The sequence below is a fragment of the Acinetobacter johnsonii genome, from assembly GCF_048551975.1.
In the GTDB taxonomy this organism is placed as follows: domain Bacteria; phylum Pseudomonadota; class Gammaproteobacteria; order Pseudomonadales; family Moraxellaceae; genus Acinetobacter; species Acinetobacter johnsonii_A.
The window spans coordinates 1-57,671 of record NZ_JBIMCF010000014.1; the positions used below are offsets into that span (position 1 = coordinate 1).

Below are 57,671 nucleotides of genomic sequence, written 5' to 3' on the forward strand. Positions count from 1 at the left end.
GAACACCCCGAATCAGATGTATGAGCAAACTAAAACCGAGCTAATTGCTTAACTCGGTTTGAAGTGGAATACTGTCAATCTATTTCAGGACAAGACAGATCAGTTAAATACTTAACATACTGCTTAAAGTTTCACTGACATTTTTAGATTTCACTTGTGGTTTTAAAGCCTCAAGCTTTGCTTTTACTTCGCTACGCTGTGGCTCTGCCAATGTGTACCAACGTGACAAAACTTGAAGTAAACGAGACCCAACTATTGGGTTTTTCTCATCTAAATATTTTGCCAGCCCAATGAAGTGATCCACACCAAAACTCCATGTGTTCACTGGGTTTGCATTTAAGCCGCCACTCACTGAACGAATGCGGTTCGGTACGCCCAAATCATAATCGACATGAGAAGTGAGGTATTGAATGGTTTCCGTTGTAGCACAAGGATGTGCCGCTTGAAGTGTGAACCACTGATCTAGTGACAAAGCCTCATCTTTAAAACGTAGATAAAAATCACGTAAAGCAGCTTCTGCTTGCGGTGCATCATTCCACACTAAAACACGTAATGCACCTAAACGCTCAGACATATTGCCTGTAGCTTCATATTGCTGATATGCCAGTTCAAAAGCGGTTTCATCACCTTGACGTGTCATCATACTGAGCATGATGTTTTTCAGCGCACGGACTCCCATGGCTTGTGAAAACTCTTTTTGCATATCTGGGTCTAAAGCCAAATACGTTTCTTTACAAAACGCCCCTAGCTCACGTGCCAGTTTTTCAATTAAAGCATTACGCTGTTCTTGGATCTTCGCAGGTTCGTAGTCAGTGTCGATACGACTACCCAAATAACCTTCACTTGGCACATCAAATAAACGTGATGCCAAGAGTGGATCTTGTTTAACAAAATCTGGCAGTGTGTTTTTAATGGCTTGAATATAAATATGCGCATCATGACCATTGAGTAAAATACGCTCAAGCAGTGTTTGCGTTGCTTGCCATTGGTTAAAACCATTGGTTTCGTATTGAATCAGGAACGCCAACTCTTCATCGGTATAGTTAAATTCTAAGTTGACGGGCGCAGAAAAATTACGCAGTAATGACACGACAGGTTTCGTACTTAAACCACTAAACACAATGCTGGCTTGGTCTTGGTCAAAAAGATACACACCATCTTTGACTGCATTTTCAAATAAACTGTCTGAGTTTAAAACCAATTGCTCACCTGTTGCAGCATCGAACAGTGCTAAAGCGACAGGAATTGGAACAGCTTGTAGGTTCGGATACTTAGGATGTGCTTTTAAACTTTGCTTAAAGTTTAAAGTATAGGTTTGTGCCGCAGCATCATAATGACCTTCCGCTTCTAACTTTGGTGTACCCGGTTGGTTATACCACGTTAAGAAGTTGGACAAATCTACGCCTGAACCTGCGGTTAAAGCGGCTACCCAGTCTTCAACTGTCACGGCTTGACCATCATGGCGTTCAAAGTATTCATCGGTTCCTTTACGGAATTTTTCTTTGCCTAATAAGGTTGCCATCATGCGGTTAATTTCCGCACCTTTTTCGTAGACCGTTGCAGTATAAAAGTTATTGATTTCCACAAAATGGTCTGGACGCGGTGGATGAGACAACGGGCCTGAATCTTCTGGGAACTGATGCGCTTTGAGTACCGCAACGTCATCAATACGTTGAACCCCAGCAGACTGCAAATCTTCTGAGAAAGATTGATCACGGAAAACCGTTAAGCCTTCTTTTAAACACAATTGGAACCAATCACGGCAAGTAATGCGGTTACCTGTCCAGTTATGGAAGTATTCATGGGCAATGACCGACTGTACACGCATAATCGCGGCATCTGTCGTGTATTCTTCATCCGCCAAAACACATGATGTGTTAAAAATGTTGAGACCTTTATTTTCCATCGCCCCCATGTTGAAAGCACTGGTAGCCACAATCATATAGTTGTCTAAATCATAGGGACGACCATAGTGTTCTTCATCCCAACGCATTGAATGCTTTAAGGCTTCCATTGCAATATGACATTTCGGAATATCTTTTTCTTCGGCATAAATTTCTAAAGCCACATCACGGCCTTCCGAGGTCACATAACGGTCTTTTAAAACAGCCAAATCACCAATCACACAAGCAAACAAATACGCTGGTTTTTTGGTTGGATCTTGCCAAATGGTATAGTGACGACCTTCGCCTGCCTCGCCCGCTTCAATCAAGTTACCATTGGCAAGGAGCACTGGATATTTTTTGTCAGCTTCTACACGTGTGGTAAAGACTGAAAGGACATCAGGACGGTCCGGGTAAAAGGTAATTTTACGGAAACCTTCAGGCTCATTTTGGGTAACAAACAAATCTGATGCCGCTTGATATAGGCCTTCAAGTTGTGTATTTGACTCAGGATGAATGATCACCGATGTCTCAAGCTTGATCTGATTTGGTGCATTACGAATCACCAACTGCTCTGCATCAAGCACATATTGCTCTTGGCTAAGTTGCTGACCATTCAGGACTAAGCTTTTCAGCTCTAAATCACGCCCAAGTAAAACCAAATCACCCTCAGTTTGGCGCGTCAGATCCAGTACAGCATCAACTTGGCTATGCTCATCATAGACTTGAATATCGAGGTGAATGCTGTCTACTAAAAAAGATGGTTTTTGATAGTCTTTTAAATAGACGGTTTGATCTGCTTCAATAATTGGATTTGCCGCAATATTCATGTCATGTCCTAATGCTATTGGTCTACAGCTTTATATTGTGTATGTTTTGATCATACGACAAGTTTGCCATACTGTCTGTGTATGTTGAATGATATTTATATGGGCACTTTGAACAAGCTTTTCAATTCTATTGTTCTTATCCCGCGCATATGACTGCACCAAGTGAATAAGAAACAGACAACTCCTCACATCGTGCCGTGCTTGTCTAGCAATATTTGCACCAGCCTTTAGACTTGCACAGTGCCATTAGCTCTCTACCATTCAAACGCTGAGAAACTTAAAGACATCGATAAGATATAAAGACAGCTCTTTTCAAATATCCAACTTAATTTTCAAATCGGCTACATTTTGTGCACAGTTTTTGCTTGTATCCAAATATGCATAGCGCATGATGAAACTTAAGCAAAATAAAAGAGGTGTGAGATGTACTTAAAAGACCATATCGTCCGCGTCGAAAATATAAAAATGCTGCAAGCAATGCATGCTGCAAAAATTGATCATAAAGTCATTGCACTGTTCATGAGCTGTGAAGGAATGCCTTTACAAGCCCACGATGTCAGCAGCATTCTAAATCACTACGACACAATAGGGAGTAAAAAGTTGCCGAGCAAAAAAGTTCAAGCCATGATTGAAGCTAAAAAACTAGGTATGGACGATGAATCTCTACCTTGCCCCGTTTAAATTCTACTTCTACAAAAAATACGGCACATGCCGTATTTTTTCGTCCTATATTCGCCACTGCATTGCTTCACCCGTAGAGGGTTTACAAAGCACCTCTGCTTGTTCAATTACACTGCAATTTACAACGCCTTTCCGAAATTTTAGCGTGTATAATTTGAGAAAATCCTGAGTTTCAAATTCATCTTATGTCGCTTCAAATTTTGCACAAACAACTTGATGAAAGCACGCCTTGTCCACTTTGTCAGGCGGCCATGTTTTGGGTGGATGCTGAACAATACGACAAAGAAATTAACTTTCATGAATGTAGCCACTGCCAACATCGTGTTTTTAGCAATTCAAATCTAAATTGCCACTGCGACAGTTGTTTAGCCCAGCGCAAAAAAATATTGAAAGAAACTCGTCAGCAAGAACAGCGTAAAACCAAAACCAAGGACATTTATGAGTTTGAACTGGGTCAACTCAGTTTTATGCATAAATTATTTTTATTGGCCCTGTTAGATGACTACGCACAAGAACATACACAACATCAAGAGTTTATTGATTGGGAACAGATCAAATATTTTAGTATCACCCCCAATTATCTGTTTCAAAATAGTCTCGTCAAACAACTGGTAAAAGAACAAATTCTCGTTGCCAAAGATTTTGCCAGTGAAGCCCATCAGTACTATATTAATGTGCGTTTGGACGGCTATTCTGAACCTAGCCTATTTAGTGTTACGCAGCAATTACGTTATTGGTTTTATGAAAATCTTAGCCTTGGTGTGCCTTTTAAGACCGCGGATGAAGTCAAAAATGCCTTGTACCAATTGCTCTATCAGGAAATTATCCAATTTATGCAGTTTTACTGCCGTACTTGGGGCATTCAAATTGCGGGAAATAACAGTTTCCAAGTGTTTTGTTATCGTTTACTCGATGTACTCGCAGTGGGACAAATTTATTATTTAATCCAAACTGCATTGGAGTATTTATATGAACGTAAAGCCTTACAACCCAGAAATGAAAACTTCATCAACACCAACTTATTGAAAAAAACTTTACAACAATACCGTGAACGCAGTGTGGCTGAAAAATGGGAAACTTCAACGTTACCTCGACCGCATAACTTACCATTCAGTAAAATGAGCGAAGTCTTATTTTTCCGCTTTTTAGGTTATGACGAAGCCATTTTCTTCCAACCTGTCTCTCGTTCATGGCAAAAAATTGAACCGCGTTTGAACTTCTACTCACAAAAACGCTGTATGTACTGCGGTTCAAATGAACTCACTGTAGATTATGATGCTGACCAATATGTGACTTTATTTTGTCGCAAATGTATGCATCAAGACCACTATTTCACCAAATAAGGGCATCCACTATGACCCAGCTTTTAGACCTGTCCTTGCTTAACACAAAACAATCAATTCAAGACCAAACCGATGTCTTGGTGGCATATGTTGCTGAAGCTTGGACTGCCCTGCAAACGCAACAACCTTTGGTGCAATGTATCACCAACAGTGTTGCTGCCAATTATGCAGCCAACGTTTTATTGGCTGCGGGTGCCTCACCTGCCATGATTGATAATCCCTTTGAGGCGGAAAGTTTCACCCACATTAGTGCAGCGCTCAGTATTAATCTAGGTATGCCAACCTCTGAACAAATGCAAGCCACGCAAATCTCGGCACAAACCGCGCAGCAGCAAAACATTCCGTGGGTATTAGACCCTGTAGGATATGGGCCATTTTTAAAATGGCGCTCTGAAATGGTGGATCAGCTGTTAGCTTTTCAACCCACGGTTATTCGTGGAAATGCATCTGAAATCAGCACACTTGCGGGAAACCAGAGCGAAACCAAAGGCGTTGACAGTACGGCAAGCAGTGCCGATGTCTACCATCAAGCAAAAACACTTTTAGCACAGGCTGAAGTCATTGCCATTTCTGGCGAGTCTGACTATATCCTTTCCAAACAACTTAATGTTGTAATCCAAGTCAATGGTGGTTCGCATTTACAACCCAAAATTACAGCTACGGGTTGTGCCCTTGGTGCATTAATTGCAGCCTATAGCGCAGTCACCAATCCTGTCATTGCAGCGCTGTCTGCGCATGTCCACTTTGCCATTGCTGGGCAGCTTGCTTATGCCCGAAGCCAAAGCACAGGAAGTTTTAATGTAGCGTTTATGGATCACATTCATCAAATGAAAGCTGAAACCATTTATGAATATGCGGATATACAGCTTATCCGTATCTCGGCCTAAATAAAGTATGGCGAGATTTTCTGCTTAAGCAACTTCTCGCCCTAAAAACACGTTCATTGCCGCTTCTAACAGAGTCAGCACATCTAATTTACAGATACACATTAAGCCCATGCCAATAAAATAATCAGGCGTATGTTGCATATAAAAGTTGATATGACGACTGCATCGATTTCGAAGCCGCATCAATTGTTCAGGCGTGGTCTGTGGCAGCACACAAGGATGCACAAACACATCATCACTGCGCTGTTGCACATTCACATGACGGTTTTGTATGAGATCAAGAACCTGTAAATAATCCTCAGGCATTGGCACTTCTGCACGCGGATAAAAGCGTTTTGAACGTGAAGCAAACAGCCGATATACTTTTGGCTGCATCAAACTCGAAACAAACCATAACTGACGCGTAGGATATTTTAAACGATAACCTAAGGTCACTCGAATTGCAGATAAGAGTGTTCTGTTTTGATTTCGGTACTCAGGTAAAAAAGCGGCACGCGAGCTAAGAATATATAAGGGTTGATGCGCTGTCTTAAGCTTCAATATAGCAATAATATTTTGCCCAACTATTTTTCCGCGATGATAAAAACGAATAATTGGTAATGCCACTACATCAGGGTTATATACTAATTGATGTAGTTCTTCTGGGATTGCATTTGGGAAAATTTGTCGATCAAAAGTTTCAAGCTCTTCAAATAGAACTTGTTTTTTCTCTATTGAAAGCTTTTTAAAATCAACGACCTTTTCCATAATTTGCATGAAGTGTTTCCATTCTTATTTTGATCACTTATTTTACTGTCATGGTCTAAATGCAATGCTTTGACGACCATAGGTATAGAAAAAATGTCTTCACCAAACCGATAACATCAAGGACCAAATGCGACAGCCCAATTGGGGGCATATAATAACTGCTTTTTATTTAGGTGCATAGCGCTTATTTTATAAGCAGAAAAAATGCCAGTGCGAAACTGACATTTTTCTCACAATCTATTTTTGCAATGATTAAGCATTACGATAGGTGATATTGACTGTCTTAATTCGATTTGAATCCAACTCAAGCACTTCAAAGTGAACACCACGGTAGTCCAGTTGAGTTCCAACCTGTACATCACCGTGGGTTTTATCTAGGATTAAACCAGCAACACTAATATAGCCCGCATCTTCTTCAACCAAATCGATCATCCCAAGTTCCAGTTCAAGCTGATATAAATCCAGCATGCCTGTCGCCTTCCACGTCTGATCATCAATCTTCACTAAATCAAGTTGCTCATCGGCATCGGGAAATTCACCAGCAATCGCTTCAAATACGTCAAGCGGTGAAACGAGTCCTTGCACATTACCAAACTCATCGCTCACCAAAACCAATGAACCTTTAGACGTTCTTAGCGTATTTATCGCATCAATGACTTTCATTTTTTCAAAAATGTAAATTGGGCGATGACGCTTGATCAGGTCTTTCAATTGCTGTTCATCATCTAAGACATCAAGCAATTCTTTGGCGCGCGCAATACTGATCACTTTATCCAAGCTACCGCGGCACACAGGAAATAAACTGTGCGGCACAGACAGTACCTGTTCACGAATTTTCTCAGGTGAATCATCAAGATTGACCCATGAAATTTGACTACGCGGTGTCATGATCGACGCGACCGAACGTTCAGCCAATGTCAGTACACCGCCAATCATATAACGCTCTTCATCCGCAAAAGTTTCTTGCGCTTTAAGCTGATCAGGATCTTCAGCTTGGAGCTTGCCACCCATGAGTTTCAAAATAGAATCCGCAGTACGGTGACGCAGTGGAATTTTCGCTTCATGTTTTGCCGCATTGCGCTCACCAAACTGGTTAAACGCCTCAATTGCAATGGCAACACCAATACCCGAATAGATATAACCTTTAGGAATGTGGAAGCCGAAACCTTCTGCAATCAGGCTGATACCAATCAACAATAAGAAGCTTAAACACAAGATGACCACAGTCGGATGACGGTTTACAAAAGTCATTAAGGGCTTCGATGCCAACAACATGACCACCATGGCAACCACCATAGCCACCATCATCACATTAATGTTGTCGACCATACCAATCGCGGTAATCACTGAATCCAGAGAGAATACCGCGTCAAGGATCACAATCTGTGCCACAACTGCGGTGAAACCCGCGTAGACCACATTGGTGGTCAGCTTAACTTCAGGCTTACCTTCAATTTTTTCATGCAATTCGATAACGGCTTTATAGACTAGGAATAAGCCACCAAATAAAAGAATCAGATCTCGCCCAGAGAATGTCCAATCTAAGACAGTAATCAGCGGTCGAGTCAACGTGACTAACCAAGTGATGATAAACAACAAGCCCAAGCGCATTAAAAGTGCAAGCGAAAGACCAATGACACGCGCTTTATTGCGTTGCTCAGGAGGAAGTTTTTCAGCCAAAATGGCAATAAAGACTAGGTTATCAATACCTAAAACAATTTCTAATATAATCAGCGTAAGTAAACTTACCCATATTCCCGGATCTAATAAAAATTCCATTATTTCATTACCCCAGAATTATGTTTCTGTTTTAAAAGCATAGAACTGCACGGCGACGGATCCATATTTGTGACCTGTTCAACTAAAGATGAAATAATTATGCCTGAGATGTTTGGCTTGTAATAATTTTTTTATGGTTTTTAACAAAATTTTAATATTCGACCACTTATTATGCAAAAAATACATAAAAATATCGAAATCACTGTTCGAAATTTTGTCACTTAATGCCAATTGTCGTATTCCATAAAGATTAGACGCCACGGTCATTTTTTAGTTTCTCTAATAAAAAACATCTTAAATAAAACTCAAATTATTGTTTTATTTAATTATTTATTTTAATAATAATTAAAAAATATCAATTCACTACATTTATGACTTCCATGAATGACACTTTTTGTTAAAAACACTAGTTCACAAATCCATTTTTTTCACTAAAATGAAACACGACCAACATTGTTGTAAAAGTGGTCAATTACCCAAACCAAGGATGCGCGGATTGACAATCCGATCAAAGTAATCGAAGACAGGATTCATCGCTATGAACAATAAAAAAGCATTGACCTTCAATAAGACGTCAAAAATGCTTGCCAATACTAGCTATGAAGGCGCATATCTGCATTTAGACTCCTCATTTGATCAGCATCAAATTAAAGTTGTGGTTTCGCATAATAACCAAAAGTTTGAAATGCACTTGCCTATCGTTCTACAGGACGGTGTTCCCATGGCTAAACTCTCTTTAGATTCTCACCAGAATGCTGAAGTCGAAGATGAAGTTGTACAATTTGCACAAAGCATTGTGAGCTTCCATCAAGATAAAGACGGCTATACCCAGTCTCATCTAAACAGCCACGCTTAACTTTTCTTGATTACTGGCCAAGGTTATCTATTAACAAATTTCGTTTATGGTGATAAATCCAGTAATTTTTTATTGATAAGTGTATGAGCGTTCACATAAAATGTGTTCAAATGATCTATAAAATAAAAATACGATTCACGGGGAATCCCTCACATGACCAAAAAGTACAGTAAGTTCCTACCAGGTTCTGAAGATTTTTCTTTAGAAAGTTTTCCATTTTACTGGGTAACGCAAGTACATGCACAGTATGTACTCAATGTCGATCACGCTTTAAAAAAGTATGGTTTAGATAACTCACGTCGTCGTATTTTACTGGCTCTAGACTCAAAGCCACATGCCAGTGTTTCTGATTTATCTGACATGGTGGTCTCTAAAATGTCGACAACCACCAAAATTGTCTATCGTTTAAAAGATGAAGGATTGGTTGAAACTTATTCTTGTGAAGACGATGCACGCATCACCCGCGTCCTTCTCACTGAAAAAGGTGTTGAAATGACCAATAAGATTAATGATCTCACCAGTGTTGTACTTGAGCAATCATTTGAAGGCTTAACACCTTTGCAAATTGAAAAAATGATGGAAAGCTTAAAACACGTATTTAAAAATTTAGCTCGCTAAACCGTTTAAAAGTCGAAAAAGTTGAGTTGGGGACTCTCTTTTTCGACTTTTATTTTTGGCACATGTGAACATTCAAACTCTTCAACAGGAAAGCCTTGTACAAAGGATTGAATATTTGATGATTTCCAGCTGAGCCACTCCTCTAAGCGTTCATGTGGAATCACGATCACTGAGCGCTTCACATCACCTGGCTCATGAAACTCCCGCATCATTGGATGGTCTATTGCATCCATCGTAAGCATGGTTGCTGAACGTACTACCTTGCCTGCTATACGACAAATTTCATATAGTGCGGCAACAAAAATAGCCTGCCCATCCTGTCGTCTGACACCCCATCTCTGCGGCTTTTGCTCTATATATTTTGACTCATAAAATTCAAAAACTGGGATTACCCCAAACTGATATTTGGAAGTGGCCTCAATAAAACTAGCCTTCTGCAAGAGTGTCTCACTTCGAGCATTATAGGTTTTGCTTGCAATACTCTTATCTTCTGCCCATTTCGGTATCAAACCAAAATGTACTTTCCGCCACTCAAAACCTATATTTGATTTGAACAATAAAGGCAACTCATAACCGGGATAGACCTCTTCGACATAATCAAAGGGAATTTCAGGTAGACTAAGCTGTTGTACTTGAGCAAGGGTTAGAGGTTTAAAATTAGCGCACATGGATTTTCATCCAATTTGATGATTAACAATAGTATGACGAGCTTTATATAGTGAATTGTATAAGGCTTTTATCCGCAGCGTCTAGTTGAAATACTGATTTAGCCCTAGGTTTAAGGCCATTCATAGCCTTGAGTAAGCCCAATTTAAAGATCACTATTACCCAAAATTAAATCAGTCTTATTGTTTTCCTCTATAGACATAGTAGGACTTATTCCAACCAATAAAAAAGCCTCCGAAGAGGCTTTTTTAGCTTTACAGATTAGTCACCTGTATAACCTTTTAACTTCAAGCGTGCAGCATGTAGAAGTGGTTCTGTATAACCTGATGGCTGCTCACCACCTTTAAACACAAGGTCATACGCTGCTTTGTATGCATAACCATCGAAGCTTGGCGCCATAGGGGTGTAAAGTGGATCGTTTGCGTTTTGCTCATCTACGATTTTCGCCATACGCTGCATCACTTCTTCAACTTGCGCAGCAGATACGATGCCATGACGTAACCAGTTTGCAACGTGTTGAGATGAAATACGTAAAGTTGCACGGTCTTCCATTAAACCCACGTTATTGATGTCTGGAACTTTCGAACAACCTACACCCAAGTCAACCCAACGCACAACATAACCCAAAATCCCTTGAAGATTATTTTCAAGCTCTTTGGTTTTCTCTTCTTCAGTCCAGTTGGTATCTGTCGCTAAAGGCGGTGTTAACAAATCATCTAATGATAAAGGCTGAGTATTCAATAATTCTTTTTGACGCTCAGACACGTTGCACTGGTGGTAGTGAATCGCGTGAATAACAGCACCAGATGGAGATGGAACCCATGCACAGCTTGCGCCCGCTTCTGGATGTTCAATCTTGGTTTTATACATGTCTAAAAGCATATCTGGTTTTGGCCACATGCCTTTACCAATTTGTGCTTTACCACGTAAGCCTGCTTGAAGACCGATCATCACGTTACGGTTTTCATATGCTGGGAACCAAATTTGTGATTTTACTTCGCCCTTGCGAACGAATGGACCTGCTTCCATAAAGGTATGGATTTCATCGCCTGTACGGTCCATGAAACCCGTGTTAATGAAGATCGTACGGTCTTTTGCTTGAGCAATACAGTTTTTCAAGTTTACAGAAGTACGACGCTCTTCATCCATGATACCGATTTTTAAGGTTTTTGCAGGCAGGCCTAGCGCTTGTTCTGAACGCTCAAACAACTCAACAGCAAAAGCAACTTCTTCAGGACCATGCATTTTTGGCTTAACGATGTACATTGAACCTTTACGAGAGTTCTTGTTTTCGTTTTCACCTTTAATGTCTGCAAAAGACAAAAGCGGAGTGATTAATGCATCCATGATACCTTCATAGATTTCAGCACCATCTACAAGAATCGCAGGGTTGGTCATGAGATGACCCACGTTACGAAGAAGCATCAATGAACGGCCATGAAGTTTCGTTTCACCGCCAATCAAGTTTTTGTGCGTACGGTCTTTATTCAAAGTACGCATAACGGATTTACCATTTTTCTCGATAGACTCTGAAAGCGTACCCTTCATCAAACCTAACCAGTTACGGTAGCCTTCAACTTTCTCTTCTGCATCTACAGCAGCGATCGAATCTTCTAAGTCTTGAATAGTCGTTACAGCAGCTTCAAGAACTAAATCTTTTACTCCAGCGGCATCTGTTTTACCAATTGGGCTGTTCGCATCAATTTCAATTACAACGTGTAGGCCGTTATTTAAAAGTACAATTTCTGTTGGAGCAGATTCTTCGCCATTAAAACCAACAAATTGTGCTTCTTTAGCCAAAGTAGATGTCGAACCGTCTTTTAACGTCACAACTAGCTTTTTGCCTTCAACTGCATATTTTGTCGCATCAGCATGCGAACCATTCGCTAACGGGAAGGTTTCATTTAAGAAGTTTTTAGCAAATGCAATAACTTTGTCGCCACGCACAGGGTTATAGCCTTTACCTTTTTCCGCGCCACCGTCTTCAGGGATCACGTCAAAACCGTAAAGTGCGTCGTATAAAGAGCCCCAACGCGCGTTTGCAGCATTTAAGCAGTAACGTGCATTACGCACAGGTACCACCAATTGCGCACCAGCCAATAATGCGATTTCTTCATCTACATTTTCTGTGCTGATTTGGAAATCTTCTACTTCTGGTACTAAGTAGCCAATTTCAGTAAGGAAAGCTTTGTAAGCTCCAAGTTCAAATTTGTTGTTGCGGTGCCATTCATCGATCTTCGCTTGAATGTCGTCACGCTTAGCCAATAGTGCTTTGTTCTTTGGGCTAAGATCGACAACGACTTGTTCAAAGTTTTTCCAGTAAGTTTCACTGTCCAAACCTGAACCTGGAAGTGCTTCATTTTCGATGAAATCGTAAAGTTCTTTAGCAATCGCTAACTTGCCTTTTTGAATACGTGCAGTCATTGTCTTTCCTGATATTGCTACTTTTTATACAAGAGATTCTAGTATACCGATTTAAACTTGGCTGAATAGTAATATCACCGTGCGAAATAGTGATCATTTTTTATTTAATAAAGTATACAAACTACCAAATAAAATACTGCTCAAGGCACAAGCATTATCAATTTACAAAATGCTCTTTAGTAGTTTATTAAGTTTTTGAAATGCCGAAATTAGACTTAAGTGCAGTTTTGTATGTTTATTACACTTAAAACCAATATTCTCCCTATTTTCAATCCTGATTAAGCCATGATTATTCAAAAAAGTCGATAAATTAATCGATGAAAATGCACATAAAAAAAGCACCCTTTTGGGTGCTTATATTTTTAAATTTCTTCTTGCTGTTTACTTACTTCAGCTTGTATCTGTCGATGCGCTTTATTCAAGTAATCATCTGATTGCATTTCCAATAAACGTGAACGCGTGCGTTCAATTTCAAAGGCTAATTTATCACCAGAGTACAAATCAATAATTGTATCTTCTGAGGTTAAAATCAGTTTTACCCCACGGTCATAAAACTCATCGACCAGATAAATAAAACGACGCGTGCCTTCAGAAAGATAGTCGGTCAAATGCGGAACATTACTCACCAACACCGTATTATAAATATTTGCAATTTCAATAAAGTCAGCAGGACTACGTGGTTTTAAACACAGCTCTGAATATTCACACCATAAAACATCTTCAGTATGCCCGACCGTTTCTACGATACGATTATTAATAATAATCGGCTCATCTGAAATGGTTTGAGTTTGTGTCAATGCGCTAAAACGCTGTGCGATCCAACGTTGGTGCTCATGTGTTAAAGGTGATTTAAAGAGTTGCGCTTGCTTTAAAACACGCAAACGATAGTCCACGCCTGCATCTACATTTAAAATCACACACTGCTGCTTCACCATTTCAATGGTTGGAATGAAACGATCACGGTGAATGCCGTTTTTATACAAACCATCTGGTGCAATGTTTGAGGTTGCCACCAAGGTAATGCCACGTGCAAAAAGCTTTTGGAACAAATCACTAAGAATCATGGCATCCGTCACATTCGAGACGAAGAACTCATCGAAACAAATGACCACTGCTTCTTTATAAATTTGATCCGCAACCGCATCTAAAGGGTTACGCTGACCTGAAAGCTTGTTGAGCTCACGATGTACATGTTGCATAAAATGGTGAAAGTGCATCCGTGTTTTACGACGAAATGGAATTGAATCATAAAACTGATCCATCAACCATGTTTTACCACGTCCTACACCACCCCACATATATACACCACGTGGAGAAGTTTGACGGCGGAAACGACGGAATGCTTTTTTAGATGCCTTAAAACGTTGAATTAATTCATGCCAAACGCGATCCAGCTCATGAACGGCCTGAGCTTGTGCCTCATCAGACATGAACTGCCCGGATGCTAAGGCTTGAGCATAACGCTCTGCAGGAGATAAAGGACTGAATGCGGTAGGTGAATTAAAATCTGACATATCATTTAATACTGTTTTTAGGCTATATCAATTATAGCGGAGTGGAAAAGTTAATATATAACACTTTGGCATAATTATGCTTAGGCTATTTCCCATATTGTTGTGGACTGTAACCAAACCACCGTTTAAATGCATGATTAAAGGCTGCAGGCTCCGAGTAACCCAATAACTCTGCAATCATTTCAATGGAATATTCCTGATATTCCATCAAATGTAGTGCACGGTCTTTCATTAATTGCTCACGAATTTTTTTATAACTGCTATTTAACTGTTGCAACTGATGTCTTAAGGTTCGCTCTGGCAAATTCAACGCTTGTGCAGTTTCAGCCATGGTCGGCAGTAAACCTCGTTGCAACTCCAAATAATCTTGTACACGTTGAATCAGACTCGGTTGCTCTGCCGTTTCTTCTAAACGCTGCAATTCCGCCTGACATTTGCCTGCATAAACGTTAAATGTCATCAAATCTGCTGAAGGAATTGGTACATTTAAAACCCATTCATCAAACCAAAATTCAGCTTGCTGCGTACCAAAACTCACTTGCTGACCATAAACCTGCTGATAGAGCACCAGTTTTTTCGCATCTTCAGGTCGTGCAACAGGTAAAGTAATTCGAATCTCAGGCATTTCTAGCCCAATCATCTTATAAATATCTTGTAAAAACTTGTAGGTTCCCGCTATTTCAGAATGTGCACGCAACTGTCCCACAGGTGTTTGCAAGTCTCGCGGTAGATAACACAGTGCGACTTGATCATTTTGTTTTTTTAAACCCAATAAGCCACTCAAATGCGTCAAACTCTGATAGCGAATACCCTGTTCTAACGCGGTATGTGTCGTTGGACTGGTCATCAATAACATCAGTAAAGGGCTATATCCTGCCAAAACATAATGCTGACCAATAAACAAGCCTTGCTCAGGCTCAATATCCTCTGCAATGATTTTCAAAATATCCCACTCTAGAGCAGGATGAATGATCGCATTCGGATCAAGCGACTCCACACGTAAGCCAATGCTTTGTAACTTTTGATCGACTGCGACTCCTGCTTTACGCATTCCTTGAATCAAATACATCAAGCCAAGTACAGAACGTTTCATAATCAATTAAAAGCAAAATATTGCCCTATGTTTTACTACAGCCACCTAGCGTACAACAATTGCCGAATCTATCAATTTTCTTGTCAGGGCTATCATAGACCTTCTGGATAGTTGCTCTACAATAAAGCAAAACAAAAAGCAAAAACAAATGCAAGCAGCAAATTCAACAACTCCTCAGGTAAAAATCGCCATTATTAGTGCAGGCTTTGGCGGTTTAGCGATGGCTATTCCTCTTTTGCAAAATAATATTCGTGATTTTGTAATTTTGGAAAAGGCCAGTGAAATAGGTGGCACATGGCGTGAAAACCAATATCCGGGTGCTGCTTGTGATGTACAGTCACATCTCTATTCTTTGTTTTTTTCACCCAAGACTGACTGGTCTAAACGTTATGCTGAAGCACCTGAAATTTATCAATATATCCAAACACTTACCGCTGAACATCAATTACAGTCTTATATCCGCTTTCACAGCGAAGTCAGTGCTGCACATTACTTAGACAATCAATGTTTATGGCAACTCACCCTTAATCAAAATGAAACTCTGACCGCTCAATTTGTCATTTGAGCATCTGGTCCGTAGCATGTACCGCAAATTCCGCATATTGCGAGCATTGAGAAATTTAAAGGCAAAGTTTTCCATTCATCACAGTGGGATCATGACTATGACCTCAGCAATAAAAATGTTGCCTCTCTTGGTACAGGCGGTAGCGCGATTCAATATATTCCTGAAATTGCAGAAAAAGTGAAACAACTTTACGTACTACAAAGGACAGCCGCATGGGTTATTCCTCGGGATGAACGTCGTTATTTACCCATTGAAAAAGCACTGTTTAATCGATTTGATTGGTTTCGAAAACTTCATCGAGCTCGTCTGTATTGGACAAATGAATCTCGTGTTTTTCCCATTATGAAACCATAGGTCATGAAATATGCACAAAAACTAGCAGAAGCGTATATTCGCCATCAAGTCAAAAACCCTGCAACTGCGAATAAGTTGATTCCCAACTATATTATGGGTTGTAAACGCATCTTAGTCTCCAACAAATATTATCCAAGCTTTAACCGTAAAAATGTGGAGTTGGTTACCAATGATATTTTGGAATTAAATGAGGACAGTATCATCACCAAAGATGGGAAGAAGCGTGCAATTGACTGCCTCATCCATGGCACAGGTTTTGTGACTGACCCAAGTATTTATCTTAAATCCTTTAGCTGCACAGGGCTGAATCACCTTGAGCTTACAGACGCGTGGAAAGATGGGGCCGAAAGTTACTATGGAATTAACACCAAACATTTCCCAAACTTATTCCAGCTTTTAGGACCCAATACAGTCTTAGGTCATAACTCGGTTATTTTTATGATTGAGTCACAAGTTAATTACATTCTACAGCTCATCGAAATGGCAGAAAAAGCCCAATCTCAAGCAATCGTTGTGAAAGCAGATATTCAAGATCAATTTAATCAGCATTTACAAAGTCAATTTACAGATACCATTTGGCAATCTGGCTGCGTCAGCTGGTATCAACAAGCGGACGGGAAAAATTTCTCTTTATGGCCCAGCTATACATGGAAGTATTGGCTAAAAACACGAAAAGCCAATCCTGCGGACTATCGTTTGTTAAATTCTAAGCAAGATAGTCAAGCAATAAATTAAGATCGCGGTCATAATAAGTTAGTATTTATTCACACTTTATTTGACATGCAATCGTTTTGGTTGATTTTTCAGCTTCTTATTTGTTTAGTACTTGGTTTTGTTTTGGCGCGTCGTTTACCCAAATGGCTTGAACGACTTGCCTTTCAAATCTTGCCCTATTTTACTTATATTCTCTTAATCGCAATTGCGATTGAGTTTTCAACGACGTTGCATAGTATTGCCGAACCTTGGCAGATACTCAATCATGCAGCGCTTTTAGCAGTTATGACCAGTATTGGCGCTTTTGTCTGTTGTTACATATTATTTAAACTGTTGGGCTATCAACCCAGTCATGGCAAAGTGTCCATGAGCCTTGTGAGCAAATCATTAATCAATATCAGTTATGCATTTATCGCACTGGCCTTAGGTTATGGTTTAGCAGAGCTATCTTCAAGTTTCGACTATACCCTTCATATCAGCACATGGAACTTGTTACTGGTTTTCATGTTCCTGATCGGGCTTGATTTAGCCTATTCCCCACTCGATCGCTCATGGTTGAACTGGCAAATCCTACTCGTTCCATTTGGTTGTATTCTGGGTTCAATTATTGGGGCGTTTGTAACTGCCTATTTTGTACCGAGCATTCAATTAAAAGACCTGATTATGTTGTCTCAAGGTTATGGTTTCTACTCTATGACTGGCATTGTGGTCACGGAGTTAAAGAATGCTCATTTAGGCAGTATTGCTCTGATGAATGATTTGTTCAGAGAAATCTTTGCGATTGTGTTTATGTATATCATTGGCTGGCGTTACCCCCGCTCTGCGATTTCATCTGCAGGAGCTACAGCTATGGATGTCACTCTACCGATGGTCAAACAAGCCTGTGGGAATGACTTTATTCCACATGCTATGGTGAGTGGTTTCATCCTGTCGGTTTCGGCACCTATTGTTGTCAGTATATTGGCGGCTCTGTAAAGCATAGCGCACTATCCAATGCTGCCTTTTTATTTTGCTATTACCACTTCGCTCACCAACAATTTTTTTAACATTTAATCCATAAAAAAAGCCTTTCGAATGAAAGGCTTTTTAGATTTCTAGTCGCTTAAAGCGTCGCTAAAATATCTTTGAGCATCTGACACGGGTTTGCAGACTGTGTAATTGGTCGACCAATCACTAGATGTGTTGCACCGTCTAACATTGCTTGTTTTGGCGTTACGATACGCTTTTGGTCATCCGCACTTGAACCCTCAGGGCGGATGCCTGGTGTCACCAATGCAAAGTCTGAACCCAAAGTCTCACGCAGCATTTTTGCTTCTTGTGCTGAACATACCACACCATCTAAACCACTGTCTTTAGTCAATTTTGCTAAACGTTTGACTTGTTCAAATGGTTCAATATCTAAACCAATATCAGCTAAATCTTCACGTCCCATCGAGGTTAACACCGTTACTGCAATTAGTTGAGTGTTATAGTTGCCAGCCTTTAAGCGCTCAACGCAGGTTTCCATCATTTTACGGCCACCTGAAGCATGGACGTTTACCATCCAAACACCCATATCTGCAGCAGCACATACCGCTTGCGCAGTCGTATTTGGAATATCGTGAAATTTTAGATCTAGAAAGACTTCAAAGCCTTCACCATGTAAAGCTTTAACAATAGATGAGCCTTCATGGGTAAATAATTCTTTACCGACTTTTACACGGCATAATTGAGGGTCTAATTGCCCAGCAATCGTCATTGCGTCATAATGACTTTTTGCGTCTAAGGCAACAATAATACTCATGGGGAGACCCTTCAAACTCACAAAATTATGGCATTATACGGATTAAGCCTAAAACGACCAAGACTATTTTTCTATAAACCATTTAAAATTCAAACTAAGTTCTTTATTCATATACTTTTTATATAGTTATCAATATATTAAAGCACAATAAAAAACGCCTTTGATTATATATCCAAAGGCGTTTAAATCAAACTTGCTTCAATACTTCTAAGATAAAAATCTTAACAAGTATTGTGGCTTAAAGCGGTGTAGATTGACGATCATTAGGATTGATGTCTAACACCGTTTTCTCATGTCTTGTATGCGCTGCAGCTTCAGCAGCAGCCAGCTGAGCAGATTGAATCTGCTCTTTACGAAGGTGATCAATGTCTTTACGTAGTCGCTTAATTTCCCAACCTTTCTGGAATACACGAAATACCTGAACACCAATTAACAAACCCAACACAATCCCTAAAGCCATTGTCAACAATAACAATAGACCTAAACGCATTGCTGGAACCTGTATAAACAACAGATCAACGGTTAGCTCAGTTCCGTTTTGTAGCACCAAAGCTAGGCAGTAGCCAAACAGTACAATTAATAATGCGAATAATACGTAACGCATAAGCACCCCAATAAATTTTATTCGCTTGCAGTCTCGTTTACTGCATCACGTAATGCTTTACCTGGTTTGAAATGTGGAACAGCTTTAGCAGCAACTTCTACCGACTTACCTGTTTTAGGATTACGCCCAACACGAGGCTCACGGTGATGGAGTGCAAAACTACCAAAACCACGAATTTCAATACGATTATCAGAAGACAAAGATGCAATCATTTGATCAATCATAATCTTAACAGCTTCTTCCACTAATGGCTCTGCTAAATGCGGGTTTTTAAGAGAAATACGCTCTATTAAGTCAGACTTATTAAGTGCTTCAGTAGTCATCTGCGACCTCTTTAATTATCAAGCTACCTTGTAGATAGATTGATAATAACCTGTTTAAATACAAAACGGTAGCGTAATAAGTGAATACTACGCTACCGTTTATTGTATTTGTGTAAAAAGTATTAGTTAACTTACATTAACAATACAATTCAAACATCTACTTAGTTGCCCATTTGAGCTTTGATCAAATCACCAATAGTCTTAGGACCATTGTCTTGACCAGTAGTTGCTGTCTTCAAGTTAGCAACTGCTTCTTTCTCTTCAGCTTCGTCTTTCGCTTTGATAGACAAGTTGATAGAGCGAGATTTACGATCTACGTTGATGATTTTCGCTTCAACTTCTTGACCAACTTCAAGGAACTTAGTTGCATCTTCAACGCGGTCGCGGTTGATTTCAGATGCTTTAAGAGTCGCTTCAACTTCGTCAGCTAACTTAAGTGTTGCGCCACGAGCGTCAACAGCAGTTACAGTACCTTTTACAAGTGCACCGCGTTCGTTAGCAGCTAAGAAATCGTTGAACGGATCGCTGTTCATTTGCTTGATGCCAAGGCTGATACGGTTGCCTTCAGCATCTACAGACAAGATAACCGCTTCAACTGTGTCACCTTTCTTGTAACGACGGATAGCTTCTTCGCCTTGTTCGTTCCAAGAAATATCGGACAAGTGAACTAGACCATCGATACCGCCTGGTAAACCGATGAAGATACCGAAGTCAGTGATTGACTTGATAGTACCTGAAACTTTTTCACCTTTGTCGTGGTTCTTAGCAAACTCTTCCCATGGGTTAGCACGAGTTTGTTTGATACCAAGAGAAATACGACGACGCTCTTCGTCAACTTCAAGAACCATAACATCAACTTCATCACCAATCTGAACAACTTTAGATGGGTGGATGTTTTTGTTAGTGTGATCCATTTCAGAAACGTGTACTAAACCTTCAACGCCTTCAGCGATTTCTGCGAAACAACCGTAGTCAGTTAAGTTAGTTACGCGAGCTTTAACGATTGAACCTTTAGGGTAACGGTTCATGATCGCTAACCATGGATCTTCGCCTAATTGCTTAAGACCTAAAGATACGCGGTTACGTTCTTTGTCAAACTTAAGTACTTTAACAGTAACTTCTTGACCAACTTCAACAACTTCTGATGGGTGCTTGATACGCTTCCAAGCCATGTCAGTGATGTGAAGAAGACCATCAATACCGCCAAGGTCAACGAATGCGCCGTAGTCCGTAAGATTTTTGATAGTACCAGTAACTGTTTGACCTTCTTCAAGCTGAGCAAGAAGAGCTTCACGGTCAGCTGAAGATTCAGCTTCCATAACAGCACGACGAGATACAACAACGTTGTTACGTTTAGCATCAAGTTTGATTACTTTAAATTCTAACTCTTTACCTTCTAAGTGAGTAGTATCACGAATAGGACGAGTATCAACTAAAGAACCTGGAAGGAACGCACGAACTGGACCGATGTCAACAGTGAAACCGCCTTTAACTTTACCAGAGATAACACCAGTAACGATTTCGCCGTCTTCAAAGATTTTTTCAAGTTTAGTCCAAGTTTCAGCACGTTTCGCTTTTTCACGTGATAAAACTGTTTGACCCATGCCGTTGTCAAGCGCTTCAACAACAACATCAACAGTGTCGCCAACTTGAACTTCAAGTTCGCGTTGTTCATTTAAGAATTCAGCGCGGTCAACAATACCTTCTGATTTAAGGCCAGTGTCAACTGTTACCCAATCAGAATCGATGTTTACTACAACGCCTTGGATGACAGCACCCTTTTCAACGTTGAGGTTTAATTCGCTTTCTTCAAAGAGGGCTGCAAAAGATTCGGTCATGATATACCTGATAAAGTCAGCGGTCTTGGATCAGACAAGGCCGGTTTAGTTAAGCGTCTACATAGTCCATTTTGAACTGATCAAGCTATGCTTCTGCTGAATATAAAAATTCGTTAGTTTGCTAATTGCTTATCGATATAAGCCGTCATAAGCTGAAATACCTCATCAATGTTCAATTCAGAACTATCAATGATGTAGGCATCTGCTGATGGTCTGAGTGGAGCAACTTCGCGCTCCATGTCACGTTTATCACGTGCCTCAATATTAGCTAAAATATCGTTTATTTTAGCATCCAGCCCCATACCCTGCAACTGCTTTACTCTGCGTTCAGCACGAGATTGGGCTGAAGCAGTTAAATAAATCTTGGCTTGAGCCTCTGGAAAGATGGATGTTGCCATGTCTCGGCCATCTGCAACCAAGCCTGGTGCTTGTGCAAAAGCATGTTGTCGATCGACTAGCGCAGCTCTAAGCTCAGGAATTGTTGCAACTTTTGATGCAAACTCACCAACTCTCTCAGTTCGAATGGTTTGACTAACATCCTCACCATTGAGCAAGACTTGTGTGCCTTGTGCAGAACTTAAAAATTGTATGTCTAAATGTTTAGCAATTTCGACACATTGACACAATTCACTTGACAAAGCATCTAACAAATCCTGTTGATGCAATGACAGGCCCAACAAGCGATATAACGCTCCCGAATCAAGTAAATGAAATTGATAATGGGCTGCTATTTTTGCCGCCAGTGTACCCTTACCCGAACCACTTGGACCATCAATTGTGATTATTTGAACTGTCATTGCTTACCCAAAGTTTGTTATACAGATTTAGCGAGTTTCGAAAAACCTAGTTTAATCGCAGATTTAAGCTGTGCAAGGATTAATTTACTTACAAAAGGTGCACGTGCCTGTAATTCAATCGTATAGGTCACTAAAGTTTTATTCGAGTCAATCGGCTCAAACTCAATAATACCCAAATGATGTTTGATGAGTGGATTTTTAATAATCTTGTATTCAATACGCTCATTCACATTCATTAGTGTAATTTGCTCTTGCAACGGTTTAATTGGACCAAAACCCATACGACGTACAGAACCAACCCCATCCGGACGTTCTGGATCTGCTGAGTCTTTCACACGCACCACTTGAACTGGTGCAAAAGCGACGTTATAGGTTGAGTGTTTAGAAAGTAAATCAAATACCTGCGCTACGGGTGCATTAAATTCTTTTTTAATCTGAATATTATTCATGGTGGTTCCAACGCCTTATTTGACAATAATTATTGTCATTTTATTTTACATGAAATTATTATTTTACGAATTCATTCATCCCTTTTCTTGTAGACGGGATAGTCGCTTTTGTTCGCGGCGCATTTTAAAAAAGTGACTGAGCTGCTGTGAGCATTGCTCATGTAAACAACCCGACTCAACCAAGAACTGATGATTATAATAGCCCGTTTCAAATAATTTACGTGCACTTATAAGAGAGCCCGCTTTCGGCTCTGTCGCACCAAATACCACTTTTGAAACGCGTGCATGCACCAAAGCACCTACACACATGGTACAAGGCTCAAGCGTCACATACATGACCGCATCATCAGGCAAACGATAGTTTTGTATATTTTGACAGGCATCGCGCAGAGCTTGAACCTCAGCATGTGCGGTAGGGTCATTTAGCGTAATAGGCGCATTAAAGCCCGAACCAATAATTTTATTTTGACTCACAATGACCGCCCCGACTGGGACTTCACCTTTTGACGCTGCAATAGCAGCCTGCTCTAAAGCAAGCTGCATCCATTCACTATCTATTTTTAAAACATCAGTCATAAAGATTAGATTACATCGTAATGCCTAAGGAGTTCATTCCAGCTTTCAATACTCGTTGTTGGTGGATTACCAGCGAAAATACCCTTTAAGCTGTTATTGACCCCTTGTTTCCATGCTGGTGACAAGTCTTTATCCACTAAACGCGCACGCACCCCCTCAACAAAGTCTGCATGACGAATTTTCCAGTCCGAAATTTGCGTTTCAAGCTCAAACACTTCATTCCAAGAATGAACCTGCTTGCCCCACTGCCATAACAACCATGTTAATGCAGCAGTTGTTGGTGAGCCTTTTTGCAAGTTTTCACTGGCTTGACGAAGCCAATCACTACGTGCATCACTTAAACCAACAATAGCATCATAATCATGCTCGAAATTCACACCACGACACACACTATGAATGACATCCAAAGAGTTTTGTAACGGACCTGGTCCTACAGGACGGTGCATGCTGTTCAAGGTGTCATCAATGGCTCTAAAATCACCTGCTGGATAATGGCTCCAGTCAATATTGATGACTTTCTCTAGCACCGTATTACGCTGCGCATCACAGATGTGTGTTGCCCAACCAATACCATATGCACCCGCAGCCGTCATGATTGAACCCGTTAAGCCCGTGAACAAACCAATTGCTCCACGATCCGCCAAGAAACGCGTTGCACCCACATCTGGATACAGACCAATATTAATTTCAGGCATCGCTAAACGTGAATGCGGTGTCACCAAACGGAATGGCGCTGCCATAAACAGACCTAAACCACCACCCATGACATAACCTTCACCCCAGACCAAGACAGGCTTAGCATAGTTGTGTAGTAATAAATCTAAAGCATATTCTTGCTCAAAGAACTGATTAGCTGTTTCAACTTCATCGTTAATCACCAGTTGACGAAGCTTACGCACATCACCGCCCGCACAGAACGCTTTAGGTGTGGTTGAATCCAACCAAATGGCTTTTACTGCGTCATCGCTATGAAAATCTTGAAACACTTCAAATAAAGCTGAAACAATCGTTTCATCTAAAGCGTGAAGTGATTTTGGTCTATTCAGACGAACAATGCGCCAACCATTTTTTGCTTCTTCTACAATCAGATCTGGATGGTAGTTTTTAGAAACGGGAGAATATGTCATGCGTCCAGCTGCCAATCAATAGGCTCAATGCCATGTTGTTTAAGATAATTATTGGATTTTGAAAAAACTTTACAACCGAAGAATCCACCACGGTTTGCTGCCAAAGGTGACGGATGTGCCGCCTTTAACACCAAATGCTTTTCTTGATCAATCCGTTGTCCTTTCCGCTGCGCATATGCTCCCCAAAGAATAAAAACAATATGCTCACGCTGTTCATTTAAAACATCAATCACATGATCGGTAAAGTCTTCCCAACCTTGTTTTTGATGTGATGTGGGTTGACCAGCTTCAACGGTTAATACACTGTTCAACAGCAAAACACCTTGCTGCGCCCAACGAGTTAAATCCCCATGTTTAGGAATATCAATTCCTAAATCTTTATTTAACTCATGGAAAATATTACGTAAAGATGGTGGTAAAGCAAGCCCCTTTTGCACAGAGAAACTGAGCCCATGTGCTTGATTCGGCCCATGATATGGGTCTTGTCCAAGTATTACCACTTTTACATTCCCCAAAGGCGTCGTATTAAATGCATTAAAAATCAGCGCATTTGGCGGATAAATCACTTTATTCGCTTTTATTTCTGTAACAAGAAACTGCTTTAACGCATCCATCTTTGTACTAAGCAAAAAGTCACTTAATCCATGTTTCCAACTGGCATCCAGCTGAATTTTATCAAGCTTGGTTTGCTGTTGTTCTGTTAAAGACATACTTGCGCCTTATTCCCTTACTGTATATTCCGTGACAAATTTCACAGTTTGACTTGCAATTCTACATTCGGATTGTGAAATTGGATACCTTCTTTTAATTTAGTATACATTTCAGTATCCGCCCATTCCGCTTGGATTTGTTCTGAAAACTCAATCTGGCTTAAATCTAACAGCCCCATCTGTGTATTTTCAATATCTTCAATAAAACTCTGCGCATAGCCCGTATCGGTCTCATGCACAATCACCGAGTACACTTCCACATCGCCTTCACCGTTTTGAGTTACAGTCGAAGCAAGTACTTGTTGGGCAAGGTAAAAGAAGATACGCGAAAATTGCTCAGCGGATGGTGAAACTGGTAAAGATACCCAACGCGCACTAAATGTTTTACATGCTTGGATATATTCTGGATCATCGTTTTGCCAAAAACAAATCGCATGATCAAAAGAGTCATAAAGGTCTTTAATCACCCCTTTCAGCAAGCCAAAGTCATAAACCATTTGACCATGATCTAATTTCGATGCTTTGAGGAGTAATTCAACTTTATAACTATGACCATGAATGGAGCGTTTACAACGATCCGATGTACAGTTGCGTACAATATGGGCATTTTCAAACTTAAATAACTTACGAATTAACATATGCCGTAATGCAATCAAACTTTCTGAGAATTGACTTTAATTATAAAGCAAAAGTTAACCTATGCTCATTTATTTTATTGTTCAATCCAATTGGTAAATCATATCAGTCTTATATTTACCCTTTAAAACGGTGACATGCTCCGATAAGCCACATATACCTCTTGATCTTTTCGCACCAAATCACTACTAAACTGACGCTTACGCTCACTCAGCAACACTTCAATTCTGGCTTTAAAATAGTTCGATTGAACGCCGAGAAAATCATTAACAGCAGCCCGCTGAGCCTCGTCCACTTGCTTAAATGGATCAACTTCCCACAGTTCATTCATATTGGAAAAATGCTCCAAATTGGCCCGTCTTTGCTTTTGTAAATTTTGAATAGCAGATACATCCAACTTAGGATCAATGCTGGCTAACACCAATGCAGGTGCAGTGTTGATATTCACCTTTAAGTCATTGCTCGGCAAAGCACTCACATAAGGTGCAATCAGTTGATAGTTACGCCCCTCAAACCCACGCACCAACTTCAACTGTTCAACATTATAAAAAGCACGATTTGGCGCCAAGTAACCCTGAGCTAAACTTTGATAATAAGCAGATTCAGCACCCATCGGGCCACTGACTTCATCATCTTCATCTTGCCAATCAATCACTGCTTCTGAAAGTTGCGCAGGCAACCCAACACGTACCAATAGCTTTTCAAACCAAAGTTTTGCAGCCTCATTCGGCTTTTTATCCGACTTAACTAAAGCATTTAAATTAAATTTTCCTGACTCATCTTCTAAACGCCCAGAAACAAAACCATCTTCCACTGGAAAAGCAGGCATGGGCTTCGCCCACGTTTCTTGTAGATGATCGACCTCTGCTGCATTTTGAGCATCATCCACCAACAGCTCAGAAAAAAAAGCTTCAGCACTTTTTGCGTATAACAGAGCTTGATTTTGTCGCATTAAATAAGCCGTACTCTCGGCGGTATTGCGCTGATGTTTCGCAATCGTAGCCGCAAGGATGGTTGCTAAAGCCACCATCACCAAAATGGTGATCAATGCAATGCCATGCTGAGAGCGCTTCAAAACATCCACCTATTTACAACGAAGACATTTAAGGAAAAATAGTTTTGCATAGAGTCCGTGAGTTTCATATCCTGCAACTTAATTTTTTTGTTTTAAAAAGTCTGTATTTAATAAACTAAAGACCCATTCATAACTCACTTCATTGACAGTGAGGTTTATTTTTAAACCGCGCGGTAGTATTTTTGCCTGAGTTACATCATTTTCAGTCAATGCCACCTCAGGCCATTGTGCCATTTCATTGGGGTTGAGTAACATAATTTGAAATTGATCAACTGAATCAAGTAAAACACTGGTTTCAGGTTGATCATTACCGGTTTGATTTAAATTTTTATATTTATAACGGTACAGTTTTTTTTTATCTGCTTTATAAATATATTCAACTCGCTCTTCAGGCGGTATGCCTTGCATCAAAGGATCAGTCACGCCAGTTTTACTAAAGGTTAACTGACCATTTTGCAACATGACTGCGGGTTGAACCTGCCCCGCAACATTGGCAGTAATTGGTACAATTTGCACCGTGTCACGTAACACTTGTTGATATGCTTCTTGTAGCTGACCTAAGCGCTGTTCATGTTGGGTATTACGTTCTTTAATCTTGATCAGATAATCAAAAACCTTCCAACCCAAAGCTGAAAGCACAGCAAAAATCGCGATTGCCACCAATAACTCAACCAAAGTAAAGCCTGAGCGTTTTGTCATGGTTGGCTTCCATCACGATGGTTAAAAAAAACTAAACTCGTAACACCCGAATCTACTTTTCCAGTTTCAGGATTCACCAAGCTCACCTGTACATTGACGCGTTGCACATTAGTACTAATCGTTGCTTGCGCTGATTTATCAATTTGCCAAGTTTCACCTTGTTGGGTGATTTGTTTAGAGGCCGTGCCTTGTAGCCAATCACGATTGATTTCCATCATGGAAATTTCATTCAAGGCAACAAATTGTGCCTTGGTACGCAAGATGGCATGGGCTGTAGACTGAGTATATTGCATACCCACTTTGGTTAAAGCGACCGCTGCCGTGGCAAAAATAGCCAATGCCACCATCACTTCCAGCAACGTAAATCCTGAGCGAGGATTAATGAAATAGCATTTCATTCGAGCACAAGACGGCAAACTATTCTTTAAATCTTTAGCTCGCATTTATTTTACCCAAATGATCAATTTCAATTTCGGCACCCACGGGCTCATTGGCATAATAAAATTGAATACGAACAGGTTTTGCTTCGCCATTCCCCAACCAAATCAGTTTAGGTGCATTCTCTTGGGTTAAATCATCATTTCGGACTTGGGAAACATCATAGTCTAAGGATTGCACAGCAAAAGAAACATTTTTGGCTAACACTTGCTGCGGAAACTCATTATATTTTTGCCATTTTTGTTGATTCAGCATTGCATTATTTTGTTGTTCTGTGGGTATGGTAAATTGAGGATTTTTATATTCAACAACAGCATAAGAAAAATCAGCCACATCGGTGGCAGGATGAACATCTAGTGCCAAAACACGTGCTTGATCATTTGCCTCACGTGCAATTTTCTGTACATCCATGATAAAAAAATCACGAGCTTGCGCTGCTTTACGTTGGTCGACCCCATTGATATTCAACATCACCAATGACGCCATAATGGCCATAATAACAATAACCACCATCAATTCAACTAATGTAAATCCCTGAATCCTTGAAGGTGGTTTCTGTTTCATACATCCTATCCGCTAAGCAAGATATCCTGCTGCGCCCGTTTGTTTAGGCATCGCCAGAGCTTGGTCAATATAGGCCACGCGCAAAGTATCACGCGAACCCAAATACCGTTGATAAAAACTAGAGTTCAAAATCGCTGCGGCACCATGCGTCAAAGACCAAATCGATGCCAAATAATCACGAACTGTCATTTGACTCTCTATCGACTCCAAATACCGCTCAGTCATACGAATAATTAAACGTAGACGTTGCTTTCGAATTTGATAAAGCTCAGTAAATAAATGATAGATCCCAACACCTGTGGTGGATAGTCTCTCTTCTATTTGATGAAACAACACCGTGCGTTCAGGATGATGCAAATGATGTAACATAAAAAAAGCTAGATGTTCAGGGAACTGCTTATCCGTATCTTTAATCATTTCAAGCAACATTTGCTCATTACGAATAATGAGCAACATATAGAGTTCATCTTTACTTTGAAAATGTTTATAAAGCGTACCTTTTGCTAGATCTAATTCCGCCGCCAATGCATCAAGGGTCATCCCTGCTTCGCCATTTTCTAAAAGCAACTGTTCAGCCACTTGGAAAATTAACGCTTCTCTTGCTCGAAACTGAGCCTGACGATCCATTTTCACCCTAGTACTCTCTTATACGCTTTTATCGTTTCAATTTATTTACTTCATGTTGAGAAGGTTTTCAAAGTTCTGTGTTGTGATGAAAGCCATCTCTTCCAAGGACTTATCATATACATCTGCTAAGGCTTTGGCTACATAAGGAACGTACTTTGGCTCATTAGACTTTCCTCTATATGGCATCGGTGCCAAATAAGGACTATCTGTCTCAATTAATAAGCGATCTAAAGGAACTTGCTTCGCCACATCACGCAGGTCTTGCGCATTTTTAAAAGAGACAATCCCTGAAAATGACACATAATAACCGCAGTCTAAGACAGCTTTGGCCGTTTCCCAGTCTTCTGTAAAGCAATGCAAAATTCCATGGGTCGATTTTTCAGCACGAATAATATCGACAGTATCGTGCTTGGCAGAACGGGTATGCACAACAACTGGTTTTTTTACGGCTTGTGAAGCATGAATATGTCGTGCAAAACAGTCTTTTTGCTCAGCGATGAAATCTGTACTATGAAAATAATCGAGCCCAGTCTCACCAATTGCCCAAACTTTTTCAGACTGCGCCAACTCAATTAAATAGTCTGTAGTTGCGCGAGCCATGGTTTCAGGATCTTCACAAGGATGCACCCCGACACTATAACCCACATCGTCATGCCTTGCCGCAATTTTTGCCAGCTCAATATGATCATCAAGATCAACAGAGATGCTCATAAAGCGGTGAACGCCCACTGTACGTGCTTGCTGTAATGCTAAATCCAAATCCCCATCATAAGGGGTTAAATCCAGCATGGTTAAATGGCAATGCGTATCTACAAACACAGGCGTTTCCTACTTCATGTACTTAATTACATAGTGTAACTAGTTCGCCCTTCAGACTTAAGACCTGCAAGCAACTTTTCCGCTTCTGATTTGTAATAAACCCCTTTCTCCCCAGAAAGTTGAATACCAAATCCTTGGAGTTTGATTCCATTTTGCTTTTGTGAAATCCAAATTACTTTACCTGTGAGAGGAATTTTCTGTGCTTGTTCTGGCAATGTTGCCAAAACAAAAACCTCCTCTCCCATCTTTACAGGTTGTTTGGATGGAATAAATAAACCACCCCCAACCACAAAAGGCATATAGCTTGCATATAATGTTGCTTTATCTGGAATATTGGCTTGAATAATTCCGCCCATACGTGGTTGCATAAAATTCCCCTGTTTTAAACATCCATCAACCGAATACAAAATTGGTCGAGCACTAAATTAGTTTGTACGTTTTGTTCAATATATTGTTTTGACTGTTGCAACTCAGCATAAATTGAAAACAAAGTTTCAAGTGAATACCGTTCTGCCAACACACTAAAATCCAAATCAGTGTTTTTTAATTGCTGATTTAGCTTGACACAAATCAAATCAGACAACAAGTACTCAAACATTTGACTAAAATCACTAAATGCCAGCGCTTTATTCCACTTGGTCGCAATTGCCATCGGCATATTTTTATCTATCACCAACTTTTGCCAATCTTTTAAAAATTCAGCACGTTGAGGAATCCATTCACTCTCGGACAATGTAATTGCCTGCAACGGCATATGATTGGACAAATTCATCAACAAATGTTGTTGTGCCAAATCCTTATGGGGCAAATGCTGATTTAAAAATTGCTCTGCTTGCTGTTCATTTATGCGATCCAAAGCAAAATGTTGCAAACGACTGCGAATGGTTGCAGGCAGTTTTAAATAATGATCTGCCAATAAAATGATAACAACACGATCCCCGGGTTCTTCAAGCGTTTTCAATAAAGCATTGGCTGAAGCTGTATTTAAAGCTTCGGCTGGTTCAATAATGATGACGCGCCAACCGTCTACCGTTTGCTGCACAAAAGGCAGCAGATCACGAATTTTCTCAATTTTGATCTTAGCATTTTGTTTCTTATTGTCTTCATCGGTAGTGATGTGCACATAATTGGGGTGCGTATCCGCCTTTAACCACTGACAACTCCCACACTCCCCACAGGCCAAATGCTTTGGCTGCCGCTTAGCACATAAGACCCAAGCAAGAAACTGCTCAGCTAAAGTCTCTTTACCACAACCTTTTTTGCCATAAAACAATAAGCCATGACCAATATTGGGAAAACGTGTGGTTAAAGTTTCCCAAATATTTTGATGCCACGGATAAATCTGCTCAGGCAGCGTTTGTTTCATGTATACGACCTAAGTTCTATTATGCAAAATGAGCCACATCCATGGCATTTAAACGATCTAAATCCTCTTGTGTATCCACACCCGGTGGTAAGTTCGCTTCTGCGATATCAATGGCAATACGATGTCCATTTTCCAAAACGCGCAGTTGCTCTAAGCTTTCGAGCGTTTCAAGTGTACCCATATCCCATGTCACATATTCTTGGAGCAATTTCACGCGGTAAGCATACAAGCCCAAATGACGGAAGGCTTGTTTATGCAACGTTTGTTGCACTTGCTTTGCAGCATCTCGGTCATATGGAATAGTGGCACGACTAAAGTAAAGTGCTTGTTTGTACTTCGACATCACCACTTTAACAATACTGTCACGTTTAAATTCATCTAAATTCTGAATTGGTTCACACAAGGTAGACATTGAACAATCGGCTTGTGACTCTAAAAGTTGCGCGACTTGCTTGACTAAAGCCGCTGGCAATAACGGCTCATCACCTTGAACATTCACAATGATATCTTCGCTGGCCCAGCCCTTAATTTTCGCCACCTCACTTAGGCGGTCTGTTCCCGAAGGATGATCTGCTGACGTCAACACCACATCCACGCCTTCTGCCATGCAAAGATCATAAATTCGCTGATCATCCGTTGCGACGCAGAGATCATCAAAACCTTCCACTTTCTTCGCCTGATCAACGACCCGTAAAATCATTTCACGACCATGAATTTTAAGAAGTGGTTTTCCAGATAAACGTGTGCTCGCAAAACGCGCAGGAATAACAATATGCTTCATAATAGACCTTAAGAAATTTCAATACCTACAGCGGCGAGCTGTTGATGTAAGGTGTCATAACACGCTGTCGATAACACCGCATCGACAGGAACAACCCAAATATCGCGGGCAAAACTCGGGTTTTGTTTGAGCAGCGCTAAAATTTTCACTGCATCTTTTTCAGTGGTAATGATGGGATTGGCATCATCAAAGACCAAATCCTCTAACTCATATTCATAATGATCAGCAAACTCATGACACTGGAACTTCTGCACTCCCATACACTCTAAAGTACGATAAAAACGCTGCGGAAAACCTATCCCCACGACCGCATAAAAATCATCTTGCGGATTGAATGCTTTAGCTTCAGTACTGTTTAACAGGTAAGGCTCTGCAACTTCTAAGTGCATGTGCATAGCACGTGTAGGACGATCTGCATGTTCGATTACTATGCCTTGATCTAGTCTAGACTTTGGCTCTCGTAAATAACCTTCGGGCAATAACTTTTCATTGCCTAGTCCACGATTATTATCTAGGACAATCCATTCAATTTGGCGATTCAATGCCCAATGTTGCAGTCCATCATCACTAATGATCAAATCAATGGGATAGTGAGATAAAAGCAGTTCAATACTTTCTTGGCGATTTGGACCCACTGCCATCGGTACACCAGTAGATTGCACGATGAGTGTCGGTTCATCACCTACATTTTCAGGCAATGAGTTGAGATCTACCATAGTCGGAAATGGGCCTTTGGCACCATAACCACGACTGATCACACCCACTCGAATATTCTTACTTCGCAGATAACTCACCAAATGAATGAGCAAAGGGGTTTTACCACTCCCACCCACGGTAATATTACCAATTACCATGACAGGTACAGGAGCCGTATAGGCTTTTTTAATATTGCACCGATACAACTTACGGTTTAAAAGAAAACCACCTCTATATAACCAAGACAACGGACGAAGCACAATTAACCACTTTGCCTGTGAGTTCCAAGCATCCTGAATAAACTGTGCACCTGACATGACTTAGTTTTCCTCAAAATTACGTTGATGTAACTGATAGTAAGCACCTTGCTTTGCAATAAGTTCAGCATGTGTACCTTGCTCTACTATACGCCCTCTGTCCATCACCACAATACGATCCGCATTCTCAATGGTAGATAGACGATGTGCAATGACGATCGTGGTCCGATCTCGCATTGCAGCATCGAATGCACGCTGAATAAAGTACTCTGATTCATTATCAAGCGCGCTGGTGGCTTCATCTAATATCAATACAGGCGCATTTTTCAAAATCGCGCGAGCAATGGCTATACGTTGACGTTGACCGCCCGATAAATTAAGGCCTTGTGCACCTAACTTGGTATTGTAGCCTTGTGGTAAAGCCATAATGAAGTCATGCGCATAAGCCGCTTTTGCGGCTGCAATTACTTCTACATCAGAAGCATTTTCAAGCTGCCCATAAGCAATATTGTCACGTATAGTCCGGTTAAATAAAACCACTTGCTGATTGACCATTGCCACTTGGGTACGCAGACTATTGATTTCAATATCCTGAATATCAATCCCATCAAAAAGAATTTGGCCTGAGGTCGTATCTTGAAAGCGCACCAATAAATTTACTAAAGATGTTTTACCAGCACCAGAACGCCCTACTAAAGCAATCGTCTCACCTTCTTTGACACTTAGATTAAAATCATGCAGCGCTTGATAACCATCCACATAAACCAAGTTCACATGTTTAAAGTCAATATTACCTTTCAGTACAGGAGTTAAATCCCCAGTATTTTTTTCTTCAGGTAAATCTAAAATTTCAAAAACTGAATGTGCTGCTGCCATACCCCGTTGAATTTTCTCATTCACATCAGTCAGCGCCTTAATGGGCTTACTCAACATGCCGGCTGCGGTAATGTACGCCACAAATTGACCTGCACTCGTATCTTGCATAATTTCTGGACGTAGTGCGATCCACATGACGATGCTCAAGGCAATGGACATGATCAACTGTACAATTGGGCTGTTTAGCTGTTGTACAACCACCATCTTCAGGCCGCGACGTAAATTTTCTAAAGAGGTATCTCTAAAACGTTGTTGCTCATAATCCTGTCCACCGAAGCCTTTTACCACCAAGTGACCATTGACCGTCTCTTGTACCACGTGGTTGACATCCCCCATGGTATCTTGGACTTGAATAGAAAGCTTACGCATACGCTTTGCTGCTTTACGGATAAGTAAGCCAATCAACGGCGCAAAAATCAAAATACATAAAGTCAAACGCCAGTTGCTATAAATCAGGTAACCCAGCAATGCAATGGTGATTAGGCCTTGTTGAACAATAGTTTTTAATGATTCTGAAGATGCAGCGGTAAGCTGCTCCACATTAAACATAATCTTCGCAGTGATATGACCACTGTTATTGTCCAGATAATACTGCGAAGGAAGACGTAGTAATTTAGCAAAGACTTCTTGGCGAATGTTAAAAACCAAATTTCTTGAAATAACCGCAGTAAAATAACCTCCCATGAACAAACCCAGCCCACGGAAAAACATCACAACAACAACTAAAATTGGGAACAAGGTGGTAAAGCCTTGATCACGGTGTTGAATCGCTTCAATAATTTTTTCAAGTAATTTAGCAACAGAAACTTCTGTCGCGGCATTTATAGCAAAACCGACCACCACAAGAATTGCTACGCCCCAATACGGTTTTAAATAGCTCAGTAGACGTAGATAAACTTTAAAATCGTGTTTCACTAATAACCTCGAGAAGGCACTTTGGTACTAATATTGATATTTACAAATCCCAACTGACCGGCTACATCCATCACACGAATCACATCCTGATGGGTTGCTTTGGCATCCGCAGCAATCACAAACATTAGATCACGACGGTCATTGGAAATCTGTTTAATTGCGGTATTTAATTCTGAGACATCTTTCGATGCAATAGACTGACCATTAATTGAATAATGCCCTGTGGAATCTACCACCACTTCGATTTTATGATCAAATGTTTTCGGTGGCACTCCTTGCGCATCAGGCAAGGTTAAATTCATACGACTAAATTGATTGAATGTGGTGGTCAGCAATAAAAACACCAAAATAAATAATAAGCAATCAATCATTGGTGTAAGGTTAATATGAACATCTTCAACTTGCGAGCGTTTGAATTTCATACTTCACCTTAGCTCGCTTGTTTCACAACAACATCATCATGGTTTTCAAGCACAGTTTCTGTTTGCTTATAAAATAAAGCCGCATGAAATAAAGTTGATTGTTGTTCTAATTCAGCAACATACTCTTGAACCAAACGCTGAAAATAACGATAAGCAAATAATGCGGGAATCGCAATGAACATTCCTGCCGCAGTTGTAATCAGCGCTTTAGAAATTCCCGGAATCATCAGTGTTGGATTACTACTATTACCAATATCAATCATTAAGAATGACTCAATAATCCCCAGTACCGTTCCCAACAATCCCAAAAGAGGCGCGACAGCGCTCAATGTTCCCAAAAAATTGATGTTTTTTTCAAGATAACCAATTTCTTGAGAAGCTGTTGCTTCCATCTGCGCACGTGCAAACTGTTCACCTTGTGCTTTACTTTGGTAACCAACTTCCAAAATACGACCTAATGTCGTTGCCTGTAAATCCTGATTTTGTTTAAGTTTAGGCAAAACCATTTGTACGCTTTGCATTGGGCCTAATAGCAAATCTTTCGGTAAAATAGTGGATTTCTTCAAGCGAATAAAACGCTCTAAACTAATCGCAACAGTAAAGATCGAACAGAGCACAAGGGGTAGCATAAGCCACCCACCTGCTTTTACTAATTCCCACATAACACTTCCCCAAGTATTTAGAAATAGAAAATAAAATTATTCAGCTAAGCAAATATTCAAAATACCATCCAACTCATCAAGTGAATGATAATGAATCGTGAGCTTGCCTTTCCCTTGTTTATTATGATCAATTTTGACATTTGCACTAAAACGATCTGTTAAGCGCTGTGTCAGTTGTTGAAGATCTGGTGCAATTTCCGTTTTCGATTTTTCTTTTTTCGGCGCATTGAGATCACGAACATATTGTTCAGTTTGGCGAACAGATAAACTTTTCTCTATCACCAATTCTGCGACTTTCAGTTGATCTTTCCCTTTCAACGTCAAAATGGCACGAGCATGTCCCATATCCAATAAACCCTGCTGCATAAAGTCTTTAACTTGCTCAGCTAGACTTAATAAACGCAGCAAATTACTTACTGTGGTACGCGCTTTACCTACCGTATCCGCAATTTCTTGATGACTTAAACCAAACTCTTCATGAAAACGTTGTAATGCCATCGCTTGATCAATCGGATTAAGGTCTTGACGTTGGATGTTCTCAATCAACGCCAGTGCAATTGCAACTTGGTCTGTTAAATCACGAACAATGGCTGGGACTTGCGTTAAGCCAGCAAGTTGAGCCGCACGCCAGCGACGCTCACCCGCAATAATTTCATAGGGATGCTTTTCATTATCAATTGGACGAATCACAATCGGCTGCATCACACCATGTTTTTCAATCGATGCCGCTAACTCTTGTAAGTCTTGCTCATTAATAAAACGACGTGGTTGATATTCACCACGTTGTAATAGATGCACATCGATTTGTTTTAGCTGACCGTGATCAAGAGCTTGTGCTTCAAGTTGTAATTTCTCTTTTTGAATGGAACCGAGTAAGGCATCTAAACCACGACCTTTTGCCAGTCCACGTTTTTTAACGGTCATGCGTTACTTCCTTTTTTCACTTTACTTTTCTTAATCATTTCAGCTGCTAAATGTAAATAAGCAACTGCGCCCTTCGAGCTTTTTTCAAAATAAATCACAGGCAAACCATGCGCAGGTGCTTCAGCTAGACGCACATTACGTGGAATGACGGTGTCATAGAGTTTTTTGCCAAAGTATTGTTCTAATTCTTCAGACACATCACGTGTCAGTGCATTACGTGCATCATACATGGTGCGTAGAACACCAATAATTTTTAACTCAGGATTCAATGCTTGTTGAATGCGATCAATGGTCTGTGTTAAATCTGCCAAGCCTTCCAAAGCATAGTATTCACACTGCATTGGAATCATCACGCCATCCACCGCTGCCAGTGCATTAACTGTGATCAAGCTTAAGCTGGGCGCACAGTCCACGATGATGTAGTCATATGCTTGTTCAATTTCTTGCAATGCGTCACGCAGAATAAATTCACGCCCTTCTTGCTCAGCAATCGCAAGTTCAACGCCTGCCAAATCACGGTTTGCACCCAAGACCTTATAACCCACTTCCGCCTTGGTAATTGCAGTTTCTATAGGCACTTCACCCAGTAAAACATCGGTCACTGAATACAGTAGGTCATTTTTTTGAATGCCTGAACCCATGGTCGCATTACCTTGCGAGTCCATATCAACCAATAAAACACGCTTTTTAAGTACTGCTAAAGATGCAGCCAAATTTACTGCGGTTGTGGTTTTACCTACACCACCTTTTTGGTTCGCAATCGCAATAATTTGTGCCATGACCCGCCCAATCCTTTGAATTTTTTAGATACGTTTTAATAAAAGTAAGTGGCGTTGTTCGTCCAAACGTGGAACCTTTAACGCAATAATTTCACAACTAAATTCGTTTTTGAACGCTTGAACTTCGTCATGCGGAACCAAGCCTTTCATCGACGCAATAATGCTGTCTTGGTGCATATAAGGCTTCGATGCATTGATAAAATCGGTTAACGAAGCAAATGCACGACTGGTAATCACATCAAACTGACCTAAATCATGGATGCTATCTTCATTCTCAACACGCGTTTGAACTGCAATTACATTGGTTAATTTTAAGTCTGCGATAAACTGTTTTAAAAAACGAATTTTTTTACCATTGGAATCGAGCAAAACACATTGGCGCTCAGGTTGGCATAGAGCAATAATCATGCCCGGCATACCACCGCCTGTACCAATATCTAGCAAACGACCTTTCGGCAAATCTTTTAAAATACTTAAACTATCTAATAAATGCTTCACCAGCATTTCTTTAGGATCGCGAATCGCTGTTAAATTGTAAGCTTTGTTCCACAGCACAAGTGCGTCTTGATACTTCAGCAATAAATTTAATGCTTCTTCACTCAAATCTAAGCCAAGCTTTTGACTACCTTGCTTTAAGTCTTGAAAAAATGGATGCATAAAGAAGACATCTCAATAAAATTAAACTGAAGTATACCGATTTCTCAGCCGTGGAACAGTAGCTAACGCTTAGTGATTATGCACTTAAACGTACATACCTTGACGAATCTGTAGATCTAGATCACTTAATCGCTCAGGTGTGCCAACATCCACCCATGCAGCTTGCATTTTCCCGGCAGAAACTTTTCCAGCAGACATCGCTTCTTTTAGCAATGGAGCCAGTGGACGCTTACCTGCTTCTAAACCCTTAAACATCTGTGGGTGAATAACCGCAACACCACTATAAGTCAGTGCTTCACCTGACTGCTCTTGTTCAAAGGTATAAGCACGCCCTTGATTTAAGATAAAGTCGCCTTTGGGATGTTGTGTCGGGTTGGTTACAAATATCAGATGCGCAAAATCTTCTCCCAAATCGACATTGAGCAATGATGCAAAATCAAAAGTGGTCCACACATCGCCATTCACTAAAATAAACGGTTCCGTCCCCAAAAGGGGTAGAGCATTAATAATACCACCTGCTGTTTCAAGCCCCTCTTCTTCACGCGTCCAACGAATAGTCACTCCAAACTGCGAACCATCGCCAAGCGCGCCAATCAATACATCGGCCAACCATGCAGAATTAATCACAATTTCTGTGACCCCAATTTGCTTGAGTTTTTCAATATGCCAAACGATCAGTGGTTTGCCACCCACTTCAAGCAGAGGTTTAGGTTTATAGAGTGTTAAAGGACGCATGCGGTTGCCAAGCCCCGCTGCCAAAATCATTGCTTTCATGCTGCAACAACCTCGTATTTGCCATATTTTGCTTCAAAATTCGGCATCACTTTATCGCAAATAAATTGCATGAAAGGTTGTAGTTCTGCATAAGGTTTGCTTTCTTCAAGTAAATACCACATCACACGTGGTAAATCTTTCAGATAACCTGATTTTCCGTCACGTTCAAATAAACGCACAAAAATACCCAAAATCTTGATATGACGTTGAATCGCCATCAAGTCAGCATCTTGTTTAAATTGTTCAAAGTCACGACCTTCTTTTGCCGATGCAGGTAACAAGTCATAAAAAACTTTAAACCAACGATAAACGCGCTCAGGATTCCATTGCACATACGCATCACGTGTAATTGAGATCAGATCATAAGTATCTGCACCAATCACAGCATCCTGAAAGTCAATCACCCCCTGCTCTTGCTCATCTGCCAAAAGCATGAGATTACGACTATGGAAATCACGATGTACAATCACTTGAGGCTGAGCCAAAGCAGCATTGGCTAAAATTGCAAATGTACGCTTAATCAGCGCAGACTCATCATCAGTGGGTTGAATCTGTAAACTTGGCAACAACCAATCTGTCAATAGCGACATTTCAGTGATTAACTTTTCATAAGAATAAGCTGGGAAATGACCTACGCCATCAATAGACTGCAATTGAATCAACTGCTTAAAACTTTGCTCATAATGTGCATCAACAGTCTTGTCATCGAGCTGTGTTGACAGTAGCACATCACCAAAATCTTCAAGTAATAAGAAGCCTTGGTCCAAATCTTTCGCCACAATATGTGGTACACGAACACCATTCGCATCAAAAAATTCATCAATCGTCACAAAAGGCACACAATCTTCTTTTTCTGGTGGTGCATCCATCAGCATAAATGTTTTATTATTCAACTTGATTCGTGCATAACGACGGAAACTTGCATCGCCTGCTAAAAAGTTAATTTCAAATTGATCTGAACCAAGTACAGATGAAATCCATGTTTGTATCAATTGTTCACGTTGTGTATTCATTTGCGATAAATTCTAATACAGGCTGAGTTTTTAAAGTGCTAAGTGTAGCCACTTATCAACTTTTTCTCTATGATGCGACAATAATTAATTGCGTTTTAAGCATACTTGGTAAATGAGACACATGAAGCATCAGTTTAAATTTAATCCTTTAGCGACTGCGATATTTACCCTTCTTTGTGGTAGCTCAATCACAAGCTATGCTGCAACACCAACCACGTCTATTTCAGACGAACAACAATCGCTAAAACAAGCATTACAAGAGAGTTATCCTGGGCAAAAGTTTTTCGAACAATACTATGTCGATAAGTCATCTCCCGAAGCTCAACAGCGCCAAGGTCGTTACTTAAGCTCCGCGTATTGCCAAGGCACCTGGTTAACCCCTGTAAGCCCTGAAACCAAAGCTGCTGACGCAGCCAATGCGACATCCACGATTACAGCGGACTATGGTCACTACAACCCACAAGGTGACTCTGTTCTTGAAGGTAATGTTCTGATTAATCAAGAAGGTCGTCAAATCCGTGCCGATAAAATCACCATTGACCAAACTCAGACTTTTGCCAATGCTGAAGGACGCGTGCAAATGGCGCAAAGTGGTTTATTAGCGCAAAGCGACCAAATCAATTACAACCTAAAAACTCAACAAGGCGATCTGAAAAACAGTTTCTATATTTCAGAAGAACAACATGCGCATGGGCGGGCTGAACAAATCCTACGTGAGTCACAAACGACCACCACGCTAAAAAATGCAACTTATAGCACCTGCCCACCAGAGCAATCGCCAACGTGGAAAATCCAAGCAGATGAAATTAAGTTAAATCAAGAAACTGGCCGTGGTGAAACACGCGGCACAAAACTTTATGTTAAAGATGTACCCGTTCTCGCAGTTCCTTATTTCAACTTCCCAATTGATGACCGTCGTACTACCGGTATTTTGACACCAAGTTTTGGCTTCACCAATGATGGTGGTGTCGAGCTTGCAGTGCCTGTTTATCTCAACTTAGCACCTAACTACGATGCGACCGTTACGCCACGCTATATCAGCGACCGCGGTCCAATGTTTGAGGGTGAGTTTCGCTATTTGACCGAAAACTTTGGTTCAGGTCAAATTTGGGGGGGATACTTAGCTTCTGACCGAAAATATGACGATGAAGACCGTAAAGATTTGCACTTTTTACATAACTGGCAAATCAATGAACAGTTCTCAACCAGCCTTGAATATAACTATGCTTCAGACAAAGACTACTTTACTGACTTAAGCAATAACCCAAACACCAAGACAGACTTAAACCTGCGTCGTGCTTGGGAGTTAAACTATAAAAATGGAATTCCTGGCCTAAAAGCCCAACTGAAAGTTGAAGACTTCCAAACACTAGACGAAACCACACCCTACCTTGACCGTCCATATGCGCGTTTACCACAGTTCTTACTCAACTATAAAGCGGGTAATGCACTGGGCTTAGAATACGAATTCAATAATGACACGGCTTACTTTAAAAAGGACTTTGGGACTATCGACGGCGATACCAACGATAGCGTTGAACCAAGCGGCACCCGTGTCTATAATGACTTTTCTGTACGCTACAACTACCGTACACCGTGGGCTTTCGCTATTCCTGAAGTATCTATTCGTAATGTGAACACATTCTACGATCAAGACACCGTCAATGAGTTTGACAACACCAACCGCTCATCGAACGACAAATCTTATGTCGTGCCACAGGTGACTTTTGATGCAGGTTTAACTTTTGAAAAAGAAGGCACTTTCTTACAGACCTTAAGTCCACGCATGTTCTATGCCTACGCACCCTATAAAAATCAAGATGGCGCACCAAACTTTGACTCTGCAACAGCATCGATCAACTATGATCAGTTATTTAGTGCAAATCGCTTCTATGGCCATGACCGTCTAGAAGACAATAACTTCTTGTCACTGGGATTAAGCTATAGCTTATTTGATACTGTGGGTCTAGAGCGCTTAAAAGCCAGTGTAGGCCAAAGCTATTATTTCGAAGACCGCCGCGTAACGCTTGACCAAACAGCAGATGTCTTTGACAGAGAAAATCACTCTGGTCCTATTGTCAGCGTATCTAGCCAACTCTCACAAAACTTTACCCTCGGTGCAAACTCAGCATGGATGGCAAATGGCGATAATGCGCAACGTGATTTACAACTTTACTTTACAGGTGATAAAGGCAACCTCTATAACGTTGGCTATTTCTACCGTAAAGAAATTGCAGACCGTCAAGAACATTACGACCAAGTGGTTGCATCTTTTGTACAACCTATCCATAACAACTGGCGTATTATGGGTCATGCTCAATATGACTTAGACAACAATGTCGCTCGTGAATATCTCCTTGGTGTTAATTACGAGTCTTGCTGTTGGGGGATCTCCGTTTATGGTCGTGAGTACTATAACGACTTGGATGACGTCAATGCTGCAGGTGTAGAGCCTAAACGTGCAATTATGGCCGAAATTACACTTAAAGGTTTAGGCGGACTAAACAGTAAACTTTCATCATTACTAGAAAATCGTATTCTAGGCTTTAACAATATTAATCAGACTTGGACAGACCGTTAATGAAGACAAAACAGTTCAAACAATTTTTTAAAGCGAGTGCTTTGGCTTTAGCTCTCGCAACCGCTATTCCAACTTTCGTACATGCGTCGGATGAAGTTGTTGCTGTAGTCGATAACAGTGTCATTTTAAAGAGTGACTTAGAAGCAAGCATGGCTGAGCTCAAGCACCAACTTGAGAGCCAAAAGAAACAAGTCCCACCAGAGCAATATTTGGCACAACAAGCATTAGAGCAACTGATTATTCGTCAGACTCAGCTTGAACAAGTGAAGCGTTACAACATTCAACCTGATGAAAAAAGCTTGAATGAAGCGGTTTTAAATGTTGCAAAACAATCTGGTAGCACAAGTCTAGAAGCATTCCAACAAAAGCTCGATAAAATGGCACCAGGAACCTATGCTTCTTTGCGTAGTCGCGTTGCTGAAGATTTAGCAATCAATCGTTTGCGCCAGCAAATCGTTACCTCTCGTATCCAAATTTCAGACCAAGACGTTAAAAACTTCTTAAATACCCCACAAGGTCAAGCAGCACTCGGTAACCAAGTGCATGTGCTACATGTGCGTGTTTCAGGTGACAATGCTGACGCTGTGGCTAAGCAAGTTAAAACGGTACTAGCAAACGACAACGATGTCGCTGCAATCGCTAAAAAGTTCAGTACTGCTGGCACCAAAGTTGAAGGTGCAGATATGGGCTTTAGAGCACTTTCTGACATCCCTAGCGAGCTTGCAGCACGTGTGAGTCCACTCCAAGTGGGACAAACCACAGATTTAATTACAGTACGAGATGGTGTGCATCTTTTAAAGTTAGTTGAACGCAAAGGTGCTGAGCAAAAAGCGATTGTGCCTCAATACAAAGCACGCCATATTTTGATCCAACCGTCTGAAGTGGTTAGCCCTGAAAATGCTAAACAAATGATCGAAAGCCTGTATAACCGCGTTCAAAAAGGTGAAGACTTTGCTGTCTTAGCTTCCACCTACTCTAATGACACAGGTTCAGCACGTGATGGCGGGAGTTTGGGTTGGGTCAGCCCAGGTGTAATGGTCCCTCAGTTTGAAGAAACCATGAAAAATACACCGGTAGGTCAAACCAGTAAACCTTTCCAAACCCAATTTGGCTGGCATATTCTTCAAGTGACTGAAACACGTCAACAAGACATGACTGCTGAATATCAAGAACGTATGGCACGTCAAATTTTAGGTGAGCGTCAATTTGATGCAGAGCTTGATAGCTGGTTACGTGAAACACGCAACAGAGCTTTTGTCGAAATCAAAGATCCAAACTTAGACCGTAAGAATAATAAGTTATAAGTTTGAACACATAAAAGACCAGCATTTATGCTGGTCTTTTATTTTCCACTTGGATGAAAACTAAAAATTTGGCATAAAAAAAGCCTCTCATATGAGAGGCTTTTTTAAACAATCAATTAACGATTATTTTCGTCATCTTGAGTGTCTTCAAATTTTGATTCGCCATCAAAACCAGTCGATTGACCACCGAAGCCACCTTGACCACCGAAGCCACCTTGACTCCCAAAGCCGCCTTGACCACCGAAGCCGCCTTGACCACCGAAGCCGCCTTGACCACCGAAGCCACCTTGACCACCGAAGCCGCCTTGTTGACCACCGAAGCCACCTTGTTGCCCGCCAAAGCCGCCTTGTTGACCGCCAAAGCCGCCTTGTTGACCGCCAAAGCCGCCTTGTTGACCAGCACCGGCAGGTGCACCAGCAGGACGTGGGTTACGTGCAGGAACAACTGTAGAAATTGCATGCTTGTAAACCATTTGGCTTACAGTATTTTTTAATAAAACAACATATTGGTCGAAAGATTCAATATGACCTTGTAACTTAATACCGTTTACAAGGAAGATAGAGACAGGAATACGTTCTTTACGGAGAGAATTTAAGAACGGATCTTGCAAAGTTTGACCTTTAGACATGTTATAACTCCAAAAAAATTTAAAAATCAGCGCAAAAAACTATCTTTATTTTTCAATTAAAAATTATAAAAAAGATAGTAGCTAAATTTTGCTTTATCCGTAGCAGTTTCGCAAGTCTTCTTGTGCCTGCGTGATAGTAGAATACGTTGTAAATTTATGTGCCTCTTGCAAAGATCTTAACCAAGTGTATTGACGTTTGGCAAGTTGTCGTGTCGCAAAAAGTGATTTATCCTCCATTTCACGTTGTTTTTCGACAGTTTTATCTCCTTTCTGTAAAAATTCGAGTGCTTGTCGATACCCAACTGAGCGCATAGAGGGTAAATTTTCATCTAAATCGTATTTTTTCATAAGTGTTTCCACTTCATTCAAAAATCCGATATCCCACATAATTTTCAATCGTTGTGCAATTCTTTGGTGCAATTCTGCACGGTCTGGCATCAAAGCATAATTATGAAAATTATAACGATAAGGCATATTTTTAGGCTGTTCAGCTTGAAGTTTAGTAATGGGCTGCCCTGTCAACTTGTAAACTTCTAAAGCCCGAATAATACGTTGTTTATCACTCACTTTAAATTTTTCGCCCGCCAATGGATCCACACTATATAATTCCGCATAGACCGCAGACCAACCCTCACTTTCACCTTTGGCTTCTATTTCAGCACGAACAGCATAATCTGCGCTCGGTAAATTGCTTGAAAGACCTTCTAAAAGTGCCTTGAAATAGAGCATGGTTCCACCCACCAAAATAGGGGTTTTACCTCGTGCATGCATGTCATCAATTAAACCACATGCATCTTCAACAAAGTTTGCAGCCGAATAGACTTCTAATGGGCTAATAATATCGATAAGGTGATGTGGATATTGTAGCAACTCCTCTTTGGTCGGCTTTGCTGTACCAATATCCATATCCTTAAAGACCAATGCTGAATCTACAGATATCAGTTCAAAATTTCCTTGCTCATAGAGCTGACATGCCAAAGCAGTTTTACCACTTGCAGTTGGCCCCATTAAATTGATGACCGGCAATTGAGTTGACATGTACAATTACTCTCCTCGAGCAAAAAGCTTATCTAGTTGAGCTAATGGAAACGCACGCCAAGTTGGGCGACCATGGTTACATTGGCTAGCAAATTCAGTTTGTTCCATTTGACGAAGCAAAGCATTCATTTCAGAAAGACCCAAAATGCGATGCGCGCGAACAGCACCATGACAGGCCATACCCGCTAGAATTTGATCACGCTTTTGCAGTAAGCCCTGCGCTTCATCATTTGGATCCAAATCGTTCAGTAATTCAGGTACCAGCGCCTCAAAATTGGCTTTATGTAAAATCGCAGGCACACCACGAACAATGACCTGCTCATCGCCATATTGATCAATTTCAAGACCTAAACGCGCCAATTGATCTTTGAGCTCTTCCACTCGTGTCGCTTGCATTCGCGTGATATTAATCACTTTGGGAATAAGTAACTGCTGAGAAGTCCAAAACTCTGGTTTATCCCACGCTGACTTCATTTGCTGTAGCAAAATACGCTCATGCGCTGCATGCATATCAACAATAATCAGCCCTTCTGTATTTTGAGCCAGCACATAAATACCATGCAATTGTGCAATTGCAATTCCCAACGGATGTTCATCGACTTTTGGGCTTTGCACTGTAAAATCAGCCAAAGACTGAGCTTGATCAACAGCAGATGACGTATCACGCAGTGGTGCTAAATAGCTTTGCAAGGCATTATTGAGCTGTTGTGAGCCCTGATAGCGTGAAGATTGCGCCGAATAATGGACACCTTGTGGTTGACTTGAACTAAAGTCAGTGAGCACATCCGATGGGGCTTGCTCAACGGCTTGTTCAGGCTCAACACGACGATGCAACTGCAAAGGCTCTTGATAGCGAGGCTGCACAGACATCAAAGCTTGATTCTCTGCAACCTTCATGGCATCAGATAAATCTGCGGTTGCCGTTTGAAACTGCGATAAAGTCTCTTTGGCATAATGACGTACAAATTCATGTACTTCACGTTGATTTAAAAAGCGAATTTCATGTTTAGTCGGATGTACATTGACATCAATATTTTCAGGGTCTACTTCCAAAAAAAGCAAATAACCCGCATGCTGATGGCCATGCAAAATACCATCATAAGCCATACGCAGCGCATGAGAGATGGTTTTATCTTTAACAATTCGACCATTCACATAAACATACTGCAAGTCAGCCTGAGCCCGTGCATCGGAAGGATGTCCCAACCAACCTGTTAAACGCATATTGATGCTATCTACATCCACCCAATAAGCATTTTCAGTAAATGCGCGCCCTAGCAACTGTTGTACGCGCTGAAAACGTAGCTCACCACTATCTGCAATCGGCAAGTTCAGTTTGATGCTTTGATTATGTTCAAGCACAAAACGAATATCGAAATGCGTTAGCGCTAAACGCCGAACAATTTCTTCAATATGACCAAACTCTGTGCCAGGCTTTTTGAGAAATTTTCGACGTGCGGGCACATTGAAAAATAAATCTTGTACCCGAATATGCGTACCTTTCGGTGCAGCTACAGCCTGAATCTCTTGACGGTCAAATGCAGTTCCATTGACTTCAACTTGATAGCCAATTCCATCATCCTCTTGACTACTGGTCAAGGTTAAACGCGACACCGCTGCAATAGAAGCCAAAGCCTCTCCGCGAAAGCCTAAACTGACAATTGCATGTAAATCTTCAGCGGTTTGGATTTTACTGGTCGCATGTCGCATCACCGCCAAAGGGAGATCTTCAGCGTGAATCCCTCGACCATTGTCCATGATTTCAATTAAAGTACTGCCGCCTTGCTCTACCCGAATAATCAGCTCTGTCGCACCTGCGTCAATCGAGTTTTCAAGTAACTCTTTAACCACAGACGCTGGACGCTCAATGACTTCACCTGCTGCAATTTGGTTGGCTAGAGCAGGATTCAAAGTATGAATACGACGTATCTTTAAATCATCACGCATTGTTTAATTGGCTCTCTAAAGCTTGTAATAATGCTACTGAATGGAAACTTAAAGTAGCAGACCGTGTCAATTCATCTTCAGATTTTTGAATATCAATAATTAAGTCTGCCTGAGGGATTTCATCGCCCCCTTTAGACGGCCATTCAAACAAAAACAGTGCATTGGGCGTTTCTAAATAATCACGAATGCCCATTAACTCCAACTCATACGGATCGTTTAAACGATACAAGTCAAAATGGAAAATATCTCGCCCTTGAATTTGATAAGGCTCAACTAAGGTATAGGTTGGGCTTTTCACGGAACCTCGATGGCCTAAATGCTGTAAATAATGACGCGTTAAGGTAGTTTTACCTGCCCCCAAATCGCCAATTAAATACACTACACCCGTCGTAAAATGCTGTGCCAAAATTTGCGCTAAATTTTGGGTATCTTGTTCATTATTGAGCGTTAAATTAAATGAATACTGCATAATACTCACGACAAGTGACAAAAGAACAATTATGATAGCACTGGACTCACAAAATGCCCAAGCCACAAGCTTGAAATCTTGTATTTAACAGCACCAACCGATTAGATATTGTCTGCACATCATGCTCAACATACAACCTGCTGAATTTTGCCCTCCCATGCTCAATGGCGTGAGTGCAAGTAAAGTGTTCCTGCCTAAAATGACGCCCGCACCACACACCGTATTGGCGTATTTATCTGACCAATTTCCGCATATTGAAGCAGCTGAGTGGAAGCAACGTTTTCATGATGGCTTGGTCTATGACGCTGTAGGTAATGTACTCCATACAAATTCGGCATATCTTGAAAATCAGCATGTGTTTTATTACCGCTTTTTAGCGCACGAAATTGAAGTGCCATTTCAGCATGATATTTTATTTGAAAACGATCATTTCTTAGTAGTGGATAAGCCGCACTTTCTGACCATCAGTCCAACAGGGCAATACGTTCAACAAACCCTATTGGTGCGCCTGAAAAAACAAACAGGCATTGAGCATTTAACGCCCATCCATCGCCTTGACCGTGAAACCGCTGGCTTAGTGATGTTTTCCAAATGTAGTCACAGTCGAGGGCTGTATCAGCAAATGTTTGCAGATCGACAGGTTCAAAAAACCTACCATGCAATTGCACCGTTTAACCGCGAACTCAACTTTCCACATACTGTAAAACTACACCTGCAAAAAGGTGACCCGTTCTACACCATGCAAGTCCTAGACAAAGCACCGAACAGTAAAACCGAGATCTTGCTTTTAGAGCATGATGCAACATGGGCAAAATATGAGCTTAAACCCGAGACAGGCAAGCAACATCAACTCCGTGTACACCTCAACTTCTTAGGTCTTCCGATTAAAAATGATCCGTTCTATCCTAAAATTGTACATAAAGCCGACGATGATTTTAGTCAGCCTTTACAGCTCTTAGCTAAGCATCTTTCATTTAAAGATCCAGTAACTCAACAGGTTATGCAGTTTAGCTCCAATTTTGAATTGACATTGTAATCTTCTTGTCATTACAAAATAATTTAAAATTCCATTGTATGAATATTGAAATTACAATGGAATTGATTAAAATAACTTCTACCCTTAAGTCTTTAAAATTATTTAAAAAATCATGAGAAAAACAGAAGTCTATCAAATTCGACTCGATTCCCAAGAAAAGAAACAAGCTTTTGCGGTTTTTAAACAACTGGGAATTACGCCTGCACAAGCCGTTCGTTTGTTCTTCAAACAAGTTGTTTTAACCAAATCCATCCCTTTCTCAATTGAAAACCAGAACATCAATCTTGAACAACTGATTAAACTACGTAAACTCAAGCAAGAACAAAAAGCGGTTGAACACATCACCAGCGCAGACTCAACTGCAACCAATGATTTATTTGCAGATGATGAACATATTGATCTTTTTGAGGAATTAGCTGCAATCTTGGGAGAAAGTGACAAAACTTAACAGTGTTGCATTTTTAAACAAATTTTAGAAATATCCCTTTCAAAACTTAGGTATGCTTCATGTAAACATTATAAATACAGCATGGAGTAATACATGATCGTCAGACGTGCCACTTTAGAAGACTTAGAAAAACTTGCTGTATTATTTGATGAATATCGCCAATTTTATGGTGCATCTTCCAACTTAGCGCTTTCCCAAAAGTTCCTCAAACTTCGTCTTGAAAATGAACAAAGCGTGATTTTTATTCATGTCAAAGACGATGTGATTACTGGTTTTGTCTTATTATACTTAGGCTTTTCTTCCGTGGCTTGTGCAACGTATTATATTTTAGATGATGTCTATGTTTCACCGCCACATCGTCGTCATGGCTCTGCAAAACAACTCATTGATACCGCGATTTTGTTTGCACGACATGAAAAAGCCATTCGTATTACGCTTGAAACTCAAAAGAATAATTATCAATCCCACAGCTTATATGAAGCCATGGGCTTTGTAGCGGATAATGAGTTTAAGACCTATCATTGCTTTCTATAGTATTCAGCGTCTAAAGACTACCTTTACTCTCAAGATCATTACGTGTCTTGGCTAAAGCCACTTGTTCGGCATTTAAATAGATCCAATGTCCCTCGACTAAATCTGGTATCCCCGTTAAGTCGAGCGCTCCAATTTGCTGACGATGCAAGCTCTCAACTTTATTTCCCACTGCCGCAAGCATACGTTTCACTTGATGATATACCCCTTGATGCACGGCCATTTGCAGTTCACATTCAGTTAAGCGTTTTACATCTGTTGCAGCAAAACTCCCTTTTTCATTTCGCAGCTCCACCCCTTGCTCCAGCTGTTGGACTTGTTCATCTGTAACAGGGTCGGCCGTTTTCATCCGATACACTTTTGCCACATGCTTTTTAGGGTGTGTCAGCGCTTGTAAAAACTGACCATCATCGGTGAGTAACAATAAACCTGTGGTGTCTTGATCTAGACGACCTACACACTGAATACCACGATTCAAGAGCACATCGTCAAACAAATCAAAAACACTAAAATGATGTGTCGCCTGATGTGAACATTCATAGCCTTGAGGTTTGTTTAAGGCGATATAGACTTTTTCACGGTATTCAAAGCTCTTGCCATGTACCTTGTAGTGCAGCGCATCCAATTTGAGTTTATATTTAGGATCAGTAATGATCTGCCCATCAATTTCAATGGCTGCATTTTTAATCAACTGTTGGCAATGCTTTCGCGAACCAAATCCTTGCGACTGCAACATTTTTTCCAACAGCATCAGCACACCAAATTTTTAAATAAAGGCTCATTTTATACTGAAATACAAGAACATCAATCAAAGGACTCGGATCATTCGGCAGAGCGACTAAAAAACGTTACAATGCACATGTTTTTTTGACCAGTCTCCCTCTATGCCGAACTTAGATTTAAATCTGATCGTCCTCTTGATCCTGCTGGCTTGTGGTATTTTTAGTCACAACTCTGCGGTAACCATTGCTGCTGCAGTCCTCATTATTTTACGGATGACGCCACTAAGTGAATACTTCCCGCTTATCCAACAACATGGATTAAATATCGGGATCATCATTTTAACCATTGCAGTTTTAGTGCCTATTGCAAGTGGTAGAATTAGCGGTGAAAGTATTTTTAAATCTTTTTTAAGTGTCAAATCATTAATTGCTATCGCGATTGGCATTTTGGTTGCATGGCTAGGTGGCCGTGGTGTGAAACTGATGTCAAACCAACCCGATGTTGTTGCAGGTTTACTAGTTGGAACCGTTGCAGGAGTGGCTTTACTGCGTGGCGTTCCAGTCGGCCCACTCATTGCGGCTGGTTTACTTACCCTAATCATTGGTACAGGACAGCCCTAGCCTAACGAATGTAAAACAAATCCAAATTCTCAAACTAGGTCGGATTAATCTGTATTTGCTGCCTTTAAATTTGACTTCTTTTATAGAATGTCCACTCAATATAGCGCTATGAATAAATATTCATCGTGTAGAATCTTCAGAGTTCATATGAATATTACGATTGCTTAGTTCACTTATAACTTTTTTGAACAACCAAATTTTCGTGTGATAAAGAACGTATAATACTTTTCATTTACTCCTCTATTTATGTCCTCTCAAGAAAATAGCATCCCGCCAACCCACCACTTATCTGTCATTATTTTGGCATTGGCCCTCGGTGGTTTTTGTATTGGGACTACTGAGTTCGTTGCGATGGGACTCATCCAAGAGATCTCACAAAGTTTCAAGCTAAGTATACCTGTCACAGGGCATTTTATTAGTGCCTATGCTTTAGGTGTCACAATTGGCGCGCCTGTCATTGCCATTTTGGCTGCAAAAGTGCCACGTAAAACGCTCTTAATTGGTCTCATGCTATTTTATGGTATCGCCAATGCAAGTACAGCTCTCGCAAACAGCTATGAGTCTATGTTGGTCTCACGTTTTATTGCAGGTTTCCCTCACGGCGCTTACTTTGGTATTGCCGCTTTGGTGGTTGCAGAGTTTGCTGGAAAACAAAAACGTGCTTCGGCAGTCGCCATGCTCATGATGGGGCTGAATGTCGCGACCGTGATTGGTGTGCCTTTTGCGACATGGCTAGGTCAGCTGTATGGTTGGCGTGCAGGTTTTGAGTTTTCTGCATCTATCGCATTTTTGACCGTAGTCGCGATTTGTTTTGGCCTACCCAAAATGCAACTGGATCACACAGCCAGCATTCAAAATGAACTGCGCGGACTTAAAAATACACAAATGTGGTTAACGCTTGCTGTCGGTGCAATTGGATTTGGTGGGCTGTTTTCTGTCTATAGTTATGTATCGCCTATTTTGACTGAATATACCCATGCAAGCATTCAAGTCATTCCATTTGCGCTGGCATGTATTGGGCTCGGGTTGGTCATTGGTGGTGTTGTCGCAGGACACTTTGCTGATAAAAACTTAAACAAGGCGATTATTTGGGTCTTAGTTTCCAATGCCTGCTCTTATGTACTTTGTGCCCTGTCTATGGATCACCTTGCCACTGCTTTTATTGCACTCTTCTTGGTCAGCTTCAGTATTGCAGGCTTGGGACCTTTACTCCAAATCCGCTTAATGGATGTTGCTGGCAATGCCCAAGGTCTAGCTGCTTCACTCAATCATTCTGCCTTTAATATTGCCAATGCTTTTGGTGCTTTTCTGGGCGGCTGGTTAATTAGCCAAAGTTTAGGTTGGCTAGCTCCAATCTGGGTCGGAGTTTTACTAAGTTTAGGTGGGCTGATTATTTTATTGTTCGCTTTTCAGCATGAGAAAAAGTCTATATCCGCATGTAAAAATGATGCAAATCAGACTTGTTAACCCCCTATCAATGGCTTTTATCTAGAAACAATCAGCGTGCATAAAAATTCAATCGTATTGTTATGCACGCTTTTACAATCCATCATTCAGATTAATATCAGGCCGTTAAGAATCTTACCGGCATTTTTTAAACTCTAGGTTTTATTCGATACGCGATAACGTCATCCGCATTAAGAAGTTAAATACGAAACTCCTTAACTGACTGGCATAATCATTCAGGTAGTTTCTTCCCGCAGTGTGGACAATAGGCATATTGCTCACGCTCTTGCCTTAACGATTCTTCTTTTTGTTCACGAATGAGCTGTAAAATAATATCGTGTGTTTGCTCTTTGGTCAGCCCAACTTCTTTACGAACTTCTTCAATTTTTTCTGTCTCTAAGACAAAATCAATATCGCTATTTTGGATTAATTCTCGAAATCGAAGTTCAAGTTTTTCTTTACGTTGCTCAAGTTCATTGGCCAAACCATTCGCCAAAATACCCGCAGGTAGTGCAGCTAAACCTACACCTAAGATGGTAATAATCGCTCCAAGAAAGCGTCCCAACACCGTAATAGGTGTCACATCACCATAACCGACGGTGGTCAGTGTAACCACGGCCCACCACATTGAAGCAGGAATGGAGCTGAAAACTTCTGGTTGTGCCTGACTTTCAATCAAATACACCCCTGCAGCCGCCATAATGATCATAATCATTAAGATGAAAATAACCGCTTGAAATGAGCCTTTTTCGCGCTCAATGACACGTAATAAAATTTGTAGAGACACAAAGTAGCGGGTGAGCTTGAGAAGTCGAAGCAAACGAACAATTCTTAAGAATCGTAAGTCGAACTGAACAAAGAAGTTTAAATACGCAGGTAAAATAGCCAAGAGGTCGATAATCGCTCCACCACTTTTGACCCAATTTAGGCGGTTTTTCCAATCCGACTCAAAACTATTAGCTTCAGCAACTGACCAAAAACGTAAGAGATATTCAATCGTAAAAACGATGATCGAGAAGATTTCAAAATAATAAAAAAAGTCTTGATACAACACATAGTACTTCTGTACCGACTCCAACAGCACAGCAGCAGCATTACTCATAATCAGTACAATGAGGAAATAGTTCAGCCCTCGGCTTAAGGGTGTCTCATAGTCTTCATTATGTAAATTGTTATAAACAAATTTGCGTAACATGTACCAAGCTGTCAATTTCATTACGATTTTACGTTATTCTTATCCCTTAAAATTCAGTTTAACCGAACTTAACAGCAAAGTAAGTAAGAAATTTCGGTACGAATCGTACAACTGCGGTAGCATTATTCAATATAGAGTAAGGCCAAGCGCACTTGGTCATAGCACATACGCGGATTGGTTAACTCTACAATCGGACGTAGTTTAATTGCGCCATCTTCACTAAAGTGTTCAGCTTGCTGACGTTTCATGAGACGTTTATAAATTTTCCGCACTTGCTCTACCACTTCTTCTCCAGGATGCGCCACGGAAATATCCAAGCCCTGCTCTTTATGCAACTTTGCCAAATGGTTGATAATGGTTGCAGCTGTCAACCCGCGCTCTTGTGCGATATCTGCAATTTCATAACCACCTTCAAACAATTCACGTGTTTCATCGAGTGTTGCAGAAGCATAGTTGGCTTTACCTGCATTACGGGCAATTTTCTTTTCATTACGTTCAATCTCAACTTCATTGAGCGTTCCGCCACAGTGACGAATAAAGGCCTTGTGTTGTGGCTCTAGATCAATGACCTCAAAGTGTGTTTCGGCTTCATTGGAAAGTTCTTGGAAGCGGCGGTCTGCCTTAATGGCAAGACTATCTAACTCCAACGCTTGTTCATTAAAACCTAACAATCTTAAACCTTCCAAAGTCTTTAAGCGCGACAAAGCCACATAACCCTGCCCTTTTTCAAAAGTATGACTCAGGTTAATTTCTGCTGCAGCTAAAGTCATCCCTTGTGACTTGTGAATAGTAATGGCCCATGCCAAACGCAATGGAATTTGCTGAAAACTGGCAATGGTTTTGCCTGCATCATTGTCCACTGACCAGGTTTCAGGCTCAACCACCAGTACCGTACCATCAGTCAGTTTGACCTTCGGCAAGATCCCAAAGTCATCATCTTCTTCAAAGCCCACCACTTCGCCTAAGCTACCGTTGATATAGCCCACATCGAAGTTGTTCTTTACAAACATCACTTTGGCATTTTTTTTGAGGGTTAGGTTTTCAGGTGCTCGCACAGAAGACTTTAAGGTTTCAATAAGCTTTTCATTGCCATCACACACCGCCTCAAACTGGCGACCTTCATTTTCAATTTCATTCAAATGTTTGAAGTTGATAGTGTCCACGTCCATATTATGCGTATATAAACGTGTAAAGATTTCCCCAATATCTTGCTGACGTGTGGCTTGTAAAGCCTGTAAGTGCTCAGATTTAATACTCTGACTGCGAATAGCATTTAGAATATCATTGAGATAATCATTGCCCTGACGGTGCTGCTCGGTCAAATAGCACACACGAAACTTGGCTTCGACCCAAGCATCAGACATAAAACAGAATTTATCGCGATTGCGCTCTTCATTTTTACCGACTGGCGGTAACTGGAAGAAATCACCTGCAACAATCACTTGAATTCCGCCAAATGGCTCTTCACTTTCCTTAAAAAACTTAAGGACTTTATTGACCAAATTGAGTTGCTTGGCATGTAGCATCGAAATTTCATCGATGATTAAAACTTGAGCATTTTCTAAATGCTCTTTTAAGTATTTACGTTCTTTCATGCGTTTGAGTTCATCTTCCCCCAACGCATCTTTAATTCCAATGCCAGCCCAAGTATGAATGGTCATGCCATTCATATGCGTTGCAGCAATACCTGTAGAAGCTGTAATCGCCACAGGCACTTTGCGGGCTTTTAAATAGTTAATATATTGGTTCAGCGTATAGGTTTTTCCTGCACCAGCGGAACCGGTTAAAAAGACATTTTCGCCCGCTTTTAAGAGTTTGAGTGCAGTTTCTTGCTTCATAAGACCTATACCATTGATGAACGGCTATAGCCTACCGAGTTTTTGCTAAAAAGTTAAGCAGATCTCGTCTCACAGTAAATGATGTGCGACAAATTAGGTCAATTGTTGTTTAAATTTTAAGAGCTTGATTATTGGGTTTGGTTCAGCATGGCAATGAATTGTTCAGCGACCACAACATCATCAGGTAACGCTTTTTGGTTATTTGGATATTCAAGCTGATCAAATAACAGTTGTCCTGCAATATAGTGACAACCGAGCGTCAAGTGCCGCTGTGCGTCGGTATGACTCATATGAAATGCAGCATATTCACGCACAATAATTCGCTCAGCAAAACTGGCTGCTAAGCAATGTTGAAAGCGACGTGATTCAGCAATGATGCGATCAATATCTTTGAGCTCCTCAAGCACCCAACTCTCAATAAAATAATAAGCTTCATGACTGATCGGTTGCCATGAGACATAACCAAGCTTTCGTTTCAGTTCAGCGAGTAACTCTTGGCTATGCAATTGATCATGCCACTGCACAGCCTGATGAAATAGGCTCTTCCATGTGACATTTTTTAAAACGTCCTTTTGCGTCTCAAAATGTTCAGGCAAATAATCGCGCACATAAGGATCAAACACCGAAACTCGTAAAGGTGGCCGATTTAAATAAAACAACTGTCGAAAGCTTTCAACATGCAGTTTATGTTGCTTTAACTGAAGATAAAAATCACGGTGTTGTTGCTTATCTTCGCTAAAATAAATCACTAAGTCTTCTGGGAGTTTCTGCGCAATTTTATCTAGATGCTGAATATAGGCCTGCATTACACGACTCAATTTTGTGTAGACTCGTTTCCCCCATTCGGGCTGCTGTGCTACCACACGGCGTAGCAGTTCGAGCCATTCATCTAAATACAAAATAGACGGGCTGATCGCTATACGCTGATCATCCATATCTTGGCGTCTATTTTTTAAGACCACATGCTGGTTGGCCTCCAGCTCAAACCAATGCTGTTGTAAGGCATGTTCATAGCAACTTTGTATAAATAAACGCGCCGCGACATGTTGGAAGTACTTTAAAGTCGTGACAATAATTTCAGGATGATAAGACTGCATATCGAGATAACTTAAAGCCGTTACGGCAACGCGTATACTACTGTGCTGAATATTTTGACTCACCCAGTCTGTCACCACTGCTTTTTGTTTGAATAACCAATTTACGGTACGGCTTTCATCAAAAATCGGGAGTTTGGCGACCTTCTGTTGCCATAGCTTGGTTTCAGTTTTTAAAAAATGCTGCTTTGACAACAAATCACGCGATGACCAAAGATCCCGATGCATAAGCCGCACAAAGCCGAGCATATGGGACTGCTCTTTAGCATGCGGATATAACAAGTGAATGTCGTGCGTATGATCTATCAACTCTTGTAAAGAAAACCGTTCAGGAAATGCCGTTTGTATAATGCGATAAACATGTGGTTCTAAGAATTGATTGGCACTGCAACACAGCTCATCATAACTATTCATCAAAGACTGTAAGGGTAAAATATCTTCCGCCTGATCTGCATCTATGCAGCATAAGCGCTGCAACTCGGCCAGCAAACTTCGCTCAGAGGTTGAATCATCTGTATTGAATTCAACTTGCTGGCACAGCTGTTGAAAGAGTTCTGATTGCGTTTGCCGTATTTCAGTCAAAATTGTTTGCACGCGACTCGGTCCATCGAACAAAACAAACACTTGTTGA

At 40.7% G+C, this 57,671-nt stretch carries 56 protein-coding genes and 1 pseudogene (1 of these 57 running past the window's edge); 14 read left to right on the forward strand and 43 right to left on the reverse strand.

Annotation, left to right across the window (positions count from 1 at the left end; translation table 11 throughout):
* Positions 1-103 precede the first annotated feature (103 nt).
* The gene (gene pepN / locus ACG9ZB_RS11210) at positions 104-2,713 is read right to left on the reverse strand and encodes an aminopeptidase N (RefSeq protein WP_419325842.1); all 2,610 of its coding nucleotides are present in this window, start codon (positions 2,711-2,713) and stop codon (positions 104-106) included.
* 423 nt (positions 2,714-3,136) lie between these two features.
* Between pepN and ACG9ZB_RS11215 the strand changes: the two genes are divergently transcribed.
* From ACG9ZB_RS11215 to thiM, 3 genes are all read left to right on the forward strand, one after another.
* Complete coding sequence (locus ACG9ZB_RS11215) at positions 3,137-3,394, forward strand: hypothetical protein (protein ID WP_419325843.1); 258 nt, start codon at positions 3,137-3,139, stop codon at positions 3,392-3,394.
* A gap of 185 nt (positions 3,395-3,579) precedes the next feature.
* Positions 3,580-4,737 (forward strand): hypothetical protein, encoded by a 1,158-nt coding sequence (locus tag ACG9ZB_RS11220; protein WP_419325845.1) that lies wholly within the window; start codon positions 3,580-3,582, stop codon positions 4,735-4,737.
* 11 nt (positions 4,738-4,748) lie between these two features.
* Positions 4,749-5,624: a hydroxyethylthiazole kinase gene (gene thiM / locus ACG9ZB_RS11225; protein ID WP_419325847.1), complete on the forward strand. Its 876-nt coding sequence runs from the start codon at positions 4,749-4,751 to the stop codon at positions 5,622-5,624.
* A 24-nt stretch (positions 5,625-5,648) separates the two neighbouring features.
* Here the strand turns inward: thiM and ACG9ZB_RS11230 are convergent, their stop codons facing one another.
* Positions 5,649-6,380: a hypothetical protein gene (locus tag ACG9ZB_RS11230; RefSeq protein ID WP_419325848.1), complete on the reverse strand. Its 732-nt coding sequence runs from the start codon at positions 6,378-6,380 to the stop codon at positions 5,649-5,651.
* A 243-nt stretch (positions 6,381-6,623) separates the two neighbouring features.
* Complete coding sequence (locus tag ACG9ZB_RS11235) at positions 6,624-8,150, reverse strand: TerC family protein (RefSeq protein WP_419325850.1); 1,527 nt, start codon at positions 8,148-8,150, stop codon at positions 6,624-6,626.
* A gap of 538 nt (positions 8,151-8,688) precedes the next feature.
* Between ACG9ZB_RS11235 and ACG9ZB_RS11240 the strand changes: the two genes are divergently transcribed.
* Positions 8,689-9,006, forward strand: a complete 318-nt coding sequence (locus ACG9ZB_RS11240; protein ID WP_419325851.1) for a hypothetical protein — start codon at positions 8,689-8,691, stop codon at positions 9,004-9,006.
* Positions 9,007-9,159: 153 nt separating this feature from the next.
* Complete coding sequence (locus tag ACG9ZB_RS11245; RefSeq protein ID WP_004696885.1) at positions 9,160-9,624, forward strand: MarR family winged helix-turn-helix transcriptional regulator; 465 nt, start codon at positions 9,160-9,162, stop codon at positions 9,622-9,624.
* A 5-nt stretch (positions 9,625-9,629) separates the two neighbouring features.
* Here the strand turns inward: ACG9ZB_RS11245 and ACG9ZB_RS11250 are convergent, their stop codons facing one another.
* From ACG9ZB_RS11250 to ACG9ZB_RS11265, 4 genes are all read right to left on the reverse strand, one after another.
* On the reverse strand, positions 9,630-10,292 hold the full coding sequence (locus ACG9ZB_RS11250) for an SOS response-associated peptidase family protein (RefSeq protein WP_419325852.1): 663 nt from the start codon (positions 10,290-10,292) through the stop codon (positions 9,630-9,632).
* A gap of 259 nt (positions 10,293-10,551) precedes the next feature.
* The gene (locus ACG9ZB_RS11255; RefSeq protein WP_419325854.1) at positions 10,552-12,714 is read right to left on the reverse strand and encodes a malate synthase G; all 2,163 of its coding nucleotides are present in this window, start codon (positions 12,712-12,714) and stop codon (positions 10,552-10,554) included.
* 362 nt (positions 12,715-13,076) lie between these two features.
* Entirely contained in the window at positions 13,077-14,228 is a 1,152-nt protein-coding gene (gene zapE, locus ACG9ZB_RS11260; protein WP_419325855.1) for a cell division protein ZapE, read from the reverse strand.
* An 85-nt stretch (positions 14,229-14,313) separates the two neighbouring features.
* A complete protein-coding gene (locus ACG9ZB_RS11265; RefSeq protein ID WP_419325857.1) occupies positions 14,314-15,321 on the reverse strand; it encodes an AraC family transcriptional regulator ligand-binding domain-containing protein in 1,008 nt (335 codons plus the stop codon).
* Positions 15,322-15,469: 148 nt separating this feature from the next.
* Between ACG9ZB_RS11265 and ACG9ZB_RS11270 the strand changes: the two are divergent.
* Positions 15,470-16,975 (forward strand): annotated as a pseudogene (locus ACG9ZB_RS11270) (flavin-containing monooxygenase).
* Positions 16,976-17,020: 45 nt separating this feature from the next.
* Complete coding sequence (locus ACG9ZB_RS11275; protein WP_419325859.1) at positions 17,021-17,929, forward strand: lysine exporter LysO family protein; 909 nt, start codon at positions 17,021-17,023, stop codon at positions 17,927-17,929.
* A 127-nt stretch (positions 17,930-18,056) separates the two neighbouring features.
* Here the strand turns inward: ACG9ZB_RS11275 and pyrF are convergent, their stop codons facing one another.
* The 28 genes from pyrF to ACG9ZB_RS11415 all read right to left on the reverse strand — a co-directional run bounded on the left by pyrF (position 18,057) and on the right by ACG9ZB_RS11415 (position 40,141).
* Positions 18,057-18,737, reverse strand: coding sequence for an orotidine-5'-phosphate decarboxylase (gene pyrF, locus ACG9ZB_RS11280; protein ID WP_419325860.1), 681 nt, complete (start codon positions 18,735-18,737; stop codon positions 18,057-18,059).
* A gap of 238 nt (positions 18,738-18,975) precedes the next feature.
* Positions 18,976-19,341: a lipopolysaccharide assembly protein LapA domain-containing protein gene (locus tag ACG9ZB_RS11285; protein ID WP_183175032.1), complete on the reverse strand. Its 366-nt coding sequence runs from the start codon at positions 19,339-19,341 to the stop codon at positions 18,976-18,978.
* A gap of 17 nt (positions 19,342-19,358) precedes the next feature.
* Positions 19,359-19,664 (reverse strand): integration host factor subunit beta, encoded by a 306-nt coding sequence (locus ACG9ZB_RS11290; RefSeq protein ID WP_262469883.1) that lies wholly within the window; start codon positions 19,662-19,664, stop codon positions 19,359-19,361.
* Between the two features lie 161 nt (positions 19,665-19,825).
* Positions 19,826-21,502 carry a 30S ribosomal protein S1 gene (gene rpsA / locus ACG9ZB_RS11295; protein ID WP_004696863.1) on the reverse strand — a complete coding sequence of 559 codons (1,677 nt, stop codon included), beginning with the start codon at positions 21,500-21,502 and terminating at the stop codon, positions 19,826-19,828.
* A 113-nt stretch (positions 21,503-21,615) separates the two neighbouring features.
* Positions 21,616-22,299: a (d)CMP kinase gene (gene cmk / locus ACG9ZB_RS11300; RefSeq protein ID WP_419325862.1), complete on the reverse strand. Its 684-nt coding sequence runs from the start codon at positions 22,297-22,299 to the stop codon at positions 21,616-21,618.
* A gap of 17 nt (positions 22,300-22,316) precedes the next feature.
* Positions 22,317-22,748 (reverse strand): SRPBCC family protein, encoded by a 432-nt coding sequence (locus tag ACG9ZB_RS11305; RefSeq protein WP_279687192.1) that lies wholly within the window; start codon positions 22,746-22,748, stop codon positions 22,317-22,319.
* A gap of 75 nt (positions 22,749-22,823) precedes the next feature.
* Complete coding sequence (tadA, locus tag ACG9ZB_RS11310; protein ID WP_279687189.1) at positions 22,824-23,324, reverse strand: tRNA adenosine(34) deaminase TadA; 501 nt, start codon at positions 23,322-23,324, stop codon at positions 22,824-22,826.
* A 5-nt stretch (positions 23,325-23,329) separates the two neighbouring features.
* Positions 23,330-24,451, reverse strand: a complete 1,122-nt coding sequence (locus ACG9ZB_RS11315) for an enoyl-CoA hydratase/isomerase family protein (protein ID WP_419325864.1) — start codon at positions 24,449-24,451, stop codon at positions 23,330-23,332.
* The gene (gene ung, locus ACG9ZB_RS11320; RefSeq protein ID WP_419325866.1) at positions 24,448-25,161 is read right to left on the reverse strand and encodes a uracil-DNA glycosylase; all 714 of its coding nucleotides are present in this window, start codon (positions 25,159-25,161) and stop codon (positions 24,448-24,450) included. Before ung ends, ACG9ZB_RS11315 begins: the two co-directional genes overlap by 4 nt.
* Before the next feature lie 41 nt (positions 25,162-25,202).
* Positions 25,203-25,799 carry a 6-pyruvoyl trahydropterin synthase family protein gene (locus ACG9ZB_RS11325; RefSeq protein WP_004696854.1) on the reverse strand — a complete coding sequence of 199 codons (597 nt, stop codon included), beginning with the start codon at positions 25,797-25,799 and terminating at the stop codon, positions 25,203-25,205.
* 122 nt (positions 25,800-25,921) lie between these two features.
* Positions 25,922-26,872: a type II secretion system minor pseudopilin GspK gene (gspK, locus tag ACG9ZB_RS11330; RefSeq protein ID WP_419325867.1), complete on the reverse strand. Its 951-nt coding sequence runs from the start codon at positions 26,870-26,872 to the stop codon at positions 25,922-25,924.
* Positions 26,873-26,950: 78 nt separating this feature from the next.
* Positions 26,951-27,571 (reverse strand): type II secretion system minor pseudopilin GspJ, encoded by a 621-nt coding sequence (gene gspJ, locus ACG9ZB_RS11335; protein ID WP_419325869.1) that lies wholly within the window; start codon positions 27,569-27,571, stop codon positions 26,951-26,953.
* Positions 27,568-27,969 carry a type II secretion system minor pseudopilin GspI gene (gene gspI, locus ACG9ZB_RS11340; protein WP_419325918.1) on the reverse strand — a complete coding sequence of 134 codons (402 nt, stop codon included), beginning with the start codon at positions 27,967-27,969 and terminating at the stop codon, positions 27,568-27,570. Before gspI ends, gspJ begins: the two co-directional genes overlap by 4 nt.
* 34 nt (positions 27,970-28,003) lie before the next feature.
* Positions 28,004-28,573, reverse strand: a complete 570-nt coding sequence (locus ACG9ZB_RS11345) for a type II secretion system protein (protein ID WP_419325871.1) — start codon at positions 28,571-28,573, stop codon at positions 28,004-28,006.
* 12 nt (positions 28,574-28,585) lie between these two features.
* Positions 28,586-29,200: a TetR/AcrR family transcriptional regulator gene (locus tag ACG9ZB_RS11350; protein WP_004696845.1), complete on the reverse strand. Its 615-nt coding sequence runs from the start codon at positions 29,198-29,200 to the stop codon at positions 28,586-28,588.
* Positions 29,201-29,245: 45 nt separating this feature from the next.
* On the reverse strand, positions 29,246-30,019 hold the full coding sequence (locus tag ACG9ZB_RS11355) for a TatD family hydrolase (protein ID WP_419325873.1): 774 nt from the start codon (positions 30,017-30,019) through the stop codon (positions 29,246-29,248).
* A gap of 26 nt (positions 30,020-30,045) precedes the next feature.
* Positions 30,046-30,387, reverse strand: coding sequence for a PilZ domain-containing protein (locus tag ACG9ZB_RS11360; protein WP_058869739.1), 342 nt, complete (start codon positions 30,385-30,387; stop codon positions 30,046-30,048).
* A gap of 14 nt (positions 30,388-30,401) precedes the next feature.
* The gene (locus ACG9ZB_RS11365; protein ID WP_419325875.1) at positions 30,402-31,385 is read right to left on the reverse strand and encodes an AAA family ATPase; all 984 of its coding nucleotides are present in this window, start codon (positions 31,383-31,385) and stop codon (positions 30,402-30,404) included.
* 19 nt (positions 31,386-31,404) lie between these two features.
* Positions 31,405-32,166 (reverse strand): 3-deoxy-manno-octulosonate cytidylyltransferase, encoded by a 762-nt coding sequence (gene kdsB, locus ACG9ZB_RS11370; protein ID WP_419325876.1) that lies wholly within the window; start codon positions 32,164-32,166, stop codon positions 31,405-31,407.
* An 8-nt stretch (positions 32,167-32,174) separates the two neighbouring features.
* Positions 32,175-33,179, reverse strand: a complete 1,005-nt coding sequence (gene lpxK / locus ACG9ZB_RS11375; protein WP_419325877.1) for a tetraacyldisaccharide 4'-kinase — start codon at positions 33,177-33,179, stop codon at positions 32,175-32,177.
* 3 nt (positions 33,180-33,182) lie between these two features.
* Positions 33,183-34,910, reverse strand: coding sequence for a lipid A export permease/ATP-binding protein MsbA (msbA, locus tag ACG9ZB_RS11380; RefSeq protein ID WP_419325878.1), 1,728 nt, complete (start codon positions 34,908-34,910; stop codon positions 33,183-33,185).
* Positions 34,910-35,332, reverse strand: a complete 423-nt coding sequence (locus tag ACG9ZB_RS11385; protein ID WP_004696832.1) for an ExbD/TolR family protein — start codon at positions 35,330-35,332, stop codon at positions 34,910-34,912. The genes msbA and ACG9ZB_RS11385 overlap by 1 nt, the downstream gene beginning before the upstream one ends.
* A gap of 8 nt (positions 35,333-35,340) precedes the next feature.
* Complete coding sequence (locus ACG9ZB_RS11390) at positions 35,341-35,994, reverse strand: MotA/TolQ/ExbB proton channel family protein (RefSeq protein ID WP_419325879.1); 654 nt, start codon at positions 35,992-35,994, stop codon at positions 35,341-35,343.
* A gap of 36 nt (positions 35,995-36,030) precedes the next feature.
* Complete coding sequence (locus ACG9ZB_RS11395; protein ID WP_419325880.1) at positions 36,031-36,918, reverse strand: ParB/RepB/Spo0J family partition protein; 888 nt, start codon at positions 36,916-36,918, stop codon at positions 36,031-36,033.
* Positions 36,915-37,697, reverse strand: coding sequence for a ParA family protein (locus tag ACG9ZB_RS11400; protein ID WP_004696827.1), 783 nt, complete (start codon positions 37,695-37,697; stop codon positions 36,915-36,917). Before ACG9ZB_RS11400 ends, ACG9ZB_RS11395 begins: the two co-directional genes overlap by 4 nt.
* Before the next feature lie 24 nt (positions 37,698-37,721).
* Positions 37,722-38,354 carry a 16S rRNA (guanine(527)-N(7))-methyltransferase RsmG gene (gene rsmG / locus ACG9ZB_RS11405; RefSeq protein WP_419325881.1) on the reverse strand — a complete coding sequence of 211 codons (633 nt, stop codon included), beginning with the start codon at positions 38,352-38,354 and terminating at the stop codon, positions 37,722-37,724.
* Between the two features lie 84 nt (positions 38,355-38,438).
* A complete protein-coding gene (gene murU / locus ACG9ZB_RS11410) occupies positions 38,439-39,128 on the reverse strand; it encodes an N-acetylmuramate alpha-1-phosphate uridylyltransferase MurU (RefSeq protein WP_078425016.1) in 690 nt (229 codons plus the stop codon).
* Positions 39,125-40,141, reverse strand: a complete 1,017-nt coding sequence (locus ACG9ZB_RS11415; protein WP_333656295.1) for an aminoglycoside phosphotransferase family protein — start codon at positions 40,139-40,141, stop codon at positions 39,125-39,127. The genes murU and ACG9ZB_RS11415 overlap by 4 nt, the downstream gene beginning before the upstream one ends.
* 121 nt (positions 40,142-40,262) lie before the next feature.
* Here ACG9ZB_RS11415 and ACG9ZB_RS11420 point away from each other — a divergent pair, with 121 nt between their 5' ends.
* Both ACG9ZB_RS11420 and ACG9ZB_RS11425 read left to right on the forward strand, forming a co-directional pair.
* Positions 40,263-42,722: an LPS-assembly protein LptD gene (locus tag ACG9ZB_RS11420; RefSeq protein ID WP_419325883.1), complete on the forward strand. Its 2,460-nt coding sequence runs from the start codon at positions 40,263-40,265 to the stop codon at positions 42,720-42,722.
* Entirely contained in the window at positions 42,722-44,026 is a 1,305-nt protein-coding gene (locus ACG9ZB_RS11425; protein WP_419325885.1) for a peptidylprolyl isomerase, read from the forward strand. Before ACG9ZB_RS11420 ends, ACG9ZB_RS11425 begins: the two co-directional genes overlap by 1 nt.
* A gap of 116 nt (positions 44,027-44,142) precedes the next feature.
* Here the strand turns inward: ACG9ZB_RS11425 and hfq are convergent, their stop codons facing one another.
* The 4 genes from hfq to tsaE all read right to left on the reverse strand — a co-directional run bounded on the left by hfq (position 44,143) and on the right by tsaE (position 48,109).
* Complete coding sequence (hfq, locus tag ACG9ZB_RS11430; RefSeq protein ID WP_419325887.1) at positions 44,143-44,655, reverse strand: RNA chaperone Hfq; 513 nt, start codon at positions 44,653-44,655, stop codon at positions 44,143-44,145.
* Positions 44,656-44,748: 93 nt separating this feature from the next.
* The gene (gene miaA / locus ACG9ZB_RS11435) at positions 44,749-45,693 is read right to left on the reverse strand and encodes a tRNA (adenosine(37)-N6)-dimethylallyltransferase MiaA (RefSeq protein ID WP_419325888.1); all 945 of its coding nucleotides are present in this window, start codon (positions 45,691-45,693) and stop codon (positions 44,749-44,751) included.
* A gap of 6 nt (positions 45,694-45,699) precedes the next feature.
* The gene (gene mutL / locus ACG9ZB_RS11440; protein WP_419325890.1) at positions 45,700-47,640 is read right to left on the reverse strand and encodes a DNA mismatch repair endonuclease MutL; all 1,941 of its coding nucleotides are present in this window, start codon (positions 47,638-47,640) and stop codon (positions 45,700-45,702) included.
* Positions 47,633-48,109, reverse strand: a complete 477-nt coding sequence (gene tsaE / locus ACG9ZB_RS11445) for a tRNA (adenosine(37)-N6)-threonylcarbamoyltransferase complex ATPase subunit type 1 TsaE (RefSeq protein ID WP_419325891.1) — start codon at positions 48,107-48,109, stop codon at positions 47,633-47,635. Before tsaE ends, mutL begins: the two co-directional genes overlap by 8 nt.
* A 121-nt stretch (positions 48,110-48,230) precedes the next feature.
* Here tsaE and ACG9ZB_RS11450 point away from each other — a divergent pair, with 121 nt between their 5' ends.
* The 3 genes from ACG9ZB_RS11450 (at position 48,231) to ACG9ZB_RS11460 (ending at position 50,127) form a co-directional block, all read left to right on the forward strand.
* Positions 48,231-49,145 carry a pseudouridine synthase gene (locus ACG9ZB_RS11450; RefSeq protein WP_419325893.1) on the forward strand — a complete coding sequence of 305 codons (915 nt, stop codon included), beginning with the start codon at positions 48,231-48,233 and terminating at the stop codon, positions 49,143-49,145.
* 112 nt (positions 49,146-49,257) lie between these two features.
* The gene (locus ACG9ZB_RS11455; RefSeq protein WP_004696803.1) at positions 49,258-49,593 is read left to right on the forward strand and encodes a type II toxin-antitoxin system RelB/DinJ family antitoxin; all 336 of its coding nucleotides are present in this window, start codon (positions 49,258-49,260) and stop codon (positions 49,591-49,593) included.
* Positions 49,594-49,686: 93 nt separating this feature from the next.
* On the forward strand, positions 49,687-50,127 hold the full coding sequence (locus ACG9ZB_RS11460; protein ID WP_004696801.1) for a GNAT family N-acetyltransferase: 441 nt from the start codon (positions 49,687-49,689) through the stop codon (positions 50,125-50,127).
* 10 nt (positions 50,128-50,137) lie between these two features.
* Here ACG9ZB_RS11460 and ACG9ZB_RS11465 read toward each other — a convergent pair whose 3' ends face one another.
* Positions 50,138-50,875: a pseudouridine synthase gene (locus ACG9ZB_RS11465; RefSeq protein WP_419325895.1), complete on the reverse strand. Its 738-nt coding sequence runs from the start codon at positions 50,873-50,875 to the stop codon at positions 50,138-50,140.
* Positions 50,876-51,008: 133 nt separating this feature from the next.
* On the opposite strand from ACG9ZB_RS11465, the gene ACG9ZB_RS11470 reads away from it, so the two are divergent.
* Positions 51,009-51,467 carry a DUF441 domain-containing protein gene (locus ACG9ZB_RS11470; RefSeq protein ID WP_419325897.1) on the forward strand — a complete coding sequence of 153 codons (459 nt, stop codon included), beginning with the start codon at positions 51,009-51,011 and terminating at the stop codon, positions 51,465-51,467.
* Positions 51,468-51,713: 246 nt separating this feature from the next.
* The gene (locus ACG9ZB_RS11475; RefSeq protein ID WP_419325899.1) at positions 51,714-52,934 is read left to right on the forward strand and encodes an MFS transporter; all 1,221 of its coding nucleotides are present in this window, start codon (positions 51,714-51,716) and stop codon (positions 52,932-52,934) included.
* Between the two features lie 211 nt (positions 52,935-53,145).
* Here ACG9ZB_RS11475 and ACG9ZB_RS11480 read toward each other — a convergent pair whose 3' ends face one another.
* The 3 genes from ACG9ZB_RS11480 to ACG9ZB_RS11490 form a co-directional block, all read right to left on the reverse strand.
* Positions 53,146-54,129 (reverse strand): ion transporter, encoded by a 984-nt coding sequence (locus ACG9ZB_RS11480; protein WP_419325901.1) that lies wholly within the window; start codon positions 54,127-54,129, stop codon positions 53,146-53,148.
* 101 nt (positions 54,130-54,230) lie between these two features.
* On the reverse strand, positions 54,231-55,946 hold the full coding sequence (locus ACG9ZB_RS11485; RefSeq protein ID WP_419325903.1) for an AAA family ATPase: 1,716 nt from the start codon (positions 55,944-55,946) through the stop codon (positions 54,231-54,233).
* A gap of 128 nt (positions 55,947-56,074) precedes the next feature.
* A protein-coding gene (locus tag ACG9ZB_RS11490; protein WP_419325905.1) for a hypothetical protein crosses the window boundary here: on the reverse strand, positions 56,075-57,671 show its 3' portion. The gene runs 368 nt beyond the window's last position; the window shows 1,597 of its 1,965 coding nt (coding positions 369-1,965); the start codon falls outside the window, past its right edge; the stop codon is at positions 56,075-56,077.

What these genes read in the sequence shown, in the direction of transcription:
- ACG9ZB_RS11475 (WP_419325899.1), top strand. Translation starts at nt 51,714, where the DNA reads ATGTCCTCTCAAGAAAATAGCATCCCGCCAACCCACCACTTATCTGTC.
- ACG9ZB_RS11245 (WP_004696885.1), top strand. Translation starts at nt 9,160, where the DNA reads ATGACCAAAAAGTACAGTAAGTTCCTACCAGGTTCTGAAGATTTTTCT.
- ACG9ZB_RS11465 (WP_419325895.1), bottom strand. Translation starts at nt 50,875, where the DNA reads ATGCTGTTGGAAAAAATGTTGCAGTCGCAAGGATTTGGTTCGCGAAAG.
- ACG9ZB_RS11485 (WP_419325903.1), bottom strand. Translation starts at nt 55,946, where the DNA reads ATGAAGCAAGAAACTGCACTCAAACTCTTAAAAGCGGGCGAAAATGTC.
- ACG9ZB_RS11385 (WP_004696832.1), bottom strand. Translation starts at nt 35,332, where the DNA reads ATGAAATTCAAACGCTCGCAAGTTGAAGATGTTCATATTAACCTTACA.
- ACG9ZB_RS11400 (WP_004696827.1), bottom strand. Translation starts at nt 37,697, where the DNA reads ATGGCACAAATTATTGCGATTGCGAACCAAAAAGGTGGTGTAGGTAAA.
- ACG9ZB_RS11470 (WP_419325897.1), top strand. Translation starts at nt 51,009, where the DNA reads ATGCCGAACTTAGATTTAAATCTGATCGTCCTCTTGATCCTGCTGGCT.
- ACG9ZB_RS11360 (WP_058869739.1), bottom strand. Translation starts at nt 30,387, where the DNA reads ATGCAACCACGTATGGGCGGAATTATTCAAGCCAATATTCCAGATAAA.
- ACG9ZB_RS11220 (WP_419325845.1), top strand. Translation starts at nt 3,580, where the DNA reads ATGTCGCTTCAAATTTTGCACAAACAACTTGATGAAAGCACGCCTTGT.
- ung (WP_419325866.1), bottom strand. Translation starts at nt 25,161, where the DNA reads ATGTCTTTAACAGAACAACAGCAAACCAAGCTTGATAAAATTCAGCTG.
- thiM (WP_419325847.1), top strand. Translation starts at nt 4,749, where the DNA reads ATGACCCAGCTTTTAGACCTGTCCTTGCTTAACACAAAACAATCAATT.
- ACG9ZB_RS11305 (WP_279687192.1), bottom strand. Translation starts at nt 22,748, where the DNA reads ATGAATAATATTCAGATTAAAAAAGAATTTAATGCACCCGTAGCGCAG.
- ACG9ZB_RS11350 (WP_004696845.1), bottom strand. Translation starts at nt 29,200, where the DNA reads ATGGATCGTCAGGCTCAGTTTCGAGCAAGAGAAGCGTTAATTTTCCAA.
- cmk (WP_419325862.1), bottom strand. Translation starts at nt 22,299, where the DNA reads ATGACAGTTCAAATAATCACAATTGATGGTCCAAGTGGTTCGGGTAAG.
- tsaE (WP_419325891.1), bottom strand. Translation starts at nt 48,109, where the DNA reads ATGCAGTATTCATTTAATTTAACGCTCAATAATGAACAAGATACCCAA.
- ACG9ZB_RS11285 (WP_183175032.1), bottom strand. Translation starts at nt 19,341, where the DNA reads ATGCGTTACGTATTATTCGCATTATTAATTGTACTGTTTGGCTACTGC.
- ACG9ZB_RS11395 (WP_419325880.1), bottom strand. Translation starts at nt 36,918, where the DNA reads ATGACCGTTAAAAAACGTGGACTGGCAAAAGGTCGTGGTTTAGATGCC.
- ACG9ZB_RS11455 (WP_004696803.1), top strand. Translation starts at nt 49,258, where the DNA reads ATGAGAAAAACAGAAGTCTATCAAATTCGACTCGATTCCCAAGAAAAG.
- ACG9ZB_RS11365 (WP_419325875.1), bottom strand. Translation starts at nt 31,385, where the DNA reads ATGAAACAAACGCTGCCTGAGCAGATTTATCCGTGGCATCAAAATATT.
- pyrF (WP_419325860.1), bottom strand. Translation starts at nt 18,737, where the DNA reads ATGAGTATTATTGTTGCCTTAGACGCAAAAAGTCATTATGACGCAATG.
- ACG9ZB_RS11345 (WP_419325871.1), bottom strand. Translation starts at nt 28,573, where the DNA reads ATGAAACAGAAACCACCTTCAAGGATTCAGGGATTTACATTAGTTGAA.
- ACG9ZB_RS11215 (WP_419325843.1), top strand. Translation starts at nt 3,137, where the DNA reads ATGTACTTAAAAGACCATATCGTCCGCGTCGAAAATATAAAAATGCTG.
- murU (WP_078425016.1), bottom strand. Translation starts at nt 39,128, where the DNA reads ATGAAAGCAATGATTTTGGCAGCGGGGCTTGGCAACCGCATGCGTCCT.
- rsmG (WP_419325881.1), bottom strand. Translation starts at nt 38,354, where the DNA reads ATGCATCCATTTTTTCAAGACTTAAAGCAAGGTAGTCAAAAGCTTGGC.
- ACG9ZB_RS11250 (WP_419325852.1), bottom strand. Translation starts at nt 10,292, where the DNA reads ATGTGCGCTAATTTTAAACCTCTAACCCTTGCTCAAGTACAACAGCTT.
- ACG9ZB_RS11460 (WP_004696801.1), top strand. Translation starts at nt 49,687, where the DNA reads ATGATCGTCAGACGTGCCACTTTAGAAGACTTAGAAAAACTTGCTGTA.
- ACG9ZB_RS11325 (WP_004696854.1), bottom strand. Translation starts at nt 25,799, where the DNA reads ATGTTAATTCGTAAGTTATTTAAGTTTGAAAATGCCCATATTGTACGC.
- ACG9ZB_RS11315 (WP_419325864.1), bottom strand. Translation starts at nt 24,451, where the DNA reads ATGACATATTCTCCCGTTTCTAAAAACTACCATCCAGATCTGATTGTA.
- ACG9ZB_RS11265 (WP_419325857.1), bottom strand. Translation starts at nt 15,321, where the DNA reads ATGAAACGTTCTGTACTTGGCTTGATGTATTTGATTCAAGGAATGCGT.
- ACG9ZB_RS11240 (WP_419325851.1), top strand. Translation starts at nt 8,689, where the DNA reads ATGAACAATAAAAAAGCATTGACCTTCAATAAGACGTCAAAAATGCTT.
- ACG9ZB_RS11425 (WP_419325885.1), top strand. Translation starts at nt 42,722, where the DNA reads ATGAAGACAAAACAGTTCAAACAATTTTTTAAAGCGAGTGCTTTGGCT.
- mutL (WP_419325890.1), bottom strand. Translation starts at nt 47,640, where the DNA reads ATGCGTGATGATTTAAAGATACGTCGTATTCATACTTTGAATCCTGCT.
- ACG9ZB_RS11420 (WP_419325883.1), top strand. Translation starts at nt 40,263, where the DNA reads ATGAAGCATCAGTTTAAATTTAATCCTTTAGCGACTGCGATATTTACC.
- ACG9ZB_RS11415 (WP_333656295.1), bottom strand. Translation starts at nt 40,141, where the DNA reads ATGAATACACAACGTGAACAATTGATACAAACATGGATTTCATCTGTA.
- ACG9ZB_RS11230 (WP_419325848.1), bottom strand. Translation starts at nt 6,380, where the DNA reads ATGCAAATTATGGAAAAGGTCGTTGATTTTAAAAAGCTTTCAATAGAG.
- gspJ (WP_419325869.1), bottom strand. Translation starts at nt 27,571, where the DNA reads ATGACAAAACGCTCAGGCTTTACTTTGGTTGAGTTATTGGTGGCAATC.
- ACG9ZB_RS11390 (WP_419325879.1), bottom strand. Translation starts at nt 35,994, where the DNA reads ATGTGGGAATTAGTAAAAGCAGGTGGGTGGCTTATGCTACCCCTTGTG.
- ACG9ZB_RS11255 (WP_419325854.1), bottom strand. Translation starts at nt 12,714, where the DNA reads ATGACTGCACGTATTCAAAAAGGCAAGTTAGCGATTGCTAAAGAACTT.
- miaA (WP_419325888.1), bottom strand. Translation starts at nt 45,693, where the DNA reads ATGTCAACTCAATTGCCGGTCATCAATTTAATGGGGCCAACTGCAAGT.
- rpsA (WP_004696863.1), bottom strand. Translation starts at nt 21,502, where the DNA reads ATGACCGAATCTTTTGCAGCCCTCTTTGAAGAAAGCGAATTAAACCTC.
- hfq (WP_419325887.1), bottom strand. Translation starts at nt 44,655, where the DNA reads ATGTCTAAAGGTCAAACTTTGCAAGATCCGTTCTTAAATTCTCTCCGT.
- ACG9ZB_RS11235 (WP_419325850.1), bottom strand. Translation starts at nt 8,150, where the DNA reads ATGGAATTTTTATTAGATCCGGGAATATGGGTAAGTTTACTTACGCTG.
- pepN (WP_419325842.1), bottom strand. Translation starts at nt 2,713, where the DNA reads ATGAATATTGCGGCAAATCCAATTATTGAAGCAGATCAAACCGTCTAT.
- tadA (WP_279687189.1), bottom strand. Translation starts at nt 23,324, where the DNA reads ATGACTGATGTTTTAAAAATAGATAGTGAATGGATGCAGCTTGCTTTA.
- ACG9ZB_RS11450 (WP_419325893.1), top strand. Translation starts at nt 48,231, where the DNA reads ATGCTCAACATACAACCTGCTGAATTTTGCCCTCCCATGCTCAATGGC.
- lpxK (WP_419325877.1), bottom strand. Translation starts at nt 33,179, where the DNA reads ATGTCAGGTGCACAGTTTATTCAGGATGCTTGGAACTCACAGGCAAAG.
- ACG9ZB_RS11275 (WP_419325859.1), top strand. Translation starts at nt 17,021, where the DNA reads ATGCAATCGTTTTGGTTGATTTTTCAGCTTCTTATTTGTTTAGTACTT.
- zapE (WP_419325855.1), bottom strand. Translation starts at nt 14,228, where the DNA reads ATGTCAGATTTTAATTCACCTACCGCATTCAGTCCTTTATCTCCTGCA.
- gspI (WP_419325918.1), bottom strand. Translation starts at nt 27,969, where the DNA reads ATGAAATGCTATTTCATTAATCCTCGCTCAGGATTTACGTTGCTGGAA.
- kdsB (WP_419325876.1), bottom strand. Translation starts at nt 32,166, where the DNA reads ATGAAGCATATTGTTATTCCTGCGCGTTTTGCGAGCACACGTTTATCT.
- ACG9ZB_RS11480 (WP_419325901.1), bottom strand. Translation starts at nt 54,129, where the DNA reads ATGAAATTGACAGCTTGGTACATGTTACGCAAATTTGTTTATAACAAT.
- ACG9ZB_RS11290 (WP_262469883.1), bottom strand. Translation starts at nt 19,664, where the DNA reads ATGACTACTGAAGCACTTAATAAGTCTGACTTAATAGAGCGTATTTCT.